Raw genomic sequence first — 57,671 nt, 5'->3', positions numbered from 1 at the left:
CGCTTCTGCTAGTTCAATGATTTTCGCTTCCCATTGCTCTTCGCCTTCTAGTGCTTTAAGAGCAGAACCTTGGATTAGAGGTAAGTCGTCACCTGGGAAATCGTACTCAGAAAGAAGTTCACGAACTTCCATTTCTACTAGCTCAAGTAGCTCTTCGTCATCAACCATGTCACATTTGTTCATGAATACGATGATGTAAGGTACGCCAACCTGACGAGAAAGTAGGATGTGCTCACGAGTTTGTGGCATAGGACCGTCAGTCGCAGCAACTACTAGGATTGCGCCGTCCATTTGAGCAGCACCAGTGATCATGTTTTTAACATAATCGGCGTGTCCTGGACAGTCTACGTGTGCGTAGTGACGAGTTGGAGTATCGTACTCAACGTGTGAAGTTGAGATTGTGATACCACGCTCACGCTCTTCTGGAGCGTTATCGATTGATGCGAAGTCTTTAGCTTGACCACCGTATGCTTTCGCAAGTACGTTTGTGATTGCTGCTGTTAGAGTTGTTTTACCGTGGTCAACGTGGCCGATTGTACCAACGTTTACGTGCGGTTTTACGCGTTCAAACTTTTCTTTTGCCATGACGGAACCTATCAGTTTTGTGTATCTAGATTACATATGAAAATAATCCACCGAGGGTAGATTAATTTAATTTTTTCAAATTTCAAATAGTTTTTTCTGACAGATAAAGGAAGAAATTAAGATGAGTTCTCAAGACTGGTGCTGATAGGCAGATTTGAACTGCCGACCTCACCCTTACCAAGGGTGCGCTCTACCAACTGAGCTATATCAGCAACACCAGAAATCTGGAGCGGGCAGCGGGAATCGAACCCGCATCATCAGCTTGGAAGGCTGAGGTAATAGCCATTATACGATGCCCGCATAGGAACCTGTTCTTAAACTACCTCTAACCGTCAAGAATAAAGTGGTGGAGGGAGCTGGATTCGAACCAGCGAAGGCTGAGCCGTCAGATTTACAGTCTGATCCCTTTGGCCGCTCGGGAACCCCTCCACGAAAATTCTTTACTAAGTCACTTCCGGTAAAAGGAAAGTGGTGCCGACTATCCGAGTTGAACGGATGACCTACTGATTACAAGTCAGTTGCTCTACCAACTGAGCTAAGTCGGCACTGCTTTAGTACGGGGCGAGATTCTAAGGTAAGGTTTATTGTGATGCAACCATAAAATTAAAAAAAATGTGAATTTATGTGTTAAACGCTCACTATTCAGGCAAATTCGCGTTTTTTTACTGCTTTATAGTTAATTCGTGCCAATAATTCAGTCCTTTAAACACGAGCAAGCTGTCAAACTGGGCGTCCAAAAATGCTTCAGCAAGTAATTTGCCGTAACCACCAGCAAATAATAAATGACAATCTTGTTGATTAAGATGCTGTTTTGCCTGCTCGATTGCGCCAATAGTGGCAACCATCGCGCCATTCTTGAGGCCATTTGGCGTATTACGGCCTAAATCAGTCGCAAATGGGGTTTGTCCATCATCAAACACGCGTTGGGTATTCTGGGTAAGTGAAGATGTCATCAAATCAAGGCCTGGTAAAATCCAACCACCTAGATGTGCACCTTCACTATTGAGTACATCAATTGTTGTTGCAGTGCCGGCATCGATAATAATGCAATTTTGCTCGGGGAATTCGACATACGCGGCAATGACAGCCAGCCAACGATCAATTCCTAGATTTTGATACTGCTGATAGGCACAGCTTAACGTGTTTAGCTTTGCACTCACCTGTGCTTCGAAGTAAGGAACGGCGTGTTGCTGCGCCTGTGCTAATAATGGTGCAAGCAGCTCGGTGCTACCCACACAGGCATAAACTAGCTCTTTTATTTGTAGCCAAGGCAAGCTGCTGAGTTCACATGTTTGATAAGCCTTGCCATCAAACAAAACCGCTTTAATGGCGGTATTACCCACATCAACTAACAATTTCATAGCTCTGCCTTACGTAATGAGATTTCACCGCCATAGTAACTTTTTACTTCGCCATCTTGACGAATACGCACGCCACCTTGGTTATCAATACCTTCACAAATACCGCGCCAGCTACGATGTCCAGTATTAAGTTCAACACACTCACCAGCAAATGCGTTTAACTGATTCCACTGTAGATACATATCGTTTAAGCCCGATTGTTGATACTGCGCTAAGCGTTTTTCCAAATAAAAGCATAAATAGGCCACCAGCTTATTTTTGTCTAACCCTTGCACGTGCTGACTTAAGTCGGTCCAAGCTTGGTCTATGTGCTGGCTGGCACTTTCTGGCATATGTAAATTAATACCTATGCCAATAACAAGCTGACAAGGCCCCTGTGGCTGACCATCAAGCTCAACTAATACACCGGCTAATTTTTCGCGGTTTAAATAGATATCGTTGGGCCACTTAAGCTCTATATCCAACTGATATAACGCTTTCAGCGTGTCGTAAACGGCAAGGCCAACAGCAATTGAGACCCCCATGGCAGCTTGTAGACCATCATCCAAGCGCCAAAAATAACTGAAGTATAAGTTTGCACCAAAGGGTGATTGCCACACTCGACCGCGACGCCCCCTTCCTGCCTGCTGCATTTCTGCAACTAACACGCTACCAGAATAAAGAGGAGCATCAGTTTGTAAGCGACGCATTAACTCACTATTGGTTGAGTCAATAATAGGCTGCACTTCAACATTCGCGGTGCAACCACCTAACTCACTATAATGTTGACCGATTTTATCTTTGTTCAGTAAGCCCGCACTATTATTAAGGCAATACCCTTTACCCGTGACTTTGAAAATATCGAGCCCCATTTCCTGCAATGAATGAATATGCTTACCCACTGCTGCACGGCTAATACCTAATTGCTCACCCAATTGCTGACCAGAAATAAAACCACCGGTATTGAGTGCTTGTAAAATAGCGAGTTTATTTCCGTCTGGCGCTTTCATGATGAAGCTCCCAATTCAATGTGACACTCATGATCGGCATTGATCAGTCGCACTTCGTGCTGTAAAGCAATCTGGTATTTTTGCCAAACTTGCTGTTGAACATGGTTTACCATGGCAATTAAATCATCACCTGTACTGTTACCATGGTTTACAAGCACTAACGCTTGCTGCTGATGAACCTCAATACCGGCGACCTTAAAGCCTTTTAACCCAGCTTGCTCAATCAACCACCCCGCCGCAACTTTATGATGTTCAGCATCCACATAGTAGTGAGGTAGCTCAGGGTACTGCTTTAAAAGTAACGCTAGTTGCTCATTACTAATCACTGGGTTTTTGAAAAAACTGCCCGCATTCGCAAGTTCACTGGGGTTTGGTAGTTTACTGTTTCTGGTTGTAATGATTTGCTCAAACACTTGCAGTGGAGAGGGATCTGAAAGCTGTTGCAATGGTCCGTAACTCAGTACTGGCTGCCATTTTTTAGGTAACAGCAGCCCAACTTGGGTGATCACCGCTTTATTTTTCAATGCATGTTTAAAGATAGAGTCTCGATAGCCAAATTGGCATTCGTCTTTAGTTAGGCGCTTTATCGCTTTGGTGGCAATATCAAAGTAGTCGACATAGCTCACAAACTTTTCAAGCTCTACACCGTAAGCTCCTATATTTTGCACTGGTGCAGCACCAACAGTTCCAGGTATTAAAGCAAGGTTTTCAAGCCCAGGCATGTCATTGGCAATAGTCATGGCGACTAATTGATGCCAGTTTTCTCCGGCTGCAATGTGCAATAAAAAGCCATCACTTTGCTGCTCTATATCTATGCCCTTCGTGTTCATATGGATGACAGACCCTTGATAGTCAGATAAAAACACCGTATTGCTGCCTTCGCCTAAAATACAAAAGGGAGACGAAAAGTCTGTGCTTAAAAGCTGATTCACTTCATCAATTTGATAAAAATGCTGGCATTGGCTTGGCAAAGAAAAGGTATGAAAAGATTGCAGGGACTGAGCCACAAAACGCCTCAAAGGTTACCGGTAACTAATCGCATTAGTGTAACCTATCGTCGCAAAATACGCATTAGATTGTAAAAATCACTCAACCCACTGCACTAATCATGTTATAAAACGGGCTCTTTTTCATTTCCGTTCCAGGGTTATTATGAAGTTTAAACCATTACTTTTAAGTCTTGCGATGGCCGGTGCTTGCTCTCAAGCAACTGCAGATGCAATCAGCCAACACACTTACGCAAACTTAGATGACGTAACAACCACTCACCTACTACTAGATTTAGATGTTGATTTTGATGACAAACAACTAGAGGGTTTTGTTGAGCACACGCTAGATTGGCACAATGCGACCAGCAAAACACTTGTTCTTGATACGCGCGATTTAGATATCGACAAAGTAATGTATCAAGATAAAAAAGGCAGCTGGCACAAAGCTGACTTCACCCTTGCTGCACGTGATGACGTGAAGGGCTCAAAATTAACAATTAAATTTAAAAGCCAAGCGGTTAAAGCACGTATTTACTACAACAGCCGCCCAGAAGCTTCAGGTTTGCAGTGGTTAACACCAGAGCAAACAGCCAGTAAGTCACATCCATTTATGTACAGCCAATCACAAGCAATTCATGCTCGTAGTTGGATCCCAGTACAAGATACGCCAGCAATGCGCGTAACTTACTCAGCACGTATTCACACGCCTAAAGACATTCGTGCAGTAATGAGTGCTGACAATAAAGATGCTCTTTATAAAGATGGCGACTACTTATTCGATATGCCACAACCAATTTCGCCATACTTAATCGCAATTGGTGCTGGTAACTTAGAATATAAAGCCATGTCTAAGCAAACAGGTATCTTTGCAGAGCCAACCATTTTAGATGCATCAGTTGCTGAGTTTAACGACACGCAAGCGATGATCGATAAAACGCACGCTATGTACGGCGAATACGCATGGGGTCGTTATGACTTATTAATGCTACCGCCAAGCTTCCCATTTGGTGGCATGGAAAACCCACGTTTATCATTCATCACACCAACGGTTGTTGCTGGCGATAAAAGCTTAGTAAACCTAATTGCTCACGAGCTTGCTCACTCTTGGTCTGGTAACTTAGTGACTAATGCGACGTGGGAAGATTTATGGCTAAATGAAGGTTTCACGTCTTACGTTGAAAACCGCATTATGGAAGAAGTGTTTGGCCGTGACCGTGCAGTGATGGAACAAGCGCTTGATGCAGCAGGTTTACGTGCATTACTTAAAACTCTGCCAGCAGCAGATACGCGTCTTAACTTAAAACTTAATGGCCGCGATCCTGATGATGCATTTAGTTCAGTGCCTTACACCAAAGGTCAACTTTTCTTAATTTATTTAGAAAACAAATTTGGCCGTGACAAGTTCGACCCATTCGTAAAAGGTTACTTTGATCAGTTCTCGTTCAAGTCTCTAACAACAGCTCAATTTGTTACTTACTTAAAAGCAAATCTGATCGACAAATATCCAGGCGTAGTCAGCATGGATAAAGTTAATGAGTGGATCTTTGAGCCTGGTTTACCAAGCGATGCACCAAATCCAACGTCTGATGCTTTCGATAAAGTTGATGCAGTCACCAAAACATGGTTAAACGGTGAGATTAGCGCAGCTCAATTACCAACATCTGATTGGTCAGTTCATGAGTGGCTACATTTCTTAAATAATCTACCTCGCGATTTAAGCATTGAAAAAATGACTGAGCTTGATAACCAATTCAACCTAACACAGTCAACTAATGCTGAGCGTGCTTTCGCATGGTTCATGCTAGCGGTAGGAAATGGTTATCAACCAATTTACCCTGCGCTTGATAAACACCTATCAAGCATCGGTCGCCGTAAATTAATTGTGCCACTATATAAAGCACTTATTAAAAACGGTAAAAAAGACTGGGCACATGATGTGTACTTAAAAGCACGTCCGGGTTACCACCCACTTGCACAAGGTACCGTTGACGACTTATTCGCAAAATAAGTTATCAAACACTAAAAAGGCGCTGCAATCAGCGCCTTTTTTAATAGTTAAAATTAGTTACTTACTTTTTGTAAGAAAGCCCGACGCTCTTCTGGGCTTGCCTGCTGCCACCAAAACTCAAGCATTGCAGCTGCACTTGGCGTATTTTTCAAACCCGCTTGTCCGCCGGGTACTTTTGCAGGCAATGTGACAGGAGTTGCAGTCGCGGGTTTACTACTTGCAACAACAGGAGCAGTTGCTACAGCTTGTACAGGCGCGCTAGCTGCACGATAGCCAATAATAGATAACGGTACAGCAAGCTCACTGCCCTTAGCCTTTAAGCTTACTTGCGGTGATTCGGCAAACACTTCTGCTGCCACTGCATTACTGGCTCGATTAAACACTAGGTCATAGTCTTTGCCACTTTCCACCGTGACCTCAACCCAAAAAGGCTCAGACTCTACGACTTGATGATCATCATAGCCTTGCTCGAAAAGATCGGTGTATTTCATTTTTACTTGGTATGTACCCGGGGCAAGCTCAACGTCATCAACACGACTGAAAAAAGACTGCTCAATAAGGCGATCCCCGACTTGTAAAGGCACAAACTCTTCTGGAAAGTGAATAGTCTCAGCTACACTGCTAAAACTATTAAATAGCATTAACGCACTACTCAGTAATACTAACTTACGCATGTTCACTCCTTGGTTGTTCAACTTGCGGCAGTTTCAGTTTGACACTGCAAATAAAGTTTGTCATTAGTGGGCGGTCATTTAACCACATTTATAAGAGAGCTAAGTATGAGCCAAGAGACTATTTTTACAAAGATTATTAACCGAGAGATCCCTGCAGACATTGTTTATGAAGACGACTTATCTCTTGCTTTTAAAGATATTAACCCACAAGCCCCTTTTCATGTGCTGATCATCCCAAAAACTCAAATAGCAACGATAAATGATGTAACAGAAGAAAATGCCGCTTTAGTCGGTCACTTATATGTAGTGGCAGCAAAACTCGCTAAGCAATTTGGCTTCAGTGAAGACGGTTTTCGCGTCGTAATGAACTGTAATGACCACGGCGGGCAAACCGTGTACCATATACACCTACATATGCTGGCAGGTAAAGAAATGGGCTGGCCTCCTTATCAAGACAAGAAAAAACACGCAATCTAATACTTTGATATGTAAACAACTGTAAAAAGTAGCACAAACATATTATTTTTGGCTATAATGAATATATATCAGTTAGTTAACATATTGCGATTAGTTAACTAACTGTAATTTTTGACACAAAACAGACACAAACTGTACTTTTCCTGCACAACTCTCAGAAATTTCTAATACGAAAGGGGTGGATTGCGTGATAGGATTTAACTGTCAACTTTATTCAAGAGTGTATATATATGAGTAGTTCAGCCTTTTTATTATTAGATCCAGAGCCAATTAATACTATTGGCATTAACGTATTAGAGCCATTGTTAAAAACACAAGGACTAGCAGTGACATCTGGTACTGATATTTCTGAAGTACCAGAAGGAACACGCTTGTTATTTATTGAAACGTCAAGCACAGATCCGTGGGGCAAGTTAAAAGAACAACTAGTTAATCTACGAATGAAATGCGATATCGTATTGTTTAACTTAGATGAAAACCCTGAACTTGCAAACCGTGCTCTTTTAAGTGGTATTCGTGGTGTGTTCTACACAACAGACAATGCTGATGTGTTAATGAAAGGCATTCGTTTATTACTTGAAGATCAACTATGGTATCGCCGCGACATTATGTGTAATGCATTAAATCGTATGTTGCAGTTCAATAAAGACGCACTCCACAAATTGACAGATGGTGACATCGAACCGGTTAAACTTACTAAACGTGAAAAAGCAATTATCTCATTAATGAGTAAAGGTTCGAAAAATAAAGAAATTGCTGAAGATTTAAGCATCAGCCCGCATACAGTTAAAACTCACTTATACAGTGCATTTAGAAAAACTAAATGTCGTAACCGTATCGAGCTATTGTCTTGGGCACAGCAAAATATTCCTGACGAAATTCGCTAAACCAAGCAAAACATCCTACTAGTTAAAACAGACGCAACCGCGTCTGTTTTTGTTTCTGGTTGCTAAACGCAGTAATTGACTTTATTCTCAAACTGATTGCAAAACACCGGAAATACAATGCTCGACTCAGCCACTTTATATTATGCCAGTGCTGCCATGATGGCAGTGATGACCCTTCTTAATTACCTTACATGGCGAACCAATAATAATACTCCGGGCACCTTACTCTATATTTTCTACCCTTTAGTGATGTTTGCATCGGTAATGAGTTTTGCACTGCATGGCCATATCAATAATATTGCTAGTGTTGCTATCGCAAACACCCTACTCTTTAGTGCATCCATTATTCATGTACTCGCGATATGCCAATTTTTAAATGCCAAATGCGTCGGTTTTAAAACCTTTGTTGCGATCACGGTGGTGCTAGCGATGACCATGGTTTACCTTGCCACTGATAGCGCCGAGTTACGTAGTCGAATTTTGGTTTCAGATCTCCAGCATATAATTGAAGCGTTGTTTTTAATGGCATTATTCATTCGAAATGGCCGTAAAAGTTACCCCAATGGCAGTATTGTCTACATCTTAATTCTCAGCATTATTCTGGCGATATTTACAGGCAGAACCTTAATGATGGGAGATGTCACAACAGCTAATCTACTCTCTGCAAATTGGTTTAGTATCACTTTATTTATAAATGGTGTTATTGCGCCGATGTTTTATGCAACCGGTATGGCACTATTATGTAATGAACGCCGCGAGCAAAACCTTAATCAGTTAGCTGAAAAAGCACACAAAGACTTAGAAATTCGTGGCTTATTCTTATCAACTATCAGCCATGAAATACGCACACCGTTAAATGGCATTTTAGGTAGTGCGCAGCTAATCATGAACCAGTCGAGTGATCCACGAGATAAGCCTTATTGCGAAGCAATAATTAATTCAGCTGAGTCACTCAACTTGCTGGTCGATAAAGTACTCGACTACGCCAGCCTAGATCAGCGTGATGAAGCGCTCTACGAAGAAGACGTCGAGTTTAAAACCTGGCTCAATAACCTCTGCCTTTTGCTTAGTCCTTTAGCAGAGCAAAAACACTTAAAGTTTGAACTTATATACAACTTGCCCGATCAAGCATGTTATTACTGCGACCAACAAAAGCTCAGACAAGTTATTATTAACTTAGTGGGTAATGCGATTAAATTTACTGACCATGGCGCAGTAAAAATTCATGTGAAACTGCTCAACGAAGGGCAATTAGATCACCTTGTTCGTGTTAGTGTAATCGACTCAGGCCCAGGTATTGAAGATGAAGAAATTGCCTACCTTACAGAACCTTATGTACAAAGTAGTGCAGGTAAAGAAAAAGGCGGAACAGGCCTTGGCTTAGCGATTACTAGCCGTTTATTAGAAAAATTAGGCAGCAAACTCAATATTGAAAGTGAGCTAAACAAAGGCAGTACTTTCAGTTTTGATATCTCTCTTGCGATTGGTGAGCTCAGCCTCGTTGAGCAGCGCCACCAATCAAAAGATTATGTTACTGGCCTGGACGTGTTATTAGTTGAAGATCTCGATTTAAATCAGAAAATTGCCATTGAATTTATGGCCGATGACGAGCACAAAATCAAGCTTGCAAAAGACGGAACTAGCGCCATTGAACTGATGCAGAAGCATCACTTTGATGTGGTGCTATTGGATATGAACTTACCAGACCTTACTGGTCAAGAAGTGTTGAAAAAGCTCAAAACCATCGACCATTTAAACCAACGAACCCCGGTGTTAGCGTTTACCGCGAGTCTTAGTCCTGATGAAATAAAAGAGTACTTAGCACTTGGTATTAAAGACATTGTTGGCAAACCAATAAAGCAACAAAAACTGCGCCAAGCACTCAGTGACTCACAAAGCAATCAGGCTGCGAGTATTGCCGTTGAGCTGCGCGATACACTCTATGATGAAACAGCCGCTGCCACACTTGTCAGCTCATTCAGTGAAGATGAAGTCTCATCGATTTACAATGAATTTGTACTCTCTGCAAGGAACAAACTCATTCGCTGTCAACAACTCGTTGAAGACGATAAAGATCAGTGTATTAAACTTTTGCACCGCCAAGCTAGCACTGCTTTACAACTAGGCTTTAACCGTTATGGTCTAGAGCTCAAGAAAATTGAGCGTAAGCTACTCGACAACAAACCTTTGAAAGAATCATTAACCGAAGCCTTAGTGCTATGGCAAGAAAGCCTTCAGGCCTACTTGAAGCATGTTAGAAGTGAGTTAGCATAAGAGCTAGCTCTTAACTTTTCGCTTCTAGCGCAAACTAAACCCCGTTTAACCTTGAGCATGATGGCTTAGTTCTACAACTGCGAAAATAATGCCTCTTTCGATCAACTAACGACTGATGTCTAATATCTGACCTCTCGTTCTTTTGAAAGCTAAAACAAAAAACCGCCGTATTTTTCAATACGGCGGTTCTCATTTTTCGAAGCGAAAGACGTTATTAGTCTTTAGCTGCACGGCTCGCACGTTTACGCTCACTTTCAGTTAAGTGACGTTTACGAATACGAATGCTCTCAGGTGTTACTTCTACTAACTCGTCATCATCGATGAACTCAATCGCTTGCTCAAGCGTGTAGTTTAGTGGTGGCGTTAACGTTTGCGCTTCGTCTGTACCAGACGCACGTACGTTTGTTAACTGCTTACCTTTAAGCGCGTTTACTGTTAGGTCGTTATCACGGCTGTGGATACCGATAACCATACCTTCGTAAACTTCAACACCGTGACCGATGAATAACTTACCACGATCTTGAAGGTTGAATAATGCGTTAGTCAGTGCTTTACCTGTTGCGTTAGCAATCATTACACCGTTCTTACGAGCACCGATAGTACCGCCTTTGTACGGACCGTAGTGATCGAACGTATGGTAAAGAAGACCAGAACCTGACGTTAATGTCATGAATTCAGTTTGGAAACCAATTAAGCCACGGCTTGGGATCATAAAGTCCATACGAATACGGCCTTTACCATCTGGAGACATGTCAGTTAGCTCACCCTTACGAAGACCAATTTGTTCCATGATAGAACCTTGGTGCTCTTCTTGACAGTCGATTGTAAGTGTTTCGTATGGCTCTTCTTTTTGACCATCAACTTCACGAAGGATTACTTGTGGACGAGATACAGCAAGCTCGTAACCTTCACGACGCATGTTCTCGATTAAGATACCTAAGTGTAACTCACCACGACCTGAAACACGGAAGCTATCTGGGTTGTCAGTTTCTTCAACACGTAATGCAACGTTGTGAACAAGCTCAGCTTGTAAACGCTCAAGGATGTTGCGTGAAGTTACGAATTTACCTTCTTTACCAGCAAATGGTGATGTGTTTACAGAGAACGTCATTGTTACTGTAGGCTCATCAACGCTTAGCGGTGGTAATGCTTCAACGGTATTTACATCACAGATAGTGTCTGAGATTTTCAGCTCACCAAGACCTGTGATTGCAATGATGTCACCCGCGCCAGCAGATTCTGCTTCATGACGCTCAAGACCTAAGTAACTCATTACTTGGCCAACTTTACCGTTACGCTTAGTACCGTCTGCGCTTACAACAGTAACCTGTTGGTTAGGACGAACAGTACCACGCTTGATACGACCTACACCGATAACACCGATGTATGAGTTGTAGTCAAGCTGAGAAATTTGCATTTGGAAAGCACCTTCAGGATCTGCATCCGGTGGAGATACTTCGTCAACGATCATCTGGAACATTGGTTCCATGTTATCTGATGGCTCGTCTAAATCCATTGTTGCCCAGCCGTTGATAGCTGATGCATAGATTACTTTAAAGTCTAACTGTTCGTCAGTTGCACCTAGGTTATCGAATAAGTCGAAAACTTGGTCCATAACCCAGTCAGGACGTGCACCTGGTTTGTCGATTTTGTTGATTACAACAATCGGCGTTAAACCTTGTGCGAATGCTTTTTGCGTTACGAAACGCGTTTGCGGCATTGGACCTTCTTGAGCATCAACAAGTAGTAATACTGAGTCAGCCATCGAAAGTACGCGTTCTACTTCACCACCGAAGTCGGCGTGTCCTGGGGTGTCTACGATATTGATATGGTAGTCGTTCCAAGAGATAGCAGTGTTCTTAGCTAAAATGGTAATACCACGCTCTTTCTCAATGTCGTTTGAGTCCATTACGCGCTCTTCGTTACCGCCGCGCGTTTCTAATGTGCCTGATTGCTCAAGCAGTTTATCAACCAGAGTTGTTTTACCGTGGTCAACGTGGGCGATAATCGCTATATTTCTTAACTTTTCGATGCTCATATTTTTTCTCAGAGAAATTGAATCTCATTGATCCTGCAAGATCTACGCACTCACCTGCATTTTCACCAGATGTCCCAGCATAGGATTTAAAAGGGCGCATATTATCCCTTAATAATGGCATGGATGAAAGTTTATCCAATATAAATTTATAAACTTTCTTCAGGCTTTTTATAAGTATCTGTTTTATAAATGACAAATTTATGAAAATTAAAGTGAATCTGAACTCAAAACTGGCGAAATTTTAGTTTTTGAACCATATTTTGGCACTAAATCGTGTTTACAACAGACAAATTGGCATGCGCAATTATTGTGCGAATCGCAGTCGCACTTTTTACGCACCAGAATGATCTTTTTACGCACCAAATTAGTGCAAAAAAAGTTAACAAAACCAGAAGGCGTTTACTTTTTACAAGGCTAAACAATGCGTTAAAAACATGGCACGAAACCAGCTTATATAAGTCAAAAGCAATAATGCAGCAAAAATAAAACCCAACAATTGGAGGACACATGTCACAATCGGTTTTAGATTTTATCAAAGAAAATGACGTTAAGTTCATTGATTTACGCTTTACTGATACTAAAGGTAAAGAACAGCATGTTTCTATTCCTCATCATCAAGTTAATGAAGACTTTTTTGAAGACGGAAAAATGTTCGACGGCTCTTCAATTGCTGGTTGGAAAGGTATCAACGAATCAGACATGGTATTAATGCCTGTTCCTGAGTCTGCGAAAATGGACCCATTTTCTGAAGAAGCAACACTAATCATCCGTTGTGACGTAGTTGAACCTTCAACACTTCAAGGTTACGAGCGTGACCCACGTTCTGTTGCAAAACGCGCTGAAGAGTACATGCGTTCTACTGGTATTGCTGACACTGTTTTATTTGGTCCAGAGCCAGAGTTCTTCCTATTTGACGACGTTAAATACAAATCAGACATGTCTGGTTCAATGTACAAAATCGATGACATCGAAGCTTCATGGAACTCTGATAAAGACTACGAAGGTGGCAACAAAGGTCACCGTCCAGGTGTTAAAGGCGGTTACTTCCCGTGTTCACCTGTTGATTCATCACAAGATTGGCGTTCAGCGACTTGTTTAGTTCTTGAAGAACTTGGTCAAGTTGTAGAAGCTCACCACCACGAAGTAGCAACTGCGGGTCAAAATGAGATCGCAACTCGCTTCAATACAATGGTATTAAAAGCTGACGAAATCCAAGAGATGAAATATGTTATCCATAACATGGCTCACTTATATGGTAAAACAGCGACTTTCATGCCTAAGCCAATCGTTGGTGATAACGGTTCTGGTATGCACTGTCACCAATCACTAGGTAAAGATGGCGTGAACATCTTCGCTGGTGACAAGTACGCTGGTCTTTCTGAAGAAGCACTTTACTACATTGGTGGTATCATCAAGCACGCTAAAGCAATCAACGCATTCGCTAACGCGTCAACTAACTCATACAAACGCCTAGTACCTGGCTTCGAAGCACCAGTAATGCTTGCATACTCTGCACGTAACCGTTCTGCTTCAATCCGTATTCCAGTGGTACCGTCTGCTAAAGCACGTCGTATCGAAGTACGTTTCCCTGATCCAACAGCTAACCCATACTTAGCGTTCTCTGCAATGCTTATGGCTGGCCTTGACGGTATCAAAAACAAGATCCACCCTGGCGATGCAATGGACAAAGACTTATACGATCTACCTGCTGAAGAAGCAGCTGAGATCCCACAAGTTGCATCTTCTTTATCTGAAGCACTAGCATCACTTGACGCTGACCGTGAGTTCTTAAAAGCTGGCGGCGTGTTCACTGATGACCTAATCGATGCTTACATCGCGCTAAAAGGCAAAGAAGTTGAAAAACTTAACATGACAACTCACCCAGTTGAGTTCGAAATGTACTACAGCGTGTAATACGCTGTAGCAGAATTATCTAAAGATAATAAATGTGTGTTCTCAAGCCCGCTCCGCGGGCTTTTTTAATGGTAATTGAGCGGGTTCTACTCTACAGTTTTAGTTAGATTAAAAAATGCAGGGTTGCAGGGTGAAAAGCACAACTTTATTGGTACTATCGCTGATTTTTCTAAGCTTTTTTAGCTATGGCGCAGCGCAAAAAGTCTATTCTTGGAAAGATAAGAACGGCGTTTTAGTATTTTCTGATACACCACGACCTGGTGCGACAGAAGTAAAGATGAACACCCAAAACCTGACCATGCCAGCTACCGACACCAGCATACTTTATAGCGCCCCAAGCGCAATGCCAGTCAAATTTAACGTCAGTATTTCATCACCAGCAAATGAAGCAACCGTAAGAGAAAATACCGGCTCTGTGTACGTTACTGCACGCATTAGCCCTCGCTTCGAAAATGGCTTTAAAGTACAACTTTTATTTGATGGCTCAGCCCATGGTGCACCAAGTAATAGCACGACCTTTGCACTAAGAGAGGTCGAGCGAGGTGAACACACATTACAAGCCAAACTTTATGATGCGAATAATAAACTCGTTTCGGTTAGCCCAGTCAGCACCTTTTTTATGCATAGAACATCGATTTATGGCGGAAACTAAAATTTTCGATATAACGTCTCTTAATGTAAAAAGAGTATGCTAAGCTGCACTTAATCGCAACGCACTAAAATGGTGCAATCATGCTCAGTGAAACACACTTTAATTCTGAATTACTCGACAGTATTTGGAAAAATTTAAGTACTGCCGTCATTTTACTCGACCGAGATTTTAAGCTGGTTTATGCAAACGATAGCGCCAGTGAGCTTTTAGGTTTAGGTCCAAAACGCATTATCAACCAACCGTTCGATAACCTATTTAATTACCACTCAATAGACTTAAAACGCATTGCCCAATATTCGTTATTCGATGGTGTCGATTGCCACCAGCACAGGGCTGACGTGGTGTTCGTTGATTCTCGCCACGCGAAATTAACCATTAGTACGCGCAGAATTAGTAACAACGATGACAATTATATTCTGTTCGAATGTCGTCAAATGGACGATGAAATTCGCCACGATCAAGCCTCTAATCAAATGCACCAATATCAAGCTGCACGTAATTTAATTCGTGGTTTAGCACATGAAATTAAAAATCCTTTAGGTGGAATTCGCGGAGCGGCGCAATTATTGCAGTATGAGGTTGATCAGCAAGAACGAGATCAATGTGCCGAATTAATCATTGAACAAGCAGACCGTTTACGTGAGCTTGTTGACCGCTTGCTTGGTCCGAATCAATTGCCACATAAATCTTATGGCAACATTCACCAAGCCTTAGAGTCAGTGATTAAACTGAGCATGTTAGATAACAATGCCAATATCACTTTAGTGAAAGACTACGATCCAAGTATACCGAGCGTGTACATAGACCAAGGTAAAATCCAGCAAGTGGTACTGAACATTATTCGTAATGCACAACAGGCACTCGTTGATGGTGGCGAGATAAGAATAAAAACCCGCATCAACCATCAACACAGGCGACCAGGTAAGGCACCGAAGAAAACCTTGCTGATCCAAATTTCGGATAACGGCCCGGGAATAGACAAAAGTTTACGTGAAACCTTGTTCTACCCAATGATCACCAATAAAGAAAATGGATCAGGGCTTGGTTTATCCATAGCGCAAACCTTGGTTGACCAACATGATGGCCACATTGATTGTGACAGTTGGCCAGGCCATACAGAATTTAATATCTATTTGCCTTTTACGGATTAATGGTTTTTTGGAGTAGTCATGAAAACAGTCTGGTTAGTTGATGATGATGCCTCTATCCGCTTTGTATTAGAAAAAGCGTTGGCACGTGCAGGATTTGAAACTGAAAGCTATGCAAATGCACAAGACGTGCTGAATGCATTAAAGTTTAGCCAGCCAACGGTACTGGTATCCGATGTGCGCATGCCTGGCATGGATGGCATGGCGTTACTTGAAACCATTGCCGAGCAAAATCCTGGCTTACCAGTGATAATCATGACCGCTCACTCAGACTTAGATTCTGCGGTAAATGCCTTCCAAAAAGGGGCATTTGAGTACCTCGCTAAGCCGTTCGATTTAGACGAAGCTGTTGCGCTGGTAGAAAGCGCCTGTCGTGCTAACTCAACGAAGAAAACTAAACGCAAACAAGCACCACAAACCAATGCGCATATCATAGGTGAAGCACCTGCAATGCAAGAGGTATTTCGCGCGATTGGTAAATTATCAGCATCAAGCATGAGCGTGCTGATTAACGGTGAGTCGGGAACAGGTAAAGAGCTTGTTGCTAGTGCCCTGCATAACCACAGCCCTCGTAAAGAAAACCAGTTTATTGCTCTGAATATGGCTGCCATTCCTAAAGAATTGGTCGAGTCAGAATTATTCGGTCACGAAAAAGGGGCATTCACCGGAGCCGACAGCATTCGTAAAGGCCGCTTTGAACAAGCGAATGGTGGCACTTTATTTTTAGATGAAATTGGGGATATGCCACTCGACGTTCAAACGCGTTTGTTACGCGTGTTAGCCGATGGTGAGTTTTACCGCGTGGGCGGCCATCAAAGTATTAAAGTTGATGTACGTATTATTGCGGCAACGCACCAAAACCTCGAAGACTTGGTTAAACAAGGCAAGTTTCGTGACGACTTATTTCATCGCCTAAACGTGGTGCGTTTACGCTTACCAGCACTACGTGAGCGTACTGAAGATATTGAACGTCTGGCACAGCACTTTTTACATAAAAGCGCCAAAGAGCTGCAAGTTGAAAGCAAGATTTTAAGCCCTAAAGCCACTGAGCAACTGCGCTTATTTAACTGGCCTGGTAACGTGCGCCAACTAGAGAACACCTGTCGCTGGTTAACAGTTATGGCGCCGGGTGAGCTTATAAGTGAACAAGATTTACCGCCAGAAATCGTCGCTGTCACACCCATTGAGCAAGAAGGTGATTGGCTGGATGCATTTCAACAATGGCTTAATCTGGAACTTAAACAAGGCAAAGAAAATATTTGGCCAGCCATTCAAGCACAACTTGAAACTCGCTTGATTAAAACGGCATTAGCCAATTGTGCTGGGCACAAGCAAGAAGCTGCGGTGAAAATTGGTTGGGGCCGCAATACATTGACCCGCAAGCTAAAAGAGCGCAATATTAGCTAATTTCGCGCTATACCCATGTGAGTCAATGAAGTTAATCGAGCACATTCCACTAATTAAACAAATGGAAATCATTAACAGGTTGTCGTTCTTTAGAGAGTTTTCTCTCAGTGAACGGCAGGTGTTGTTAGAGTCATTTAGTCATTTGTATTTAGTCAAACAAGGCCGCGCTGTTTTCAAGCAATACGATACTGATAAACGACTTTATATTGTGCTAAGCGGCTCACTGATGGTGTTCAAACAAAGCCACTTACTCGAACTTGGCACCATTGAACCCGGTGAATTTATCGGAGAAGGTGCTTTTATCAATAACCGCGAGCACAGTACCAGTGCACGCGCAAAAGTTGATACCATTTTGTTAGCTATCACCCCTGAAGCACTTACCCGCTTACCGAATGTGATCCGCGAGAAAATTAAAGATCGCATCATCGAAGGCATGAGTGAACGCATTACTAAGTTAAGCACATACCTTGAGTCGCGTAGTTAGTCCATATACACAATTTGTAATGAGCAATTTAACCAACTTGGGCTATTAACGCGTGCCGTGTAACGATAGGTATCTGATGGTTTCATACCAAATGGGGTACTCACTTCTGGCGTTAAATGGCTGTAGCTTTGCGAATAGTTTTTATAATAAATGACTAAATAGCCGTATAAGTAATCCCACTCCAATGAGACTCGTCTACCACTTGCTAGATTAAACTCGGCCTGTTTATCACTAAATGTAACTGCAAGGCCATTAAACTTATCCTCAACGCAACCGGTTGTGATGACTCGAGCCGGCATAGTAAAACCGGTTAAGCCATTTTTTGCTCGTAAGTAAAAACCTATATTGCCTTGATTGTAAAAGTGATTAGCGTCTGTGGTGTATTTAATTTCAGCTTGATAACCCAGCCTCTGCATAATTTCTGCAAGTTGCTCGGTTTCATGAGTGAGAATTTTATCGCTCGATAACATTAAGGTTGCATCAGCAAAGTCTCTAGGAATAGGTAGCTTTGTGTATTCATAAGGTAAGCTTTGCTTCGTTAAAGCTTGCTCTAATGTGAGCAGCTGTTGTTCATCAAGGTTTTCAGTGTATACGTAGACTGTTGGTTGCTGACAACCTGCCAAAATTAAAAATATGGCTGCTGAAATTATCCTTTTCATTGTTTTTCTCACTTTGGATTACAGGTGTAGTCTAAAGTGAGAAAAACAATAAATCAATTAATTAAGATGTTTTTTTAGCCAACTATTAACACTTTGACGGGTATATAGAATATCTTTAAATAAACGGTGGGTTTGATGCTGGAGCAGCTTTTCTTTATTTGTTTCCCCTGAACTCAGCTGGCTATGATTATCATTAAATCGCGAAATTAACGCAAAACCTTGTTCTGACTTTTCAGGCTGAGACTTAATTGTTTGTGTTAACAAAGCTCGCACATCATCTGCAGCAAGCAGAGACGAATCTTGCAAACCCATTAACTCTTTTCTTAGCGCTGTTCTTACGCCCATTACAACTTCTCCTGAACGAATTAAAAAATGAAACGGACATGCATTTAGCAATTTGTACACCAATTCCAAACGCGCGCAGTGTACCCAGTAAATACTGCAGTTTTTTTACTGTTTGTAAAAATTTCAGATTATTTATTGCTGTAAATTTTAACCGCTTGAAGAGCTTAAAAATTTAATCTTGGTTCAATTGAGTGCTAGGCTTTATAATGGCTGCGATTGAATTAAGAGAGACCAACATGAACGAAGATTTCATCGAAATTGAACTAGAAGAAGAGCCAATAGAGCTATGTAACTTGCTAAAAGTGCTCGACCTAGTCGAAACAGGCGGCCAAGCAAAAGCCTTAATTGGTGAAGGTTATGTTGGGGTTAACTATGAAATTTGTACAATAAAACGGAAAAAATTATACAGTGGTGACGTGCTTGCATTTGATGGTGAGCTGTTCCAACTGACATTAAGCGAAGATGCAACACCAAATCCTCGCCCACCAGAACCAGTACAAAAAGCACAACCACAAAGCGCTGAAGAAGCGCCAAAAAAATCAAAGCGTAAACGTACTAAAAAGCCAAAAGTGGACGAAAAAACCGGCCGTCGCCCTATCTCTTTTGGTTAACTAGAGCTTGCTTAGTTAACATAAATCACCTTTAATTGAATGTGATAATAACAACAATAAAAGGTGATTTATGAACCCTCCAGCTTGGCTCAAGCCACTTGCTTGGGCAGCCCTTGTGTGGAATCTTTTAGGTGTCATTGCATTTGTAATGCAGCTGTTGATCACACCCGAAATGATTAGCCAACTCCCTGAAGCACAACAAGCCGCATACCGCGACATCCCGCTCTGGTCAACGGCTGCCTTTGCGATAGCCGTGTTTGCAGCCAGTTTCGCGAGCATTCTATTACTCGCCAAAAAAGCGCTTGCGCGCGAGCTATTTTTAATCTCGTTTATCGCTGTCTTAGTCCAGCAATATTATAATTTTGTGGTGATAGATAGCCTTGCCATGTTTGGTACCAGCGCATTAGCAATGCCACTGTGTGTGATCGTTATTGGCTTACTATTACTGTTTATTAGCCATAAAGGTAAACAACAAAATTGGCTCAACTAAAAACACTTATTTATGAGGGTAGTTTAAAGTAACTACCCTTTTATCTGTCCCTCCCCCTTGAAATAAATCACATCGGCAGCAACTATATTAGATAGCATATTTTTTCATCAGCTAGATGAATATCTCAGCTGGTATTAAGTTTGCAATAACACTGTGTCTATTTCGAAAAGGAAACAACAAAGCAAGCCAAATTGCTTGCTCAAACCACAGGGGCAAATAATGAATAACAGTTTTGATACCCAAAAACAGCTTACGATTAATGGTGAGCAATATCATATTCACTCTTTACAAGGTTTAGGCGACAAAGCAAAACGTCTGCCATTCTCATTAAAAATCTTACTTGAAAACCTGTTGCGCAATGAAGATGGCGTCAATATTAAAAAGCAAGATATCGATGCCTTATTAAACTGGGATCCACAAGCTAAACCATCTGCAGAAGTCGCATTTACGCCTGCTCGCGTTGTCATGCAAGACTTTACAGGTGTTCCCGCCATTGTTGATTTAGCCGCGATGCGTGATGCCATGGAAAAACTCGGTGGCGATCCTGCGAAGATAAACCCATTGTCACCTGCTGAGCTGGTAATTGATCACTCTGTGCAAGTTGATGGTTACGGTGAAGATGGTTCTTTCGACTTAAATGCGAAACTTGAATATGAGCGCAACAAAGAGCGTTACGAATTTTTACGCTGGGGGCAAACCGCCTTCGATAACTTGAAGGTCGTACCTCCCGCTACCGGCATCGTACACCAAGTTAATTTAGAATATTTAGCCCGTGTGGTATTTAACGATAGTAAAAATGGGAAATCACTCGCTTACCCAGATACCCTAGTCGGAACCGATTCGCACACCACCATGATCAATGGTCTTGGGGTACTTGGCTGGGGTGTGGGTGGTATTGAAGCAGAAGCCGCAATGCTTGGTCAACCAATCAGCTTACTCATTCCACAAGTCGTTGGCTTTAAGCTCAATGGTCGCCTACCAGAAGGCACAACGGCAACTGACCTTGTGTTAACCGTCACAGAAATGCTGCGTAAGCATGGCGTAGTGGGTAAATTTGTTGAGTTTTATGGTGATGGTCTTGCTGATTTACCACTTGCAGACCGTGCAACTATCGCAAACATGGCACCAGAATATGGAGCAACCTGCGGTATTTTCCCAATTGATGATGAAACCATTAGCTACCTGCGTTTAACTAACCGCGATGACAAACAACTTAAACTCATCGAGGACTATGCAAAACATCAAGGCTTGTGGCGTAACCCTGGCGATGAAGCTCATTATACAGACACACTCGAGTTATCCCTTGATGATGTGGTGCCGAGTCTTGCAGGCCCTAAACGCCCGCAAGATAGAATCGCCCTTGACAAAGCAGGTAAAATTATTGGTGAGCACTTGAAAGGCTTCCAAGATGAGCGCATGCAACACCGTGATAAAAGCGATGCCCAAGAAGCGCGCATTGAAGACGAAGGCCCAACAACCAACCCTGATGAGCCAGTAAACGAAGCACAATATATGGGTGCGGCTAAAGTTAATTTTAAAGGCGAACAGTTTGAGCTGAAAGACGGTGCGTGTGTCATTGCTGCAATTACGAGCTGTACAAACACTTCAAACCCTAGTGTTATTTTAGCGGCAGGCTTAGTGGCTAAAAAAGCCAAGCAATTAGGCTTAAAGGTGAAGCCATGGGTTAAAACCTCACTTGCTCCGGGCTCTCAAGTAGTGACTGATTACTTGAAAAAAGCCGACTTGATGGATGATTTAGATGCCTTAGGCTTTAACCTTGTTGGTTATGGTTGTACAACCTGTATTGGTAACTCAGGGCCTTTAGCTGATGAAATCAGTGAAGCAATTCAAAAGCATAAACTGGTTGTCAGCTCTATTTTATCGGGTAACCGTAACTTTGAAGGCCGTATTCACCAAGATGTGAAAATGAACTTCTTAGCCTCACCACCCCTTGTGGTTGCATACGCAATTGCGGGTCGTACAGATATCGACGTGTATAACGAACCGCTTGCGCAAGACCCAAATGGTAATGACATTTATCTAAAAAATATTTGGCCAAGTGTTAGTGAAGTAAACGAACTCGTCCGTGAAACCGTGACCAAAGAAATGTTCGCATCAAGCTATGGCAATGTGTATCAAGGCGATGATCGATGGCAGAAAATTCAAATTCCTGATGGCAAACTTTATGATTGGGATGATGCGTCAACCTACATCAAAAAAGCGCCATTCTTTGATGGTATGGAAATTGAGCCTCCAGGCATTCCGAGTATTAGTGGTGCACGCTGTTTGGCAAAATTAGGTGACTCAGTAACCACTGACCACATCTCGCCAGCAGGTGCAATTAAAGCAGATGCCCCAGCAGGTCTTTACTTGCAAGAGCACGGTGTGCAAAAAGCACAATTTAACTCGTATGGTTCGCGTCGTGGTAACCACGAAGTGATGATGCGAGGTACCTTTGCTAATGTGCGTTTACGTAATCTATTAGCACCGGGTACCGAAGGCGGTGTGACCCGTATGCAGCCAAGCGATGAGCTTGCCAGCATTTATGATGCTGCGATGCAATATCAGCAAGATGGCACGCCACTGATTATTTTAGCGGGTGCGGAATATGGCACGGGCTCATCACGCGACTGGGCTGCTAAAGGTTCACTTTTACTTGGTGTTAAAGCCGTTATTGCACAAAGCTATGAGCGTATTCACCGTTCAAACCTGATTGGTATGGGTGTTTTACCCCTACAATTTAAAGAAGGTGAGAGCTATGAGTCATTGGGTCTAACGGGTCAAGAGTCATTCGACTTTGAAGGCTTATATGACAAAACCAATGAAGTCAGTGTGATTGCGACCAACAGTGAAGGCAAACAAATTAGCTTTAGTGTTGATGTGCGTATAGATACCCCGAAAGAGTGGGATTACTACAAACACGGCGGTATTTTACAGTATGTACTGCGTAATATGCTGGCTGAGCAGTAATTGCTGTTAAGTTAACTAAGGGGCTGAATTTTCAGCCCCTTTTTTGTTTAAAACACCAGTAATACCAATCCGCAATAATACTTAATCATTTTGAGGGATAAAACCTGTCGCTACCTGCGTTAAAAATTTCTGATTTAGAACAAACTAAATAACGAAATTTTTGCCTTGTTATCAACGAGGTTTTATTGCCTCAAAATAGACCACTTAATTAAGCGAATTGGTATAAATTACAGTTTAGAGCAACACACTTATTTACAAAAAATGAAAAGCACATAAAAATCAGCATGTTAAAATTGGACCATAGTTTGCAACTGCTAACCAGATAACAACCATAATAATTTTGGAATCCCTATGACTATTGCATCATTCAAACGCGCAATTTGCGCAACGGCCATCTCATCAAGTTTATTATTAACAGGCTGTGTTATTCATGTCTCTCCGGGTCAAATCGCAGAACAAAAACAACAAGACTTAAGCGTATCCGCTGCCAATATCAGCGAATTAAAAATTGATGCTGAAGCCGGTTCACTGATCATCAAAGGCGACAGCAACGCCACGGCTATCACAGTGAATGCTAATATCTATGCGGCTAAAGGCGATGAAACTTATACGCTAACCCTCGAAAAGCAGGGCGACACGGCTGAGCTTATCAGTAAGCTCAATAATGGTAGCTTATCGTTTTACAGTGGCTCATCACCTCATATTGATTTAATTGTCTCTGTACCTAGTAACCTTAAACTAGATATCGATGATGACTCAGGTGATATCGTGATACGTGCGATGCAAAACGATATCAGCATTGATGATGACTCAGGATCAATTGTGATCGAAGGGGGTCGCACTATTAATATTGATGATGACTCGGGCGATATACGCATTAGCAATGTCAGCGGCAATATCAGCATTGAAGACGATTCTGGCTCAATTATGATAGACCAAGGCCAAGGGCGTATTGATATTGAAGATGACTCTGGTGATATCCGCATCGAAAACAGCCAAGGCCCTGCACGTATTATTGATGAATCAGGTAGTATCAGCGTTAAAACATTGGCTGGTGCGCTTACTATCGAAGATGGCTCTGGTGATATAGATGTAAGACAAATCAAAGGGCTGGTTACCATTACCGATGGCTCTGGCAGTATTTATGTTAATGACACCCTCGGCCTCACAATTATCGAAGCGGGTTCCGGTGATTTAAGTATCGATAACATCAACGGCCCAGTAAAATTGGACAAATAACCGACAATTGCTTGATTTAGAACAATCCTATTAATGACAACAGCACCTACACTTTAATTAAGGCTAAAGTGAGGTGCTTGTATGACTGAACAAACCATCATTCGAATCTTAAAAACCTTTATTATTTTAGGTATTTGCCTAATTATTTTGGGGCATTCTTTATTAGCTGGTAATTACTTAGGTGATAGCATGGGTGTGCATGGCATTATGATCAGCGCAGCGTGCATTGCTGTTGGTGTGCTGTTCTCTTTGCCCACCAAAATTTATCTCACTATTTTACTGATGAAAATGGAAAGCGATCTCACAGCACAGGACAAGCAAAGCTAATTCCCACCTTGCTCTTTGAGCTGTTGCTCAAGTTGCTTGTTACGTTGCTCCATAAGCTGTTTTACTTGCTCAGCATCTTGCATCATCTTTTGTACATTTTTAGGGTCGTATACCCCAAGCACCGAAGATGTTTCGTTAGTTTTAACTGTTGCTGCTTGCTTCTCATCAGCTTGAAATGTCTCTGCCGGTAACACAGTTATGTCGTTAGGATCTAAACTTACCGCAGTACTAACGTAATTAGGGTGAGGGGCATCAGCATAGTGCCACTGACCATGTTCATCTTGCCATTTATACACCACGACAGGTGCATTTGCGTCTTTGCTCAAGCTCAACTTCTCAGTGAGCTTTTTTGCTTGGCTGGTAAGTGTATCGGCACTTTGCGAAGCAAAATCACTCACATCACCACTTACTTTTTCTGAGTAACGCTCGAACATGCTCAGCTCTAGGTAAGGTTTTCCGTCTGGCTTTTTAATGTAAAACAGCAGGGCAACACTGGTCAGTAGCAACATAACCGCAAGATAACAAAAACGCTTAATCATTCCATTTACCGATTATTGGTAGTTACTCTCAATCTTAGCAAATTCACCGGATGATTTAAGATTTTTCATAAATTCATTAAATTGCTCGCTCATACGCTTCCCTTTTTCATTGTAAGCAAACTGTAATTGCATCGGCGCTTTGCCCACACTGTAATCACTTACCGTGAATTTTTTAAAGGCATTATTTTTTGAGGCATACCACTGCAGTGTGTTTTTTGCGATAACAGCAACACGTTGATTTTGCTGCATATCAACTAAAGCCTTCAGCATATCTATTTCAGAGTAAAAGTCTTCGCGGTGCAACTTACCTGATGCAAACAATGCTTCAAATTGCGGGTAGGTATAACCAAAACGGGCCATCAACACATAGCCGCCTAACTTATCAATCGCTGGAATATGACAACCACTGGGCATCACTAAAATATCTTCTACAACAGCGATACTATCACTCCAATAGTATTGCTTATGTCCACGATACCATTGCTCAGACTCTAAGCGTACATCGACTTTACCTGCATCAAGTAAATGCTGTGAACGCACCTCGGGTACCAGCATGTATTGAATATCGTGATTATATTTTTCAGCAAAACGAGTTAATAGCTCATCAACAAGTCCTTTATGGCCACTGTCAGCAAAATGATAAGGGGGATAATCCGTGTCATACAGCGCAACCTGTAACGTTTCTGCTCGCACTAAAGGCGCAATTAAAAGCAATAATAAAAAAACAACAGCACGACTCATAATTTTCTCTCATAAAATTGAGCCAGGGATTGTATATAAATAGCACAAAAAAAGCGCAACCTAGGTTGCGCTTTACGAAAATTCTGATAGGAATTTAGGATTAGATACCGTCACCATCAATATGTAAGCCACATTCACGGTTTAAACCGAAGAAACGAGTCTCTTCTTCTGTCATACCAGGCTCAAGTTTACGGGTTGTATGAACATCGCCCATAGATACATAACCTTGCTCCCAAAGTGGGTGATACGGCAAATCATGCTTAGTTAGATACTGGTAAATATCGCGGTTGTTCCACTCAATAAGTGGATACACTTTCACAGTACCACGGCTGATTTCAACAATTTGCTTGTCAGCTCGACTAGATGATTGATCACGGCGCAAACCACTAAACCACGTACCCGCTTCAAGCTCGTTTAAAGCACGGGTCATTGGCTCAACTTTATTCAGTTGATTGTACTGCTTAATACCGGCTTCACCTTGTTCCCAAAGTTTACCAAACTTCGCTTCTTGCCACGCCGGGCTAAGCTCAGCTTTATACACTTTAAGATTAAGCGAAAGTCGCTCCGTCATTTGCTCGATGAACTGATAGGTTTCTGGGAACAAATAACCAGTGTCAGTCAGTACCACAGGAATATCTGGCTGCTGCGATGTCACTAAATGCAACATCACCGCCGCTTGAATACCAAAACTCGACGACAAAAAGTGCGTGCTTGGTAAGTTTTCAAGTGCCCACGCAACACGCTCCTCTGCGCTTTTATCAGCCAGAAGACCATTAATATCAGCCAACATAGCTGTTTGGTCTTCTTTGCTCATCGTTAAGATGTTTTTAAATTCACTCATGGTTAATTCCAAACCTTAAAGCAGTGTCGCTTATAAAATTATGCGTGAAAATCAGTTACTGAAACTTTAACTTCAGCAACAATGCCTTTGCGAATTACAAAATCACCAAAACACTCGCCTTCATTACGCTCACTTGCCCATTGGCCAATTAGCTTATCGAATGCGTCTAGGTATACGTCTTCGCCAACATTTTCTAAATACAGTTTTGGAATACGCGTGCCTTCACGGTTACCACCTAAGTACACGTTGTATTTTCCTGGACCTTTACCAACCAGACCCGCTTCTGCCAACATTGCGCGGCCACAGCCATTCGGACAACCCACAACACGCATAATGATGTTGTCATCGCCAATACCATGTTTCGCTAATAGCGCTTCTGTTTTCTCAATTAAGCTTGGTAAATAACGCTCAGCTTCTGCCATCGCTAACGGACACGTTGGTAATGCCACACACGCCATTGAGTTTTTACGCTGCTCTGTATGGCTGTCATCAATTAAGCCATGGTTACGAGCGATCTCTTCGATTACCGCTTTTTGATCAGCTGGAACACCTGCGATGATCAAGTTTTGGTTTGCTGTCATACGGAAATCACCTTGGTGAATTTCCGCAATTTTACGGCAGCCTGTTTTAAGAGGTTGATTTGGGTAATCTAAAATACGACCACTTTGGATAAACAGCGTTAAATGGTGCTTACCATCAATACCTTCAACCCAACCGATACGGTCACCGCGGTGAGTGAACTCATATGGGCGGCTCTGTTCAAATTGAACACCGGCACGTTTTTCAACTTCAGCTTTAAATACATCAGAACCTACACGGTCAAGTGTGTACTTAGTTTTTGCATTTTTACGGTTTGAGCGGTTACCCCAATCACGTTGTACAGACACCACGTGTTCAGCAATTTTCAAGGTGTGCTCAAGTGGAATGAAACCAAAGTCATCCGCTTTACGAGGATACGTTGCGGTATCACCGTGAGTCATCGCAAGACCACCACCCACTAACACGTTAAAACCAACTAACTTGCCATTTTCTGCAATTGCAACAAAGTTTAAGTCGTTCGCATGCACATCCACCTCATTGTTCGGTGGAATTGTTACTGTGGTTTTAAACTTACGTGGTAAGTAAGTTGAACCTAAAATTGGCTCTTCTGTGGTTTCACTCTTTTCACCATCTAACCAAATTTCAGCGTATGCTTTAGTTTTTGGTAATAGGTGCTCAGAGATCTTCGCTGCCCACTCGTACGCTTCTTGGTGAAGCTCAGATTCAACTGGGTTCGTTGTACATAATACGTTTCGGTTTACGTCGCCCGCCGTTGCAATTGAGTCAATGCCCACGCTATTGAGCATTTGATGCATGCCTTTAATATTTGGCTTAAGCACACCATGGAACTGGAACGTTTGACGCGTGGTTAAACGAATACTGCCATAGCTGGTTTTCTCTTCTGCAAACTTATCAATCGCTAACCATTGCTCTGGCTTGATGATACCGCCAGGCATACGAGCACGTAACATAACATTATGTAACGGCTCTAATTTTTGTTTAGCGCGCTCAGGGCGAATGTCACGGTCATCTTGCTGGTACATGCCGTGGAAACGGATCAGTTGGAAGTTATCAGCAGTGAAACCACCGGTGATCTCGTCTTTTAAATCTTGCTCAATGGTGCCACGTAAAAAGTTACTTTCTCTTTTCAAACGCTCGTTATCAGAAAGCTTTACGTTTTTGTCTTGTTCGCTCATGGTATTTCCTAAATTTTTTACAGTGACGGCTGTTAGCTTTAAACGTGATTAGTACACGTCTTTCTGATAGCGATTTGCGCTACGTAAATCTTTTAAATATTGCTCAGCTTGTTCATCATCTTTGCCGCTATTTTCTTTGATAATGTCTACAAGCGCCTGATGAACATCTTTCGCCATACGGTTTGCATCACCACAGATATAGAAATGAGCACCCGCTTCTAACCAAGCAAATACTTCTTGGCTGTTTTTGCGAAGTTTGTCTTGAACATATACTTTTTCCGCTTGGTCACGGCTAAACGCCACATCCACTTTAGTCAGTAAACCTGACTTCAAGTAACCTTGAATTTCAACTTGATATAAGAAGTCTTGAGTAAAGTGTGGGTTACCAAAGAATAACCAGTTTTTACCACTTGCTTCACGCGCATCACGCTCTTGTAAAAACGCACGGAATGGGGCAATACCCGTACCCGGACCTACCATGATAATTGGCGTTTCATCATTAGCCGGTAAACGGAAATTATCGTTGTGCTCGCTGAATACTTTTACTTTACAGCCTTCTTCAGCACGACGTGCTAAATAACCAGAACACCCACCTAAGTGCTCGCTGCCAAATGCATCAAACTCAACCAGACCCACCGTTAAGTGAACTTCTTCTTCAACTTCAGCTTGGCTAGATGCAATCGAATATAAACGTGCTTGTAATTTACGTAAGCAGTCTACTAAGGTTTGCGCTTCCAGCTGAGCTGGGTTTTGACGAATAATATCGAAGATTTGGCGAGGTTCGATGTACTCACGCATTGCCGCTTTATCTTCAACTAACTTTAATAATTCAGGATTGCCAGTTGCTGTTGCATATTTTTCAACAAAACCTGGATATGACTGAGTTAATTCTAATTTTTCGATTAATGCATCACGAATACTTAGCTCTTCATCGCCGAGTTTAACCGTGCTAGATGCATCAATTTGAGTAAGCGTAAGTACTTCATCAACAAGTGCTTCGTCATTTAAGAAGTAAACGCCTAGCGAATCACCCGGTGTATAGGTAATGTCTGAACCTTCTAATGAAATTTCAACATGACGCACATCTTTGGTTGAATCACGACCGGTAATTTTTTGCACAACGCTTAGCTCTGCAGCAAATGGGTTTTGCTTGGTGTATTGGCTTGCTGCTGGTGCCGCTGCACCAAATGATGGCATAGCCACAACTTGACCACCGCTTGCTTGTTGCTGCGCTTTAAGATCAGGTTCAAACGCATCAAGTGCACCATCAATCCACTTAGCAGCTTCATCATCGTAATCAACATCTAAGTCGGCACGCTGGAAAATAGTTTCTGCGCCAAGCTTGTTAAAACGCTCTTCAAAATCTTTTGCTGTTTGGCAGAAGAATTCGTAGCTTGAGTCACCTAACCCAATCACAGCAACTTTAACACCATCTAGTTTTGGTGCTTTTTTAGTCGCTAAAAACTCATGCAGGCTTTCAGCATCTTCAGGTGGCTCACCCTCACCGTAAGTTGAAACAACAACCGTGATGAACTTTTCTTTTTTCAGGGCAGTTGGCTTGTAGTCAGCCATGTTGACTAGCTTAACCGATAGACCACGTGACTCTGCTTGTTCTTTTAACTTGCTCGCCACGCCTTTAGCGTTACCCGTTTGCGAGCCGTATAAAATAGTTAGCGGTGCAGCATCACCCGCAGCTGGAGCGGCGGCAACACCACCGGCTAATGCGCCTGCGTTTGCGTTAGCGGCTAAATAACCACTTACCCACGCTTGCTGAATTGGATTAAGTTCAGCCACTAAGCCTTGCAGCTTCTGTACTTGCTCTTGCGATAGCGGACTCGCCGCTGCATTTAGTTGACTTAACAACATGAATTTATTCCTCGTAACCCTGAAAAGTTAACTGCGAAACGAACTTGCTACCATCATTTCGCGAACAATTTTTTCGACTTTAAAGACCCAATAGAAATGCTTTAAAGGTTTATCTGAGCGTGAAGAATAACGAGGTCTGAGGCGATTAAAAAAGAATAGAATCTGCTTTGATATTCCATTTAGTTATTAATTTAGTATTTATCCAAAAAAAACATGTTAGAAGTATGAATCCCCAAATAAGAAACTTTTATTAATTAACATTATTGCAACATAAGCCAATTAGCCTATACTCGCTGTGTTCATTTTGAGAACAGCAAAAACTATTAAAATATAAAAAGGAAACGATAATGTCACACGGGACATGTAAAAAATACATGCTAGCCAGTAGCTTACTGTGTTTAGCGAGTTCAACATTGGCAAATGTTAATAATGCCGACTTCGAAAACTGGTCAGCAAACAACCCTGCCAGCTGGAGCACCATAGATAGCGGTATAAGCCTTAGTGCTAATAGCAATGTGGTTTACTCAGGCAATTACTCAGCGCAAGTCGTGGTTAATACTGGCACGCAAAGTAATACCGACTTACTACAGTTAGTGGATGTAGTGGCGGGTGAAAGCTATGAGTTTTCTACTTGGGTTTACCATACAGAAGGTGGCGTAAAAGCACGTTTAGTGGTTGATGGCTATCAGGGCTATTCTAATTCGGCATTAATTAATCAATGGCAACAAATCAGTTACCAGTACACGGCCTCTGCTACCACGTCAATTAGTGTTGGCCTGCGCTTTTACGATGTAACAGGCTTTGATGGCAGTGAAGTAGTGTATGTCGATAACTTTGCACCAAGCACTGGCTCAACCCCACCTCCTACGGGCAGCTGCGCAGATAACCAAATATCTTTAACGCTCACTACCGATAACTATGGTGAAGAAACCAGCTGGCAAATCACCAATAGCCAAGGTAGTGCAGTAGCATCAGGCGGTAGCTATGCTGCAAATACTCAGTACAGTGAGCAAGCGTGTTTAACGGATGGTGACTATACTTTTACGATTTTTGATAGCTATGGCGATGGCATTTGCTGCTCATTCGGCAATGGCAGTTACAGCCTTTCTTTAGGTCAAACAGTCCTTGCCAGTGGTGCAAGTTTCCAAAGCTCAGAGGCAACGCCGTTTACTTTGGGTGATAGCTCAGGCGGCGGTGACGGTGGTGGTACAACCCCAACAGAGCCAACGGGATACTATGTTACAACGCAAGGCCTTAGTGGTTATGCACTGAAAACAGAGTTATACAACATCATTAAAGATCACAACTCACAAGGCTATTCTGCGATTTGGAGCTTTTACGATGTTGCTTCACGCGATAAGTATTTTGAAAACGACAACTCTATTTTAGACCGTTATTCAGAAAACCCTGCAGGCCAAGATAGCTACAACTATGTTGCTGTGAGCGACCAATGTGGGACATACAACAGCGAAGCAGATTGCTACAACCGTGAGCATTCTTTCCCGAAAAGTTGGTTTGGTGGAACAGTTGAGCCAATGAACTCTGACGTACATCACATTTTCGCCACTGATGGTTATGTGAATTCAAAACGCAGTAACTACCCATTTGGTGAAGTAGGTAGTGCAAGCTACACCTCTAGTAACGGCAGCAAATTAGGCAGCGCTGCTAGCTCATTAAATTACTCAGGAACGGTTTTTGAACCTATTGATGAATTTAAAGGTGACTTTGCAAGAGCGTATTTCTATATGGCAACACGCTATGAAAATGTGATTGGCTCATGGCAAAACAACACAACCTACAGTAATGCTGTATTAAATGGTTCATCTGATCAGGTCTTTGAGAACTGGGTCGTTGCTATGTTATTAAAATGGCATAACGCGGACCCTGTTAGCCAATTAGAGCTTGACCGTAACCAAGCAGCTTATGAACATCAAGGTAACCGCAACCCATTTGTGGATCACCCAGAATTTGTAGAAATGATTTGGTAACTTCGTTAAGCCAAGGCGCTTAGTTTCGGCTAAGTGCCTTTTTTTAATCAAGCACAACGACTTTGTTTTCGTCAATTAACTCTGCCACATAGCGCTTTTCTAAATGCCACGGATGACGCTTCCAGCCCTGAAAACCAAAACCTGCTATATGCACTTTTGAAAACAATTTAAGGTAGTGAGCAATCGCTAAAGTACCTGAACTTGGGCAATATGGCTTATGTATTGTCGGTCCTAACGTTAGTAGGTACGCAAGCAGTGATTGGCGAAATTGCTGGGTTAATCGTTCTTGCTGCAAGCCTGTGCCATAGTAATTAAACAAAGCGTCACCATGATCAAGTCGGCCATGACGACGGATCAGTTTGAATAGTTGCTGCATGAATAAGTTTGGCGCAGGATCAGTGACCATAATCTTGTTAAGTCCTTCAAGCGGCATAACAAGTGGCTGTTCAAGTAAACTTTGCGCCTGCCTCCCTCGCCCCAATAACCATAGATCTGTGCAACGCTTACCTAGGTGCGCAGGCATTGCTGCACAGCGATTAAAACGCACAACAGATGGACAATTATCGACCTGCTCAGCAAGCTCGGTATTAATCGGACCATTACCTAGAATAATTATCTGTGGCGGCTCATGCATAATGCAAAACTCCGTTTTATCCTTAAAACGACCTTATTTCACCTAAACTTTATGACCTGCTAATGACAGTTCATGATAAGCTTAATACATGTGAAAAGCGCTTATGTGCAATCAGCAAGTGATTATCAACTTGAGATTGGGCGCTATAGCCAAGAAGCTGTAACACCTGTTTTAACAGAGCTTGATGTTGCTGCTGTGGTGAGTGATTTACCACTTCTAATACCTCTAACATCGCTTGTGCATAGCTAGAACCTGAATGGATCGACTGCCAGATACGCGTTTGTATTTCGATAACTTGAGAAATCGACGTGTTATAAGTATTAACTTGCAGACTTAACAGATAATTTTCTAATAGATTCATTGTAGCGTCCTTTTTAAAAACGCCACTTTAAAAGCTCAAGTTAAGTTGAGGTAAAGTGTTTTATTATTACTTTTTACTCCACTTATTCATAATGTCTTTAAATAACTTAGCCTCTTTGTCTTCACAGGGTCTGGGCGATCCGCTTGGCACCCCAGATTTACCAAACACCGAGTTAAAATCTATGCCATAACACATACCATTTAACACCTCGATACGCTTGCTACCATCACCACTCTGCCAAACGACGGTTGCTTTATCAGAAACCGTTAATTGTGCAGGCACTGAAACCCTGCCTACAGGCAAATTATTATTTGCCCCTTCAACCTGCCCAAATAATGACGAATTAGAAGAGCCATTTTCAAAATTAAGCTTTGGGATTGGCGCATACGGGTTGAGTTTTTTAAAGGGTACTTCGGTTGTTTTTGAATTATCAGGTGTCTGACTGGGCTTTATGACCTTATTATTCGTCACTTCTTTGGGCTCACTAACTGAATGTTCAACGACCTTAGCATCGCTTTTCTGCTTAGGGCTGCTATAAGCGGCTTCCTCTTTTTGCGGTAAAGCCTTAGCCTCATCAACTATTTCTTGCGGTTGCTCCAGTAAAGGTTTGTCTTGGGTTTTCTGTAAACTAGGTAACGAAGTTAAATCAACACTCACATACGCGTTGATTACTTTTGGCGGTTCAGCGACTGCGGGGAGTTTCACAGACTTTCCATATCGAACAAATAACAATAAAAGCATAGCATGTAGCGTAATCGAGATGATCCATGCTTTGTAATTCCCTTTTAACACTCAAGCGCCTCATTTTTATTTTTAAGAGTGTTAAGTGAATGAAATAGTTCATAAGAAAAAGTGGTGAGTTAGCAAGTTAACGGGAGTAACGTTTTAAGGTTCTAGGTTAAGTCTGTTCGTTGAGATGGTTTGGATTCAGCATGAGGTGTGACATGTGGTTTTATAGCTATGCAGCAACAAACCCTATTGCTTGACTGACATCTGACAGCTAAACGCTTTTTGCTGTATTTCAAAAACAAAAAGCCCCAGCAAATGCCAGGGCTTTTTAGTAAGTAAACTTAATTAAAAATTAAGCTTGCTTTGGACGTTCAACAACGTCTACTAAAGTCCAAGACTTAGTCTTAGAAATAGGAGCACACTCACGGATAGTAACTACGTCACCAGCTTGAGCTGTGTTGTTTTCGTCATGTACGTGTAGTTTAGTCGTACGTTTGATGAATTTCCCATAAACTGGGTGCTTCACGTAACGTGCGATAGCAACAGTGAAAGATTTATCCATCTTGTCGCTGATTACACGGCCTTGAAGAGTACGGATTTTATCGCTCATTATTGACCTGCCTTCTGGTTAATAACTGTTTTTACACGCGCGATATCGCGACGTACTGTTCTTAGCGTGTGTGTCTGAGCTAACTGACCAGTGCTTGCTTGCATGCGCAGGTTAAACTGCTCACGAAGAAGTCCTAGAAGTTCAGCGTTAAGCTCTTCTACGCTTTTGTCTTTTAGTTCGCTAGCTTTCATTACATCACCGTCCGAGTTACGAAAGTTGTTGTGAATGGTAATTTACGCGCTGCAAGGTTAAATGCTTCACGAGCAAGCTCTTCAGAAACACCTTCCATTTCGTAAAGTACTTTACCAGGTTGAATTTCAGCAACCCAATATTCAACAGAACCTTTACCTTTACCCATACGAACTTCTAATGGTTTGTTCGTAATTGGCTTATCTGGGAATACACGAATCCAGATTTTACCTTGACGCTTTACGTGACGTGTCATAGCACGACGAGCTGCTTCGATTTGACGAGCAGTCATACGGCCACGGCCAGTAGCTTTCAAACCGAAAGTACCGAAGCTTACTTTGTTACCGTTTTGCGCTAAACCGCGGTTGCGGCCTTTGTGCATTTTACGGAATTTTGTACGTTTTGGCTGTAACATTACTCGCTACCTCTACTTAGCACTTTTTTTGGCTTTCTTTGGCGCGCGTTTAGCTGGCTTCTCTTGCTCTTGTACTAGTGGTAAACCACCAATAACTTCGCCTTTGAAGATCCAAACTTTAACACCAATGATACCATAAGTGGTTAAGGCTTCAGAAGTTGCGTAGTCGATATCAGCACGAAGAGTATGTAGAGGTACACGACCTTCACGATACCATTCTGAACGTGCGATCTCAGCACCGCCAAGACGACCGCTAACTTCAACTTTGATACCTTTTGCACCAATGCGCATTGCATTTTGTACCGAACGCTTCATAGCGCGACGGAACATAACACGACGCTCTAGTTGTGACGCAATACCGTCAGCTACTAGTTGTGCATCAAGTTCAGGCTTACGAACTTCAGAAATATTGATCTGAGCCGGAACACCTGCAATCTTAGTTACTGCTTGACGTAGTTTTTCAACGTCTTCGCCTTTTTTACCGATAACAACACCAGGACGAGCTGTGTGAATTGTTACACGGATAGATTTAGCTGGACGCTCGATAACGATTTTAGACACAGAAGCCGCTTTTAATTCCTTAGTAAGGAATGCACGTACTTTGTGATCGCCAAAAAGCTGATCAGAGAAATCTTTTGAATTCGCGTACCAGGTAGAAACCCAAGGTTTAGAGATACCTAGGCGAATACCAGTAGGATGAACTTTTTGTCCCATTACTTATACTCCTAGCTATCTGAAACCACAACAGTGATGTGGCTTGTACGCTTAAGGATGCGGTCAGCGCGTCCTTTAGCACGTGGCATAATACGCTTCATTGTAGGACCATCGTCCACAAAGATCGTAGTTACACGAAGCTCATCAATGTCAGCACCTTCGTTATGCTCTGCGTTAGCAATAGCAGACTCAAGTACTTTCTTAACTAATACAGCCGCTTTTTTAGGGCTGTACGCCAGGATTTCTAGAGCGCGATCAACCGGAAGTCCGCGGATCTGATCTGCAACTAGACGTGCTTTTTGCGCCGAACCAGAGGCGAATTTATGTTTAGCTAATGCTTGCATTTATCATTCCCCTCTTAACGTTTCTTCGCTTTCTTATCCGCAGCGTGACCGCGGTAAGTGCGAGTTGGTGCAAATTCACCTAGTTTGTGACCGATCATTTCGTCTGTGATGAACACAGGAACGTGCTGACGACCATTATGGACAGCGATGGTCAATCCGATCATGTTAGGTATGATCATTGAACGACGGCTCCAAGTTTTAATTGGCTTCTTGTCACCGCTTTCCAACGCTTTCTCTACCTTCTTCAGCAAGTGTAGGTCAATAAAAGGACCTTTCTTGAGAGAACGTGGCATGGCTATTCCTCAACTATTATTTAGTACGACGACGTACGATAAACTTATCAGTACGCTTGTTCTTACGTGTCTTAGCACCTTTAGTCGGTTTACCCCATGGAGACACAGGATGACGACCACCAGATGTACGACCTTCACCACCACCGTGCGGGTGATCTACCGGGTTCATGGCAACACCACGAACTGTCGGACGGATACCACGCCAGCGATTTGCACCAGCTTTACCTAGTGAACGAAGCATATGCTCAGCATTACCTACTTCACCAAGTGTTGCGCGACAGTCAGCTGGAACTTTACGAACTTCGCCAGAACGAAGACGTAGAGTCACGTATTGACCTTCACGTGCAAGGATTTGAACGTATGCACCAGCAGAACGTGCGATTTGAGCACCTTTACCTGGTTTTAATTCTACGTTGTGAACAGTCGAACCTACAGGCATGTTACGCATTGGTAATGTGTTACCAGCTTTGATTGGTGCATCAACACCAGACTGGATTGAATCACCAGCTTGTAAGCCTTTAGGTGCAATAATGTAACGACGCTCACCGTCTGCATATAATACAAGAGCGATGTTTGCGCTACGGTTTGGATCATACTCTAGACGCTCAACAACAGCTGGAATGCCATCTTTAGTGCGTTTAAAGTCGATTACACGGTAATGATGCTTGTGACCACCACCGATGTGACGAACCGTGATACGACCTTTGTTATTACGACCACCAGACTTAGAGTTTTTCTCTAGTAGTGGTGCGTAAGGTTTACCCTTATGAAGATCTGGGTTAACCACTTTAACCAGGTGACGACGACCCGCAGAAGTTGGTTTACACTTTTGAAGTGCCATAATTCTAACTCCCCTTATTACTCGGCGCCGCCGACAAAGTCTAGCTCGCTACCTTCTTTAAGAGTAACGTAAGCTTTCTTCCAGTCTGAACGACGACCGAAACGCATGCCAGTACGTTTTGTTTTACCCTTAACGTTTAGTGTGCGAACACCAGTTACTTCTACTTCAAAAAGCTTCTCAACTGCAGCTTTAACTTCAGCTTTAGTTGCATCTTTAGCTACTTTGAAAACAATCGTGTTGTTCTCTTCAGCAGAGATAGTGCTTTTTTCAGAGATGTGTGGAGCAAGGATCACTTTTAAAAGACGTTCTTCACGGATCATGCTAGCGCCTCCTCAAGTTGCTTAACAGCAGCAGCTGTAATAAGTACCTTATCGAAAGCGATTAGGCTTACAGGATCGATACCAGCTACATCACGCGTGTCAACCTTGTACAGGTTACGTGCCGATAAGAATAGATTCTCATCTAATTCTTCAGTCACGATTAGAACATCTTTAAGCTCAAGTTCTTTAAGCTTAGCAACTAGTTCTTTAGTTTTTGGTGCTTCAAGACCAAACTGTTCAACAACGATTAAACGCTCTTGACGAACTAATTCAGATAAGATGCTTTTGATCGCACCGCGGTACATTTTACGGTTTACTTTTTGGCTGTGGTCTTGTGGTTTAGCTGCGAAGCTAACGCCACCTGAACGCCAAATTGGGCTACGAATTGTACCAGCACGTGCACGGCCAGTACCTTTTTGAGACCATGGTTTTTTACCACCACCGCTAACTTCAGAACGTGTCTTCTGAGCACGAGTACCTTGACGAGCACCTGCTGCGTAAGCAACAACTACTTGGTGTACTAATGCTTCGTTAAACTCACGTCCAAAAGTAGCTTCAGAAACTTCAAGAGCGCCAGAAGCGTCTTTAATTGCTAATTCCATCACTAAATCTCCAGGACTTATGCTTTAACAGCTGGTTTAACGATAACGTCACCGCCGATAGCGCCAGGTACTGCACCTTTAACTAAAAGCAAGTTACGCTCAGCGTCAACGCGAACTAGTTCTAAGTTTTGAGTCGTTACACGCTCAGCACCCATGTGACCGGCCATTTTCTTACCTTTGAACACCTTACCAGGTGATTGGTTTTGACCGATTGAACCAGGAGCACGGTGAGATAGAGAGTTACCGTGAGTAGCGTCTTGCATGCTGAAGTTCCAGCGCTTAACACCACCTTGGAAACCTTTACCTTTAGAAGTACCGGTTACGTCAACTTTGTTGATTTCGTTGAATAATTCAACAGTAAGCTCAGCGCCTACTTCAAAATCGCCTTCACCACCATTTAGGCGGAATTCCCACAGACCGCGACCCGCTTCAACACCAGCTTTAGCGAAGTGACCCGCTGCTGCTTTGTTTACACGGCTTGCTTTTTTAGTGCCTGCGGTTACTTGAAGCGCGTTATAACCGTCTGTTGCTTCAGATTTGATCTGAGCAATACGGTTAGGTGTCGCTTCGATAACTGTCACAGGGATAGATACACCATCTTCAGTGAAGATACGTGTCATACCCACTTTACGACCGACTAGACCTAATGCCATTTTCCTAAAACCTCTCTAATCTTCCGATTAACCCAGGCTGATTTGAACATCAACACCAGCAGCAAGATCTAAACGCATAAGAGCGTCAACAGTCTTGTCAGTTGGTTCTACGATGTCGATCAGACGTTTATGGGTGCGGATTTCGTACTGATCACGCGCGTCTTTGTTTACGTGCGGTGAAGTTAGTACAGTAAAACGTTCAAAGCGTGTAGGTAGTGGAATTGGACCACGTACTTGAGCGCCAGTGCGTTTCGCAGTTTCCACGATTTCCGCCGTTGATTGGTCAATCAAACGGTGGTCAAAAGCTTTTAGGCGAATACGAATGCGTTGATTTGACATTCTTAAACCTCAATATAAAGAGCATTTAAAAAGAGCATAAAAAAACGACCGAAACAATCTTACTAACTAAGATGTCGGCTGTTCTCTTATATCTACGTTGAATTCCAAATCGGAATTCCTGTTTATTAGCTTGAAATCCAAGCTTAATCTATCCTTCCAAGTTCCCGAGGGAATTTTGAAAGCCTGCGTATTATAGTGAGATTGGTGATAAATGCAACAACTTTTTAGAATTAAAAGCGACAAGGCCGCCTTTAGATTAAATTTCGATTAAATACGAACTATATTCAGCTTCGCTATGTCTTTGCTTTACTATAGTTAATTTGAATAAATGCAAAAGCTGAAGAATCGCAATGGTCAGTCCAGTTAATAATTGTTATTCTATGCCGCTTATTTTTGGCCACTCTCGGTCTATTTAATATTTACTGATACCAATTTACATAATGAGATGCCTTTGTAAATTGGTGTAATAGCTTTGGTGAGTTGATGCGTATCATTAATCGTTGTTTAAATTTCATTTCTGCCGGTATGAACCGCTTGTTTGTAAAAAGTAAGGTGCTGCCAGAAAACCCGATTGAACAATACAATCTTAATCCAGCCAACCCGACCTTCTATATCGTTAGGCTCAATGCGCGCTCAGATTTAGCCGCACTGGCACGGGTATGTAAAAAGTATGGTTTACCCAACCCGACGCAAGAGCAACTGTTAGGTAATGCTGAACTAGAGCGTTTTATTGGTATTCAAAACCCACCTCCGCTGTTTGGTAATAAAAGCAAACCAAGTAATGCGCTGCAGCAAGGTAAACAAATTATCGATCATCTGATGCAATCAGGTGAGAAAAACGTCCAAGTGATCCCAGTGACTATTTTATGGGGCCGAAATCCGGGTAAAGAGAAGCCAGGCTTAGGCACCTTAGTGTCGCATTCGTTAACCCCAAGCTGGTTTCGCAAGTTCTTTGTATTGCTATTCTCAGGCCGCGATAACTTTATCCGTTTTAGCCAACCGCTCGACTTATCATTACTGGTCAATGAAAAAGCCGATGTTGATGAACTACCACATAAGCTTCTACGTGTTGCTCGCGTGCACTTTCGTCGTCAAAAATTGGCAGCGACAGGCCCGAAAATGCCATCACGTGAACAGCTATTTAATTCGCTACTAGCCTCACCCACAATAAAAAAAGCGATTCAAATAGAAGCAAAAGAAAAGAACATCAGCCAAGAGCAAGCGCGTCAAAATGCGCTGAAGTTACTTGATGAGATTGCGGCAAATTATAGTGATGCCACCATTCGTGTAGCAGATAGAATTTTAACCTGGCTATGGAATAAGCTCTATAACGGTATTGATATTAAGTTTTCTGAGCAAGTCCATGAGCTCACAGATAAAGGTCACGAAATTATCTATATGCCATGTCACCGCTCGCACATGGATTACTTATTGCTGACCTACTCTATTTACCATTTAGGGTTAGTACCGCCGCATATCGCTGCCGGTATCAACTTAAATTTCTTCCCAGCCGGTGGTGTATTCCGTCGCAGTGGTGCTTTTTTTATTCGCCGTTCATTCGCGGGCAATAAGTTATATTCATCGGTATTTAAAGAGTACCTGAGTCAGTTATTCATTAAAGGTTACTCGGTGAAGTTTTACACGGAAGGCGGCCGTAGTCGTACAGGCCGCTTATTACCGCCAAAAACAGGCATGCTCGCTATGACGTTACAAGCGATGCTCCGTGGCATTGACCGTCCAATTTCAATTGTGCCTGTGTATATTGGTTATGAACATGTGATGGAAATTAATACCTACTTAAAAGAGCTTGCCGGCAACGACAAAAAAGGTGAGTCGGTATTAGGTATTTTCAAAGCCATTAAAAACCTGAAGAACTATGGCCGTGGTTACTTAAACTTTGGCGACCCTATATCGATTAACCAATACTTGAATGAACAACAGCCTGATTGGCGCGAGTCTATTCACCCAACCGACGTACAAAAGCCGCAATGGCTTGGACCGCAGGTTGCCAACCTTGCTGATAAAGTAATGGTTAATATTAATAGCGCCGCTGCACTCAATGCTGTGAACCTTCTCGCGATGATTTTACTGGTGAATGATAAGCACGCGTTGAGTAAGCCTAAGTTGATTGCTCAGCTTGAGTTTTATTTACATTTACAGCGTAGCGCCAGCTACAGCGACAAGGTAACCACCCCTAATGAAAGTGCTGAACAGCTATTAGAGCATGCCCTTAAACTTAATAAGTTTGATGTTATCAGTGATGAATTTGGCGAAATTATCGCTATCAATGATAAAGAGAAAACGTTATTCAATTACTACCGTAATAACGTATTACACTTATTTGCTGTACCAAGCTTGCTGGCACTGCATTTATTTAAGGCACATAAAACGACTATGGCAGATTGCCAAGCCCTGATCGCACGTTTTTACCCATTATTTGCCAAAGAGTGGTTCTTACATGAGTTAGATGAAAACTACATTACGCGTGTTCTTGCTAGTTTCGTTGACCAAGATCTGATTGAAATTGAGGGTGATAACATCAAAATCACCAATAGCAACGACTGCTTGGCAAAACTTGAAATGCTCGGCCGCGCTTTAAGCTTAACATTACAACGCTACGCTATCGTGGTTGGATTTATTCAAACAAGTAGTGGCATTGAACGTGAAGAACTTGAGCACGAAAGCCAAGTATTAGCAGAACGTTTGGGTACCTTACACGGCATTAAAACACCGGAATTCTTTGACAAAAAAGTGCTGGTTGGTTTTATTTCTAGCTTACGTGAGCAAAAACTAATTACAGAGACAGAGCAAGGCTTAACGGGTAGTAATGAGCTGTGTGAAGTGTATTTATATCTTAAAGCATTGCTGCCAGCACGGGTCTGGCAGTCAATTGACGATATAGTGCAAAGCCAAGCTCAGCACGCAAAGGATTAACGCTGACGCATTACCCCTTCTTGGATCGTTGAGGCAACAAGGTTGCCTTGACGGTCAAAGAATTGACCTCGTACCAATCCTCGACCTGAGCTCGCACTTGGGCTATCAATCGAATATAAAATCCAATCATCAAGTCTAAACGGACGGTGGAACCACATTGCATGGTCAATCGTCGCAACCTGCATGTTAGGCTGCATAAACGATACACCGTGCGGTTGTAACGCCGTTGGTAAAAACTCAAAGTCAGATGCGTACGCAAGTAAGTAGTTATGGATACGCTGATCGTCTGGCATCTCACCATTGGCTTTAAACCAAATATGTTTAACCGGCTCCATCACTTGTGGCTTAAATGGGTTATGAAAGGTCACTGGACGCATTTCAATGGGTACTTCACGAATAAACTTATTGCGAATTGGTTCAGGAATAAGCTCTGCATTCGCTTGGTAGAACTCAAGTGAAGACTTTAACTCTTCAGGCTGTGGTACGTCTGGCATTTGTGCTTGGTGCGATAAGCCCTCTTCTTCACCTTGGAAAGAAGCGGTCATGTAAAAAATGGGCTTACCGTATTGGATTGCTTTGACACGGCGAGTACTAAAACTTTTACCATCGCGAATATTTTCTACATCATATACGATTGGTTTAGCAGCATCACCCGGACGTAGAAAGTATGAATGCAACGAATGAACAATACGCCCTTCTGGTAACGTTTCTTTAGCGGCCGATAATGCTTGGCCCATTACTTGGCCCCCGAAAACCGCTCTAAATCCTAAATCTTGGCTTTGGCCGCGATACAAGCCTTGCTCAATTTCTTCTAACGACAACAACGACAGTAAGTCATCTAATACTTGGCTCATTTATTTATCCTCAATCCCGACAAGCGTTTAATGATACTATAGACTAATTGGAAGTAAATCTTTGTAAGAGCACCTCATTATGGCTTATTGGCTTTTAAAAACAGAACCCGATGCATTTTCAATTGATGATCTAAAAAACGCTCCCGAGCAAACCTCTATGTGGGATGGCGTGCGTAATTATCAAGCCCGAAACTTTCTACGCGATGGCTTTAAACAAGGCGACTTGGTGATGATTTATCATTCAAGTTGTAAGCAAGTAGGGGTAGCAGGAATAGCCACGGTCAGCCGAGAAGCTTATGCCGACCCAACACAATTTGATTTAAACAGCGATTACTACGATGCCAAAGCAACCGCTGATAACCCGCGCTGGTTTGTCGTTGATGTAACCTATCAATCACACCTGAAAAAACTAGTTAGCCTGCAAGCAATTAAAGCCAATGATGCAATCACCGAAATTGCCCTTAAAAAAGGCGGTCGGCTATCTGTAATGCCTGTAACGGAACATGATTGGCAACAGATAATCGCAATGAGCGAGCGCTAAGCATATAAAATAGCGGCCATTTTTAATGAGCTGCTATTTTTGCTATAATTCGCCACCTTTATTTAAGAGGGTGCGTGGGGGATGTATGAAATTATTATATTGGTTAGATGAATGGATCAACCTGCCCCGCGATGCACAACAAAGCCAAGTCCCCTTTACAGGCGGTGATTTACTTGGTGATGTGTATGTGAAATACCATATCATCGATGCCAATAAGCCTCTGCTATTTACCTTCTCACCTGCCGGAACCAACTACCAAGAACATGATCTCACAGATGATTTTTCGCCTTGGGCTTATAAGCTCGCGAAAAAACAAGATGTGAATGTGATTGCCTTTCAGCATTTAGGTATTAGTAACTGGTTTAGACACCGCAACTTATTATTTTTTATTGAGCAATTAGCGCCGCTGATTGGTGGATTTAAAGAGCGCTTAGGATATGGTTTGAGCCGCGGTGGCTTTGCTGTAGGAGCCTTTGCCAATTTGTTGAAGCTTGATAAGGTCTTATTATTTCACCCTGTCAGCACAAAAAATAAAGACAAAGCGCCGTGGGATGACCGTTCTAGCACAGATATCGCGCAAAAGTTCGATTGGAATGGCGACTATCACGATTTAGATTTAGGCCAAGCAAAGGGTTATATTATTTACGACCCGACCAATCGCATTGACCGAGCTCATGCAAAACGCTACCCAAAACTCACCCATTTACGGGTGTTTGGTATGGGCCATAGTGTTCATGCAACATACCTCAATAAGTTTGGTTTTTATAAAGATGTGGCCGTTGATTTTATTCGCCACCAGCAAGTCGATATTGCACAATTCCGCCAACAAACAAAAACGCTACGATTTAAAGAAGACTATTACCGTCGACTCAATAAGGCCAACAAAACATCGCCACATCGCTTAGCGCTACTGAGCACCGCCCACACTATTTTAACTGAAGAAAAAGCGGAGCATCTGCAAGAGCAAAAAGATGCGATCGATGTGCAGCCACTGATTGATGTGGCCATCAAACATCAGGATGCGCACCCCAAAGATGCCATTAAAATTTTAGAAGTCGCGCAGCAGCTATCGCCAGATGATCCTTTGATTGAGCATAAACTAAAGCAATTGAAGTAATTAGCAGCTTAACGCTGTAAGCTGCAATGAGTAAAAGATGCTAACTCTTAGGTTTCACTTTACGGTGTTTTTTGACCCGCCCGTGTTTGGGGATAATAGTTAAGTACATCACTAAAGCTAACCACGAAAAGAAGATGATACCGATTAACCAAGCATTCTTTTCGTGGCCCTGAGTGCGTTTACTATTGAGCACAATGACCACAGGTAAAATGTAGGCACTCAATACAATAATTAAAAACGCAACTTCATTCATAGATCATCATACCAACGCTGACCAATCAACTTCATCGCTCAATACTCGTTCTGCAGCAATATAATGCAAAATATCGCCTTCACTTACTACATAATCCAGCGGCGGGTTTAGGTCCATATTTTTTGCACTCAAATTATGTGCGACACCGAGTAATATCGCATCGTGGCTGTATTTAAAGTGATGAAACAGCTTGCCAAATTCCATTGCTTGCACGCCTTTTGGAATAGGTAAACTAAACTGAGTATCACCATGAAGTGTTGATAACAACTCTTCTTGCACCCGGCTTGAACCTGGATCTTGCATTGAACGTACTAAGATTTCGGCTGATTTAGCACTGCTACATTCAACATTGTGACAGTGCTCATGCAGCATTTCGATTTTAGTTTCGTCAGTAAAGTGCGCACTAATGTGACAATGCTTATTTACTAACTTGCTGATACGCAATGCTGTTGTGAACGTTTGATCATCATCTTGGCCATCAATGATAATTTTATCAGCGCGTTCAATCGCGATTCTTTTCAACTCATCTAGGTCGGTAAAGCTACTAAGACGAGCAAAATCAACCATTGGATTTGTTAAAAATGGGTGCTCCATTTGTTCAGTAACCGCCAATAGAATTCGACGATCTAAGCGTTTTTGATCAGCAAGAATATAGTCAACCATCTTCTTAGTTCGAGTATCGTGCCAACCAAAAATAATAATGTGATTGTTTATATGTGCGAAGCTTTTATCACCCGTCATAGCGCGCCTGATTAAGTAAGTTACTGTTTGCCCTGTTTTTCCCAACAGAACGCCAAATAGTGCTAAACCAAAAGGTATTTGCAGTAATGCAACAATCCAGCGGCCAAGCTCGGTGCTGGCACTAAAGTCGCCATAGCCAACCGTTGATGTTGTCACAACATAATAATATACGTAGGTACTTAGTGGTGTTAAAGCTTGCTCTCCTGCAAGCATAAGCAGCCACCATATAAGTAGCATATGCAAAAGCGTGGTAACGACCACAGCCTGCCAACTTACTTGATCAATATGACTGCGGATAAGTACCACTATACGATTTAATAAATAGTGCATGATCCTTGCGAATTATCGTGGAAGAAATTAACGATACGGTACTGGAATGCCAGCTCTTTGGCAACTGATGGAAAATTCCTAATGCATGTCGATGAAAAATAATAGTAGACTATACTATCTCTGTATTAGGTGTTTAGGGTGAAATATGTCAGGTGTTCTTGCTTCTGTTGATAAGCGTACGCAACTGGTCGGTGAAAACCGCTTAGAGCTTTTGCTATTTTACCTACACAGTCGTCACTTATTTGCACTCAATGTGTTTAAAGTTAAAGAAGTGGTAAAGCTGCCACATATTAGCAAAATTCCTCACGCGCATCCTAAAGTGTCGGGTGTGGTTGATATTCGCGGTGAATCAATTCCGGTGATTGATTTGCGCAAAGCGATTAACATGCCTGAAGCGAAGCACATCGAAGATACAAACCTCGTCATCACTGAATACAATCGCACCGTACAAGGCTTTTTAATTGGCAAGGTTGATCAGATCATTAATATGACTTGGTCAGACATTATGCCGCCGCCAACCGCAATTGGTAAAAATCACTACCTCACAGCCTTAACAAAAGTAAAACGCGATGGCCAAGAGCATTTGGTTGAAATAATCGATGTAGAAAAAGTACTTGCCGAAATCGTCGAGTACGAGGTTCACATTTCTGAAGATATTCTTGATAAGAGTATCGTAAACGAATTTGCAGGCCGCAAAATTCTTCATGCTGATGATTCACCAACGGCTCGTAAACAAGTAAGCGATACTTTATCGCAGCTTGGCATCGAGATTATTCCTGCTCGTAACGGACTTGAAGCACTCGAAATGCTAAAAAGCTGGGCTGATCAAGGCAGAGATGTTGAAAAAGAATTACTTATGGTGATCACCGATGCAGAAATGCCCGCAATGGATGGTTATCGTTTAACACACGAAATTCGCAACGACAGCCGCATGAAGAACCTACATATCGTGCTCAACACATCCTTGAGTGGTAGCTTTAACCAAGCTTTGGTCGAGAAGGTTGGCTGTAATGCGTTTTTATCTAAATTCCAGCCAATACTGTTAGTCGAAGAAGTTCAAGCCCGTTTAAAAGCCGTGCTTGAGCAAGATTCACAGTAAGCGTTTTTAGCATCCAGTTTTAAAACATACGCTAAAGCAACGGCGTCGCAATTTGCCAATCATCGTTATTCATGATTTATTGGCATTATCGATTCGACGACAACAATAAAAACTATGCTAAATCGCGTTGCTAAACCATTCACTAAACTAGTTGAGCGTTACCTACCCGACCCGTTTATATTTGTTATTTTGCTCACCTTACTGAGCTTCATCGTTGCAAGCCTCTTTACCCCATCAACACCCACACAAGTACTTGCCGCTTGGGGTGGAGGGTTTTGGAACCTATTACAATTTGCCATGCAAATGCTGCTGGTTCTGCTAACGGGCTATATGCTAGCAAGTACTCCCGTTATGCGCAGTATACTCAACAAATTGGCAACTCTCGCCAACAGCCCAGCTAAAGCAATCATTCTCGTGACCCTCGTATCTTTGCTAGCTAGCTGGCTAAATTGGGGTTTCGGTTTAGTGATTGGCGCTTTGTTCGCCAAAGCAATTGCGAAACAAACCCGCGTTGATTACCGTTTGTTAGTAGCCAGTGCTTATTCAGGTTTTATTGTTTGGCATGGTGGCTTAGCCGGTTCAGTGCCACTGACCATCGCAACCGATGGCCATTTTGCACAGCAAAGCATTGGTATTATAGGCACCGAGGAGACAATTTTTTCTGCATTTAATATCGCCATTGTTGTGGGGTTATTTATTATCATGCCGCTTGTAAATCGCTATATGTTGCCAAGCGAGACAGACAGCGTTTATGTTGACCCCGCAAAGCTTGATGATGAAACTAAGCAAACAGCAACACCTACCCGCCCTGCCGAAATAATAGAGCATAGTCGTTTGCTAGGTATGGGAATAGGTGCCGTTGGCCTTGGCTATTTATTCTATTATTTTGTGCTCACCGGAGGTGGCCTAAATTTAAATAGCGTGATCGCGATTTTCTTATTTAGCGCAATTTTACTGCATCAAACACCGCATAATTTACTCAGTAGCTTACAGCAAGCAATTCCCAGTGGAGCTGGCATAGTGATTCAATTTCCGTTTTATGCAGGGATCATGGCTATCATGGTAAAAACGGGACTTGCTCAACAAATCTCTGAAGGATTTATTGCCATTGCAACAGCCGAAACGCTGCCTTTTTGGAGCTTTTTAAGTGCAGGGTTTGTGAATATCTTTGTGCCATCAGGCGGCGGTCAGTGGGCAGTGCAAGCGCCAATTGTCATTCCCGCAGCACAATCACTTGGTGCTGATATGCCACGTGTTGCTATGGCTGTCGCATGGGGTGATGCTTGGACCAACCTAATTCAGCCGTTCTGGGCACTCCCTGTTCTCGCCATTGCAGGCTTAAAAGCAAAAGACATCATGGGCTTTTGCTTAGTGCAACTAGTGATCACTGGCGTGTTTATATCTGTGATGCTGAGCTTTTATCCTTAATAGCCATATTAAGGTAAGTATTGAGTAGAGCTCATGATTAGTTTTGTAAATAGGCTAATCATGAGCTTAAAGTTATGCAATGCAATTACAGTAATTGAAATTGGTCAGCATCTAAGTGAGCAGGAAAAGCCTTTCTAAAGTCATCTAACGGTGATTTTTCTAAGCGCTTAATAATGATACCCGATTGGTTATCTTCAAGCGCAGCCAAAGTATCACCTTTAAAATCATAAACCGCGGTGCCACCACTGTGAGCAATATCATTACCATCTGCACCAATACGATTGACGCCCACGACATAACACACGTTTTCCATTGCGCGTGCTTTTAACAGGGTATCCCATACATGGCGACGTGCCGCCGGCCAATTGGCTACGTTGATCATCACATCGTAGTCATTGCAGTTTCGTTGGAATACAGGAAAGCGCAGGTCGTAACACACTTGCGGTAAAATGCGAAAATCATTGATTGTGAATATCTCGCGTTGCGTACCTGCTGCAACAAAATTACCTTCGTTACCTAAGCAGAATAAATGGCGTTTATCGTAATACTTTACTTCACCATTTGGCCAAACCCAATAAAATCGATTGGCCTTTTTGTCACCTTTTGCAACTAAAACAGAACCAGCAATCACGGCATTCTTTTGCTTCGCAGTGGCTTGTAACCAGCTAAGTACGTCGCCTTGTTCAGGCTCACTGCAATCTAGATTAATCGCAAAACCCGTGGCAAACGTTTCTGGCAAGACAATTAAATCGACCTGCTCGTTTAAGTTATTAAGCTGCTCAGAAAAATGCGTAAGATTAGCGTTTTTATCAAGCCAATGCAGTGATGACTGCACTAAAGCCAAGGTTAAAGTTGACATAAAATCTCCGCAGCACGTTTTAATGTGTCATCATTTTTTGCAAAACATAAACGAATCACTTTATCGCTGCTTGCACTGTTGTAAAACACACTGAGTGGCACAGCTGCAACCCCCGCTTGCTCGACCAACCAATGACAAAACTCAACATCATCAAGATCAGACACATCACTATAATCGAGTAGTAAGAAGTAAGTGCCTTCACTTGGTAATATTTTAAAACGGCTTTGCGCTAACGTTTCGCTGAGTAAATCACGTTTTTGTTGATAAAAATGACTTAGCTCATCAACATGATCAGGCTCTAACTCAAGCATATCGGCTAATGCATGCTGAGCAGGCGTAAAGCTTGAAAAAGTCACATATTGGTGAATTTTACGAAACTCCACCATGAGCTGAGCGGGTGCTACACAGTAACCCATCTTCCAACCAGTGCTGTGAAAGGTTTTACCAAAACTTGAAATCACAAAACTACGTGCAAATAACTCAGAGTCGGTCAGCGCACTTAAATGCAAAGCGCCATCAAAGGTAATGTGCTCATACACTTCATCACTGATCACATATAAATCATGCTCAGCAACAAGCGCTTTAAGGGCGTTAATATCTTCTGTTTTAAAGATTTTACCGCTTGGGTTATGTGGCGTGTTGATGATGATGACACGTGTTTTGTCTGTGATGACATCGGCTACGGCTTGCCAATCGATTTTATAATCTGGCGCATGCAAAGCGACATGAACTGAACGACCGCCTGCAAGCTCAATTGCTGGTTGGTAAGAGTCATAAGCAGGGTCAAACACCACCACTTCGTCACCCTCTTTGACAAATGCTTGAATCGCTACAAATAATGCCTCTGTTGCCCCTGATGTAACAGTAACTTGTTGCTCGTAATTTATGTTGTTATGGTATTTTCTCGCTATCAGAGTCGCTATTTGCTGTTGTAGCTTTGCAATACCACTTGAAGGCGCATATTGATTTACCCCCTCAAGTACATAATGATTGAGTTGTTTTTTTAGCAATTCAGGTGCATCAAACTCAGGAAAACCCTGAGATAAGTTAATAGCTTGATACTGATTTGCCAGAGCTGTCATTTGACTAAAAATGCTGGTGCCTAAATTCGGCAATTTACTTTCAAACACAGAGGTTCCTTAAAGATGGTTTTGCGCCCGAAGCGATGCTATCATTGCTTAAAACAGATGTATAGCCGTCTAAATAACTTTTAGAATGTCGAGGAATATATGCATAACAATACCGCTATTTCAGAACTAATTGAAGCTGGTAAATGGGTAAGCCAACGTGGCTGGGTCCCTGCTACTGGTGGTAACTTTTCAGCCCGCACTGCAAGCGGTTATGTCGTCACAGCAAGTGGCTTCGATAAAGGCCAACTCGGCACTCATGCGTTTATTGAATTTGACCATGAAGGTAATCGCACTAAAGGCTCTGGTAATCCATCAGCTGAAACTGAGCTACATTTAAATATGTATAAGCTGATCCCATCAGCTAAATTTGTTTTGCATACCCATTCTGTTGCAGCAACCGTGTTATCGCGTGTGATCAAAGGCCACGCTATCAATTTACATGGCTACGAAATGCAAAAATCTTTAAGTGGCGTTAAGTCACATTTAGATACGCTAAGTATTCCTATTTTTGATAATGACCAAGACATTGACCGTTTAAGTTTATTGGTCAGTGATCATCATCTTCACACCCCTATTGAGCATGCCGTATTAATTCGTGGTCATGGTTTATACGTGGTTGGTCGCGATATCAAAGAAGTACAGCGTCATTTAGAAGGCTTAGAGTTTTTGTTTAGCTGTGAACTTGAACGCTTAAAACTAGAAGGCATTCAAGCTGGAGTTCAAGCATGATCAAAGCAATTTTAACCGATATTGAAGGCACAATTACCCGCATTTCTTTTGTTAAAGACGTATTATTTCCTTACGCGGCAGGGCAATTACCTGAGTTTGTGAAGTCACATCAAAGTGACCCAGAAGTAGCAGCCCAAATAGAGGCTGTTAAGGCACATATAGAGCAACCAGAAGCCGATATCGACACGGTTATTAGCCATTTAATTCATTGGATTGAAACGGATCAAAAAATTACCCCACTTAAGCAGTTACAAGGGTTAATTTGGCAAACAGGCTACGAAAATGGTGATTTTACTGGCCACCTTTACCCTGATGCTTATGACTTTTTACAAGCCCAAAAACAAGCTGGTAAAAGTTTATATGTCTACTCTTCGGGCTCTGTGAAAGCGCAACACCTGATTTTTGAGTTTTCTGATTATGGTGATGTTAGACCTTTATTTAGTGATTACTTCGACACCAAAGTTGGCGCAAAACAACAGCAGAGCTCTTATGAGAATATTATTGCAGCCTTGCCTTTTGAAGCTGCAGAAGTGCTGTTCTTAAGTGATGTGGAAGCAGAGCTTGATGCTGCCAAAGCTGCTGGTCTTGGCACTTTACACCTTGTTCGCGATGGCCAAGCAGTCAGCGACGCTCACCCATACATTAACGATTTCACTGCATTTAGTGCGGAGCTTTTAGCATGAGCCAATTAACTATTTTTAATGATAACAACGCAGACAACATACTGTTTCACAGTGAAGACTTAAGCGCGATTGCGAGTGAGCTGAATGCGGTTGGCGTTCGCTTTGAGCAGTGGCAAGCAACGGCACAGATTGACCAAGATACCAGCCATGACGCTATTTTAACTGCCTATACTAACGATATAGAGCGCCTTAAGGCTGAAGGGGGTTATCAAACAGTGGACGTTATTTCGCTTGCTAAAGGTAATCCAAATGCTAGCGAATTACGCAGCAAGTTCTTATTTGAGCATACACATAGCGAAGATGAAGTACGTTTTTTTGTGAAAGGCCAAGGTTTATTTTGCTTACACTTAGGCGATAAAGTGTATCAAGTGCTGTGCCAGCAAGGTGACCTTATTTCTGTTCCTGAGCTCACACCGCATTGGTTTGATATGGGCAGCGACCCTGAATTCACAGCAATTCGCTTATTTAATAATACCGAAGGTTGGGTGGCTAAAAGTACTGAGTCAACCATTGCAAACACCTTCCCACTGCTGGACTAACATGGAAAAGCTATTTTCTTACGGTACCTTACAGTATCCGCAGGTTCAGCTAGATACCTTCGGGCGCTTGCTCGAAGGTCAACCAGCTACATTAACCGGTTATGTTATTGGTGAAGTCGAGATCACCGACGAAGCTGTCCTTAAAAGTAGCGGCCAGCGTTTTCACCCAGCGTTAATCAAAACGGGCAAACAAAGTGATACGGTTAATGGCACAATTTATTTAATCACCGAACAAGAGCTTGCTCAGGCAGACGCTTACGAAGTGGATGATTATCAAAGAATTGCAGAAACATTTCAGTGTAGCAGCCAAGCTTGGCTATATGTTGCAAAAAACAGCCTTTAATTTACAAATATAAAACAAAAAAACCCAAATCAAGAACAAAAGCTGTTATTATCTTCCCCATCAAGATTATTACATTTTAGTTAAAGGACTAAACATGGGGTCGGCATTTTCACCCTTACGCGATACCGTTATTTATGTGGGTGAGTGGCAATTTAACACTCAGCAGCAAACCATCAGCGATGGCACGCATACGCGCGAACTAGAACCTTTACTTTATAAACTCTTGTGCTTTTTCATTACCCATAATGATCGCATTATCACTCGCCAAGAATTGGTTGAAAACATTTGGCAACAAAGCTTCGTTGATGACAATGCCATCAACCGCGCCATCTCAGAATTAAGAAAAGTACTCAAGTCAGAAAAGCAGCCTGGGCAAACCATTAAAACCCATTACCGCAAAGGCTACAGTTTATTTATTGAAGTTAAGTTTCTTGATCACGCGGTGAGTACAGAGCCGCTAAAAACAGAAAATGTAATAACAGCAGATAAAGACGCTGAGACTCAAGTTAATACAGCCAACATTAGTCCAAAAAAAGATCATACTTCTCGCTGGCCGTGGCCTTTTGCAGCCTTAGTATTGAGTTTACTGCTTGCTGCTATTTGGTTGTTCTTACAACAACCTAAAGCCACTACTGAAGACCAAAGCGAAGCACCACTTTTAGACCTGCAAGTAGAAACGATTTCCTGGCATAAAGGCACACACTACCGCTTAATGCTCAATCAAGACAAAACAAAATTAGCCTACATACTGCAAAATGATATTGATGATAAGTACCTTTATGTTGTCGACTTAACAACTAAAAAAGAGTACCAAATTGCATCAGGGGATCTCTTTTTACAAGGCTGGTCTGACGATGGCGAGCGTCTATTCTATGGTTCATGTGAAGGAAGTGATTACAACGATTGTATTGCTTGGCAAGCAAGCAACCTGTTATCGAATGAAGCTTTAATTAAGCCTAGAACCAATCAATTTATACGTAGCTTATCTCCAACCCAGTACATGGAGGTCGGCAATGTGGCAATTACAAGACGAAATAACTACCGTGGTTTAACTCACTTAAACGCCCTTTATGCTCAAGATTTAAAAACAGGTGAAGAAATTCGCATTACTTCACCAAATATCACAGGGACTGGCGACTACATTTTAACCACCATCAAAAACCCTAGTCGGATTATTTTCGAGCGCCATAATGTGGGTCAAGCAGAGATTTACATGGCAAATTTAGACGGCAGCTCACTTAAACTCTTAACGACGAACAACTACCGCTCTTGGGCTGCGACTTATGATGAGCAAACTAACTCGCTGGTTTGGTATAACCGCGGTAAATTGACGATCGAATCATTTTCGTTTGATACCATGAGCCGAGGACAACCTGTTAAAGCACCAGTAAAGCGAGCTAATTTCGCCTACCCCCTTAATAAACAAAGTGTTTTGATCAGCACTGATTTACACGACAATGATGGGGCCATATTTGACTTAAAATCAAAACAAATGAGCTATATTGCTACGGCAAATAAGCATGAGGATGATGTTGTCGCACTACCGAATAATGATGTCTACTTCGCTGATTTTGAATTCTATAAGCGCCAACATTGGCTGAGAAAAGATAACCAATATATAGATATAACCGACAAGCTTGGCGAAGATACGACCGTTATTACTGCAAATAGCGACAGCAGTCAGCTCGTAAGTTTTAATAAAACCACTCAGCAACTAAGCTTATTAAGTGCCAATGATTTTTCAGAAATTAAACACTGGACGCTACCAGGAAACAGCAAATTGGCAGCAATCAGAGGCAATAAAATTGCAGTGATTTATACAGAGCTTAGCAGCCAGCAAAACCAAATAATGATTTTGCACACCAATAGCGATCACGTTGTTAAAAGCACCATCGACACCCCTTTAGAAATTGCTTGGTATGATGATGATCAGCTAATCGTGCATTCTAAGTACGCAAAATACCTGCTACTAGACAGTGACAATAATACCTATAGTGAACTGGTGACCCCAGACAAACTTATCGAGCTAAAACCTTCGATTATCTCGATGGCAAGTAACCAGCACAGCTTGTACATCGCCACCGAAGCAGAAGTGTATAGCATCAACTTAGCAAAAATGAAGGATGTTGAACTTGCAGTTCAACTGCAGCATTTGCACTTTATTAGCCATCTCAATGCCAATAATGACAAGCTCGCTATTTCATTCTTAACAGCAAATACTCAAAACAGCATTGAGCTTTACACTAAAAAAAGTGCTGAGTAATTTTCTACTTTAGCTGCTTTAGAACACCTTGCTCGATATCGGATTGGTTATAAACGCCGCTATCGAGCACCCAGCCTGTGACTAGGCTAGCCGGTGTAACATCAAATGCCGGGTTATAAACCTTTGCGTTAGTCGGTGCCCACATCGCTTCACCAAAACTACCGCTAACACCGCGCACTTCGTTGGGACTGCGTTGCTCAATTTCGATATCGGCACCACACACCGTTTGTGTATCAAGCGTCGTAAGTGGCGCAACGACATAAAATGGAATGTTATGGAAATGCGCTAACACAGCGAGGTTATAAGTGCCGACTTTATTTGCAAAGTCACCGTTTGCAGCAATACGGTCTGCACCTACAAAGATTTTATCTACTTTGCCCGCAGCCATTAAACTGGCTGCCATGTTATCGCAAATCAAAGTATAAGGGATTTGCCAACGCTCAAGCTCAAAAGCTGTTAAGCGACCGCCTTGCAGTAACGGTCGTGTCTCATCAACCCAAACATGAATATCACCATGGCGTTGCTGCGCTTTATAAATCACACCTAATGCAGTGCCTACACCAGCCGTTGCCAACGCACCTGTATTACAGTGCGTTAAAATGTTATCGCCTTTATCAACCAAGGCTGCACCACGTTCTGCCATGCTATCGCAAAGGGCAATATCTTCTTTAAATAACTGTTCAGCAGTCGCGACAACAGCAGCAACATAATCAGTCTCTATCAGTGCTGTACGTAACTTGGCCATACAGTGCATTAGGTTAACGGCGGTTGGGCGGGTTGCTTCTAGTTCATCTATAGCAACCGCAAGTGCTGACTGACTCATGCCCTGCTCTGCTAAATGTGCAACCAATAAACTCGCTCCTAAGCCAATTAAAGGTGCGCCTCTAATTTTCAAGGTCAAGATCAGGTCTTTCATCGTTTCAACATCATTGCACACATGCCAATGCTGTTGATGTGGCAACAAATACTGGTCAAGCACGGTTAACGTACCTTGCTGATATTTAATACTGCTGGCGATGAGATCTTGCATACTGAATCCGAATTACTAATGAAAAACTAATTTAAGTGAATAGTTATTTTACATCAGTTTTGACAACTAACAAGCTAGATGTATGGACATCTAAACGGTTACAGGTATAGAATGCTTAAAGTTAATTGTATTACGAGATAAAGCTATGGCTAACTATACTGCCTTCACTGCAGAGCATGCTGTTGATTACATTAAAAAACTTATCGAAAATGAGTTAAGCTCAGTATTCGCTGCTGATGCAACACTGACTGCATACGAATTTGGTGATGGAAACTTAAACTTAGTTTTTCGGGTTGCTGATCAGCACAACAACAGTGTAATTTTAAAGCAGGCACTTCCTTACGCCCGTTGTGTAGGTGAGTCATGGCCGTTATCGTTAGACCGCGCACGCATTGAAGCTGAAGTATTGATTAATCATGGTCAGTTATGCCCTGAACATACTGTGGCAATACTGCATCACAATGTCGAGTTGGCGTTAACCGTATTAGAAGATTTAGGCGACCTACAAATTTTACGTGGCGCACAAATCAAGGCCGAGCAATTCCCATTACTGGCCAATCATGTTGCACTGTATTTAAGCCGTACAGGCTTTTATAACTCAGACTTTTATTTATCTGCTGAAGATAAAAAAGCCAAAGTCAGTCAATTTATTAACCCTGATTTATGTAAGATCACGGAAGACTTATTTTTCACTGATCCGTACATTGAACATGAGCGCAATAATTTCCCTGCAGAGCTTACTGAGCACGTCGAAAGTATTCGTAATAATGATGCTTTAAAACTAGCAGCAGCGAAATTAAAAGCGAAATTCTTATCATGCCCGCAAACTTTATTGCATGGCGATATGCATAGTGGCAGCATTTTTGTTGATAGCAAAACCACTAAAATGATCGACCCAGAGTTCGGTTTTTTTGGCCCTGTTGGTTTCGATATCGGCTCATTTATGGGTAATTTGTTACTAAATTACTGTGCCCAAAATGGACGTATTGCCGAACAAGCAAAGCGCCGTCAGTTTCAAACTCATTTATTAACCTGCTTACAAGACTGTTACAGCCAATTTGAACAACATTGGTTAAACCTAGCAAGCAGCGAAGCAACTGATATTAGCTTTGCAAACCGCGCCTTTATCGAAGATTACTTACAACACGTATTGCGTGATGCAATTGGTTACTGTGGCGCTGAACTTATTCGCCGTACTATTGGTTTAGCCCATGTTGCTGATATCGATGGAATTGAAGATGAACAAGCGCGTTTAGCAGTACAACAACAAACACTCGTACTTGGCGAGCAACTGATGCTCAATGCCACAAGCTGTAACAATAAAGACGAGTTCTTTTCTTTATTAATCAGTTTATTAAATTAACTAGCAAAAAGTAAAAAGGCGCTCAATGCGCCTTTTAATTATTCAACTCAACTAGATTATTTATTGTAGTGCTCATACATTTTATCGAGCGGCTCTGATAAACCATTCTCCTGTACTACACGCACATGCTGGCGAGCTAACTCACGGGCACT

At 42.3% G+C, this 57,671-nt stretch carries 60 protein-coding genes and 4 tRNA genes (2 of these 64 only partly in view); 26 read left to right on the top strand and 38 right to left on the bottom strand.

Going from position 1 to position 57,671, the window contains the following annotated elements:
• From tuf to murB, 8 genes are all read right to left on the bottom strand, one after another.
• Positions 1-585 carry part of the coding region annotated (gene tuf / locus NH153_RS03830; protein ID WP_063700719.1) for an elongation factor Tu on the bottom strand (this coding region is incomplete at its 3' end). The annotated region extends 576 nt beyond the left edge of the window, so 585 of the 1,161 annotated nt are shown.
• A 136-nt stretch (positions 586-721) separates the two neighbouring features.
• Positions 722-797: transfer RNA gene (locus NH153_RS03825), tRNA-Thr, on the bottom strand.
• Between the two features lie 13 nt (positions 798-810).
• Positions 811-885, bottom strand: a tRNA-Gly gene (locus tag NH153_RS03820).
• 44 nt (positions 886-929) lie between these two features.
• Positions 930-1,014 (bottom strand) — tRNA-Tyr (locus NH153_RS03815).
• A 40-nt stretch (positions 1,015-1,054) separates the two neighbouring features.
• Positions 1,055-1,130: transfer RNA gene (locus NH153_RS03810), tRNA-Thr, on the bottom strand.
• 117 nt (positions 1,131-1,247) lie between these two features.
• A complete protein-coding gene (locus NH153_RS03805) occupies positions 1,248-1,946 on the bottom strand; it encodes a type III pantothenate kinase (RefSeq protein ID WP_063701113.1) in 699 nt (232 codons plus the stop codon).
• Positions 1,943-2,935: a bifunctional biotin--[acetyl-CoA-carboxylase] ligase/biotin operon repressor BirA gene (gene birA, locus NH153_RS03800; protein WP_063701111.1), complete on the bottom strand. Its 993-nt coding sequence runs from the start codon at positions 2,933-2,935 to the stop codon at positions 1,943-1,945. Before birA ends, NH153_RS03805 begins: the two co-directional genes overlap by 4 nt.
• Complete coding sequence (gene murB / locus NH153_RS03795) at positions 2,932-3,942, bottom strand: UDP-N-acetylmuramate dehydrogenase (protein ID WP_063701108.1); 1,011 nt, start codon at positions 3,940-3,942, stop codon at positions 2,932-2,934. Before murB ends, birA begins: the two co-directional genes overlap by 4 nt.
• 145 nt (positions 3,943-4,087) lie before the next feature.
• On the opposite strand from murB, the gene NH153_RS03790 reads away from it, so the two are divergent.
• Positions 4,088-5,932 (top strand): M1 family metallopeptidase, encoded by a 1,845-nt coding sequence (locus NH153_RS03790; protein ID WP_063701106.1) that lies wholly within the window; start codon positions 4,088-4,090, stop codon positions 5,930-5,932.
• 53 nt (positions 5,933-5,985) lie between these two features.
• Here NH153_RS03790 and NH153_RS03785 read toward each other — a convergent pair whose 3' ends face one another.
• Positions 5,986-6,606 (bottom strand): DUF2057 domain-containing protein, encoded by a 621-nt coding sequence (locus tag NH153_RS03785; RefSeq protein WP_063701104.1) that lies wholly within the window; start codon positions 6,604-6,606, stop codon positions 5,986-5,988.
• Between the two features lie 105 nt (positions 6,607-6,711).
• Between NH153_RS03785 and NH153_RS03780 the strand changes: the two genes are divergently transcribed.
• From NH153_RS03780 to NH153_RS03770, 3 genes are all read left to right on the top strand, one after another.
• On the top strand, positions 6,712-7,083 hold the full coding sequence (locus tag NH153_RS03780) for a histidine triad nucleotide-binding protein (protein WP_063701102.1): 372 nt from the start codon (positions 6,712-6,714) through the stop codon (positions 7,081-7,083).
• A 230-nt stretch (positions 7,084-7,313) separates the two neighbouring features.
• Positions 7,314-7,970 carry a helix-turn-helix transcriptional regulator gene (locus tag NH153_RS03775; protein ID WP_063701100.1) on the top strand — a complete coding sequence of 219 codons (657 nt, stop codon included), beginning with the start codon at positions 7,314-7,316 and terminating at the stop codon, positions 7,968-7,970.
• A gap of 117 nt (positions 7,971-8,087) precedes the next feature.
• Positions 8,088-10,244 carry an ATP-binding protein gene (locus NH153_RS03770; RefSeq protein ID WP_063701098.1) on the top strand — a complete coding sequence of 719 codons (2,157 nt, stop codon included), beginning with the start codon at positions 8,088-8,090 and terminating at the stop codon, positions 10,242-10,244.
• Positions 10,245-10,458: 214 nt separating this feature from the next.
• Here NH153_RS03770 and typA read toward each other — a convergent pair whose 3' ends face one another.
• Entirely contained in the window at positions 10,459-12,282 is a 1,824-nt protein-coding gene (gene typA / locus NH153_RS03765; RefSeq protein ID WP_063701096.1) for a translational GTPase TypA, read from the bottom strand.
• Between the two features lie 507 nt (positions 12,283-12,789).
• Here typA and glnA point away from each other — a divergent pair.
• The 5 genes from glnA to NH153_RS03735 all read left to right on the top strand — a co-directional run bounded on the left by glnA (position 12,790) and on the right by NH153_RS03735 (position 17,887).
• Complete coding sequence (glnA, locus tag NH153_RS03755) at positions 12,790-14,196, top strand: glutamate--ammonia ligase (RefSeq protein WP_063701091.1); 1,407 nt, start codon at positions 12,790-12,792, stop codon at positions 14,194-14,196.
• Positions 14,197-14,326: 130 nt separating this feature from the next.
• Entirely contained in the window at positions 14,327-14,848 is a 522-nt protein-coding gene (locus NH153_RS03750; RefSeq protein ID WP_240494349.1) for a DUF4124 domain-containing protein, read from the top strand.
• Between the two features lie 80 nt (positions 14,849-14,928).
• On the top strand, positions 14,929-15,999 hold the full coding sequence (gene glnL / locus NH153_RS03745) for a nitrogen regulation protein NR(II) (protein ID WP_063701086.1): 1,071 nt from the start codon (positions 14,929-14,931) through the stop codon (positions 15,997-15,999).
• An 18-nt stretch (positions 16,000-16,017) separates the two neighbouring features.
• Complete coding sequence (ntrC, locus tag NH153_RS03740; RefSeq protein ID WP_063701083.1) at positions 16,018-17,403, top strand: nitrogen regulation protein NR(I); 1,386 nt, start codon at positions 16,018-16,020, stop codon at positions 17,401-17,403.
• 25 nt (positions 17,404-17,428) lie between these two features.
• A complete protein-coding gene (locus tag NH153_RS03735; protein WP_063701080.1) occupies positions 17,429-17,887 on the top strand; it encodes a cyclic nucleotide-binding domain-containing protein in 459 nt (152 codons plus the stop codon).
• Here NH153_RS03735 and NH153_RS03730 read toward each other — a convergent pair.
• On the bottom strand, positions 17,884-18,546 hold the full coding sequence (locus NH153_RS03730) for a hypothetical protein (RefSeq protein WP_063701078.1): 663 nt from the start codon (positions 18,544-18,546) through the stop codon (positions 17,884-17,886). The two genes, NH153_RS03735 and NH153_RS03730, sit on opposite strands and share 4 nt — an antisense overlap.
• A gap of 57 nt (positions 18,547-18,603) precedes the next feature.
• Entirely contained in the window at positions 18,604-18,891 is a 288-nt protein-coding gene (locus NH153_RS03725) for a hypothetical protein (RefSeq protein ID WP_054552385.1), read from the bottom strand.
• 236 nt (positions 18,892-19,127) lie between these two features.
• Between NH153_RS03725 and NH153_RS03720 the strand changes: the two genes are divergently transcribed.
• The 5 genes from NH153_RS03720 to NH153_RS03700 all read left to right on the top strand — a co-directional run bounded on the left by NH153_RS03720 (position 19,128) and on the right by NH153_RS03700 (position 24,528).
• On the top strand, positions 19,128-19,502 hold the full coding sequence (locus NH153_RS03720; RefSeq protein WP_054563502.1) for an RNA-binding S4 domain-containing protein: 375 nt from the start codon (positions 19,128-19,130) through the stop codon (positions 19,500-19,502).
• Between the two features lie 70 nt (positions 19,503-19,572).
• On the top strand, positions 19,573-19,992 hold the full coding sequence (locus NH153_RS03715; RefSeq protein WP_063701076.1) for a hypothetical protein: 420 nt from the start codon (positions 19,573-19,575) through the stop codon (positions 19,990-19,992).
• Positions 19,993-20,211: 219 nt separating this feature from the next.
• A complete protein-coding gene (gene acnA, locus NH153_RS03710) occupies positions 20,212-22,962 on the top strand; it encodes an aconitate hydratase AcnA (RefSeq protein WP_063701074.1) in 2,751 nt (916 codons plus the stop codon).
• Positions 22,963-23,313: 351 nt separating this feature from the next.
• On the top strand, positions 23,314-24,201 hold the full coding sequence (locus tag NH153_RS03705; RefSeq protein ID WP_063701072.1) for a DUF4097 family beta strand repeat-containing protein: 888 nt from the start codon (positions 23,314-23,316) through the stop codon (positions 24,199-24,201).
• Between the two features lie 81 nt (positions 24,202-24,282).
• Positions 24,283-24,528, top strand: a complete 246-nt coding sequence (locus NH153_RS03700; RefSeq protein ID WP_063701070.1) for a hypothetical protein — start codon at positions 24,283-24,285, stop codon at positions 24,526-24,528.
• On the opposite strand, the gene NH153_RS03695 is transcribed toward NH153_RS03700, so the two are convergent.
• The 5 genes from NH153_RS03695 to NH153_RS03675 form a co-directional block, all read right to left on the bottom strand.
• On the bottom strand, positions 24,525-25,067 hold the full coding sequence (locus tag NH153_RS03695) for a DUF4124 domain-containing protein (RefSeq protein WP_082873982.1): 543 nt from the start codon (positions 25,065-25,067) through the stop codon (positions 24,525-24,527). The two genes, NH153_RS03700 and NH153_RS03695, sit on opposite strands and share 4 nt — an antisense overlap.
• 12 nt (positions 25,068-25,079) lie before the next feature.
• The gene (locus NH153_RS03690; RefSeq protein WP_063701068.1) at positions 25,080-25,808 is read right to left on the bottom strand and encodes a substrate-binding periplasmic protein; all 729 of its coding nucleotides are present in this window, start codon (positions 25,806-25,808) and stop codon (positions 25,080-25,082) included.
• A gap of 100 nt (positions 25,809-25,908) precedes the next feature.
• The gene (locus NH153_RS03685) at positions 25,909-26,649 is read right to left on the bottom strand and encodes a phosphoadenylyl-sulfate reductase (RefSeq protein ID WP_063701066.1); all 741 of its coding nucleotides are present in this window, start codon (positions 26,647-26,649) and stop codon (positions 25,909-25,911) included.
• A gap of 38 nt (positions 26,650-26,687) precedes the next feature.
• Positions 26,688-28,385 carry an assimilatory sulfite reductase (NADPH) hemoprotein subunit gene (gene cysI / locus NH153_RS03680; RefSeq protein WP_063701064.1) on the bottom strand — a complete coding sequence of 566 codons (1,698 nt, stop codon included), beginning with the start codon at positions 28,383-28,385 and terminating at the stop codon, positions 26,688-26,690.
• Positions 28,386-28,433: 48 nt separating this feature from the next.
• Positions 28,434-30,251 (bottom strand): assimilatory sulfite reductase (NADPH) flavoprotein subunit, encoded by a 1,818-nt coding sequence (locus NH153_RS03675; RefSeq protein ID WP_063701061.1) that lies wholly within the window; start codon positions 30,249-30,251, stop codon positions 28,434-28,436.
• Positions 30,252-30,598: 347 nt separating this feature from the next.
• Between NH153_RS03675 and NH153_RS03670 the strand changes: the two genes are divergently transcribed.
• Positions 30,599-32,239, top strand: coding sequence for an endonuclease (locus tag NH153_RS03670; protein ID WP_063701059.1), 1,641 nt, complete (start codon positions 30,599-30,601; stop codon positions 32,237-32,239).
• A gap of 43 nt (positions 32,240-32,282) precedes the next feature.
• Here the strand turns inward: NH153_RS03670 and NH153_RS03665 are convergent, their stop codons facing one another.
• From NH153_RS03665 to rpsJ, 14 genes are all read right to left on the bottom strand, one after another.
• Positions 32,283-32,873, bottom strand: coding sequence for a glycosyltransferase family 29 protein (locus tag NH153_RS03665; RefSeq protein ID WP_063701057.1), 591 nt, complete (start codon positions 32,871-32,873; stop codon positions 32,283-32,285).
• A 70-nt stretch (positions 32,874-32,943) separates the two neighbouring features.
• Positions 32,944-33,234 (bottom strand): hypothetical protein, encoded by a 291-nt coding sequence (locus NH153_RS03660; RefSeq protein ID WP_063701055.1) that lies wholly within the window; start codon positions 33,232-33,234, stop codon positions 32,944-32,946.
• A 66-nt stretch (positions 33,235-33,300) separates the two neighbouring features.
• The gene (locus tag NH153_RS03655; RefSeq protein WP_138625212.1) at positions 33,301-34,026 is read right to left on the bottom strand and encodes a hypothetical protein; all 726 of its coding nucleotides are present in this window, start codon (positions 34,024-34,026) and stop codon (positions 33,301-33,303) included.
• Between the two features lie 289 nt (positions 34,027-34,315).
• Positions 34,316-34,573, bottom strand: coding sequence for a 30S ribosomal protein S17 (rpsQ, locus tag NH153_RS03650; RefSeq protein WP_063701050.1), 258 nt, complete (start codon positions 34,571-34,573; stop codon positions 34,316-34,318).
• Positions 34,573-34,764: a 50S ribosomal protein L29 gene (gene rpmC / locus NH153_RS03645; RefSeq protein WP_054552371.1), complete on the bottom strand. Its 192-nt coding sequence runs from the start codon at positions 34,762-34,764 to the stop codon at positions 34,573-34,575. The genes rpsQ and rpmC overlap by 1 nt, the downstream gene beginning before the upstream one ends.
• Positions 34,764-35,177, bottom strand: a complete 414-nt coding sequence (gene rplP / locus NH153_RS03640; RefSeq protein WP_036974208.1) for a 50S ribosomal protein L16 — start codon at positions 35,175-35,177, stop codon at positions 34,764-34,766. Before rplP ends, rpmC begins: the two co-directional genes overlap by 1 nt.
• A gap of 12 nt (positions 35,178-35,189) precedes the next feature.
• Positions 35,190-35,891, bottom strand: a complete 702-nt coding sequence (gene rpsC / locus NH153_RS03635) for a 30S ribosomal protein S3 (RefSeq protein WP_063701047.1) — start codon at positions 35,889-35,891, stop codon at positions 35,190-35,192.
• An 11-nt stretch (positions 35,892-35,902) separates the two neighbouring features.
• Complete coding sequence (gene rplV / locus NH153_RS03630; protein WP_004588690.1) at positions 35,903-36,235, bottom strand: 50S ribosomal protein L22; 333 nt, start codon at positions 36,233-36,235, stop codon at positions 35,903-35,905.
• Positions 36,236-36,249: 14 nt separating this feature from the next.
• Positions 36,250-36,528 carry a 30S ribosomal protein S19 gene (gene rpsS / locus NH153_RS03625; RefSeq protein WP_010376377.1) on the bottom strand — a complete coding sequence of 93 codons (279 nt, stop codon included), beginning with the start codon at positions 36,526-36,528 and terminating at the stop codon, positions 36,250-36,252.
• Between the two features lie 16 nt (positions 36,529-36,544).
• Complete coding sequence (gene rplB / locus NH153_RS03620; protein WP_063701045.1) at positions 36,545-37,369, bottom strand: 50S ribosomal protein L2; 825 nt, start codon at positions 37,367-37,369, stop codon at positions 36,545-36,547.
• 17 nt (positions 37,370-37,386) lie between these two features.
• Positions 37,387-37,689 carry a 50S ribosomal protein L23 gene (gene rplW / locus NH153_RS03615; RefSeq protein ID WP_063701042.1) on the bottom strand — a complete coding sequence of 101 codons (303 nt, stop codon included), beginning with the start codon at positions 37,687-37,689 and terminating at the stop codon, positions 37,387-37,389.
• The gene (gene rplD / locus NH153_RS03610) at positions 37,686-38,291 is read right to left on the bottom strand and encodes a 50S ribosomal protein L4 (protein WP_063701040.1); all 606 of its coding nucleotides are present in this window, start codon (positions 38,289-38,291) and stop codon (positions 37,686-37,688) included. The genes rplW and rplD overlap by 4 nt, the downstream gene beginning before the upstream one ends.
• Before the next feature lie 17 nt (positions 38,292-38,308).
• Positions 38,309-38,944, bottom strand: a complete 636-nt coding sequence (gene rplC, locus NH153_RS03605) for a 50S ribosomal protein L3 (RefSeq protein ID WP_036974218.1) — start codon at positions 38,942-38,944, stop codon at positions 38,309-38,311.
• A 27-nt stretch (positions 38,945-38,971) separates the two neighbouring features.
• A complete protein-coding gene (rpsJ, locus tag NH153_RS03600; protein ID WP_002957900.1) occupies positions 38,972-39,283 on the bottom strand; it encodes a 30S ribosomal protein S10 in 312 nt (103 codons plus the stop codon).
• Positions 39,284-39,766: 483 nt separating this feature from the next.
• Between rpsJ and plsB the strand changes: the two genes are divergently transcribed.
• Complete coding sequence (plsB, locus tag NH153_RS03595) at positions 39,767-42,217, top strand: glycerol-3-phosphate 1-O-acyltransferase PlsB (protein ID WP_063701038.1); 2,451 nt, start codon at positions 39,767-39,769, stop codon at positions 42,215-42,217.
• Here plsB and tesB read toward each other — a convergent pair.
• Entirely contained in the window at positions 42,214-43,071 is an 858-nt protein-coding gene (tesB, locus tag NH153_RS03590) for an acyl-CoA thioesterase II (protein WP_063701036.1), read from the bottom strand. The genes plsB and tesB overlap by 4 nt on opposite strands.
• 79 nt (positions 43,072-43,150) lie before the next feature.
• On the opposite strand from tesB, the gene NH153_RS03585 reads away from it, so the two are divergent.
• Together NH153_RS03585 and NH153_RS03580 are read left to right on the top strand one after the other, a co-directional pair.
• Positions 43,151-43,612, top strand: a complete 462-nt coding sequence (locus tag NH153_RS03585) for an EVE domain-containing protein (RefSeq protein WP_063701034.1) — start codon at positions 43,151-43,153, stop codon at positions 43,610-43,612.
• An 85-nt stretch (positions 43,613-43,697) separates the two neighbouring features.
• Positions 43,698-44,729 (top strand): hypothetical protein, encoded by a 1,032-nt coding sequence (locus NH153_RS03580; protein ID WP_063701032.1) that lies wholly within the window; start codon positions 43,698-43,700, stop codon positions 44,727-44,729.
• Positions 44,730-44,769: 40 nt separating this feature from the next.
• Here the strand turns inward: NH153_RS03580 and NH153_RS03575 are convergent, their stop codons facing one another.
• Positions 44,770-44,982: a hypothetical protein gene (locus tag NH153_RS03575; protein WP_063701030.1), complete on the bottom strand. Its 213-nt coding sequence runs from the start codon at positions 44,980-44,982 to the stop codon at positions 44,770-44,772.
• Positions 44,983-44,988: 6 nt separating this feature from the next.
• Positions 44,989-46,053 carry a potassium channel family protein gene (locus NH153_RS03570; RefSeq protein ID WP_063701029.1) on the bottom strand — a complete coding sequence of 355 codons (1,065 nt, stop codon included), beginning with the start codon at positions 46,051-46,053 and terminating at the stop codon, positions 44,989-44,991.
• Positions 46,054-46,198: 145 nt separating this feature from the next.
• Here NH153_RS03570 and NH153_RS03565 point away from each other — a divergent pair, with 145 nt between their 5' ends.
• Positions 46,199-47,152, top strand: a complete 954-nt coding sequence (locus tag NH153_RS03565) for a chemotaxis protein CheV (RefSeq protein WP_063701026.1) — start codon at positions 46,199-46,201, stop codon at positions 47,150-47,152.
• Positions 47,153-47,266: 114 nt separating this feature from the next.
• The gene (locus tag NH153_RS03560; protein ID WP_063701021.1) at positions 47,267-48,580 is read left to right on the top strand and encodes a short-chain fatty acid transporter; all 1,314 of its coding nucleotides are present in this window, start codon (positions 47,267-47,269) and stop codon (positions 48,578-48,580) included.
• Positions 48,581-48,665: 85 nt separating this feature from the next.
• Here the strand turns inward: NH153_RS03560 and NH153_RS03555 are convergent, their stop codons facing one another.
• Positions 48,666-49,439, bottom strand: a complete 774-nt coding sequence (locus NH153_RS03555; protein WP_063701019.1) for an amidohydrolase — start codon at positions 49,437-49,439, stop codon at positions 48,666-48,668.
• Positions 49,427-50,569 (bottom strand): methionine aminotransferase, encoded by a 1,143-nt coding sequence (locus tag NH153_RS03550; protein WP_063701017.1) that lies wholly within the window; start codon positions 50,567-50,569, stop codon positions 49,427-49,429. The genes NH153_RS03555 and NH153_RS03550 overlap by 13 nt, the downstream gene beginning before the upstream one ends.
• 99 nt (positions 50,570-50,668) lie before the next feature.
• Between NH153_RS03550 and NH153_RS03545 the strand changes: the two genes are divergently transcribed.
• The 5 genes from NH153_RS03545 to NH153_RS03525 all read left to right on the top strand — a co-directional run bounded on the left by NH153_RS03545 (position 50,669) and on the right by NH153_RS03525 (position 55,126).
• Entirely contained in the window at positions 50,669-51,298 is a 630-nt protein-coding gene (locus NH153_RS03545; RefSeq protein ID WP_063701015.1) for a methylthioribulose 1-phosphate dehydratase, read from the top strand.
• Entirely contained in the window at positions 51,295-51,981 is a 687-nt protein-coding gene (mtnC, locus tag NH153_RS03540; protein WP_063701012.1) for an acireductone synthase, read from the top strand. The genes NH153_RS03545 and mtnC overlap by 4 nt, the downstream gene beginning before the upstream one ends.
• Complete coding sequence (locus NH153_RS03535; RefSeq protein WP_063701010.1) at positions 51,978-52,520, top strand: 1,2-dihydroxy-3-keto-5-methylthiopentene dioxygenase; 543 nt, start codon at positions 51,978-51,980, stop codon at positions 52,518-52,520. Before mtnC ends, NH153_RS03535 begins: the two co-directional genes overlap by 4 nt.
• A gap of 1 nt (position 52,521) precedes the next feature.
• Entirely contained in the window at positions 52,522-52,863 is a 342-nt protein-coding gene (locus tag NH153_RS03530; RefSeq protein ID WP_063701007.1) for a gamma-glutamylcyclotransferase family protein, read from the top strand.
• A gap of 94 nt (positions 52,864-52,957) precedes the next feature.
• Positions 52,958-55,126 (top strand): winged helix-turn-helix domain-containing protein, encoded by a 2,169-nt coding sequence (locus NH153_RS03525; RefSeq protein WP_063701005.1) that lies wholly within the window; start codon positions 52,958-52,960, stop codon positions 55,124-55,126.
• Positions 55,127-55,130: 4 nt separating this feature from the next.
• Here the strand turns inward: NH153_RS03525 and mtnA are convergent, their stop codons facing one another.
• Entirely contained in the window at positions 55,131-56,156 is a 1,026-nt protein-coding gene (gene mtnA / locus NH153_RS03520) for an S-methyl-5-thioribose-1-phosphate isomerase (protein WP_063701003.1), read from the bottom strand.
• Between the two features lie 145 nt (positions 56,157-56,301).
• Between mtnA and mtnK the strand changes: the two genes are divergently transcribed.
• Complete coding sequence (gene mtnK, locus NH153_RS03515; protein WP_063701001.1) at positions 56,302-57,519, top strand: S-methyl-5-thioribose kinase; 1,218 nt, start codon at positions 56,302-56,304, stop codon at positions 57,517-57,519.
• A 56-nt stretch (positions 57,520-57,575) separates the two neighbouring features.
• Here mtnK and NH153_RS03510 read toward each other — a convergent pair whose 3' ends face one another.
• Positions 57,576-57,671, bottom strand: partial view of an FMN-binding glutamate synthase family protein gene (locus tag NH153_RS03510; RefSeq protein ID WP_063700999.1) — the 3' end only. 1,389 nt of this gene lie beyond the right edge of the window; the window shows 96 of its 1,485 coding nt (coding positions 1,390-1,485); its start codon lies off the right edge, out of view — the gene reads right to left on this strand; the stop codon is at positions 57,576-57,578.

This window comes from Pseudoalteromonas gelatinilytica, assembly GCF_001641615.1.
GTDB lineage: Bacteria > Pseudomonadota > Gammaproteobacteria > Enterobacterales > Alteromonadaceae > Pseudoalteromonas > Pseudoalteromonas gelatinilytica.
Note: the sequence above shows the minus strand (reverse complement) of the source record. Positions and strands in the feature narration are given on the sequence as shown.

Excerpts from the sequence above, each read along its gene's own strand:
- NH153_RS03555 (WP_063701019.1), bottom strand. The coding sequence starts at position 49,439 with ATGTCAACTTTAACCTTGGCTTTAGTGCAGTCATCACTGCATTGGCTT.
- NH153_RS03725 (WP_054552385.1), bottom strand. The coding sequence starts at position 18,891 with ATGGGCGTAAGAACAGCGCTAAGAAAAGAGTTAATGGGTTTGCAAGAT.
- NH153_RS03670 (WP_063701059.1), top strand. The coding sequence starts at position 30,599 with ATGTCACACGGGACATGTAAAAAATACATGCTAGCCAGTAGCTTACTG.
- NH153_RS03770 (WP_063701098.1), top strand. The coding sequence starts at position 8,088 with ATGCTCGACTCAGCCACTTTATATTATGCCAGTGCTGCCATGATGGCA.
- rplW (WP_063701042.1), bottom strand. The coding sequence starts at position 37,689 with ATGATCCGTGAAGAACGTCTTTTAAAAGTGATCCTTGCTCCACACATC.
- NH153_RS03535 (WP_063701010.1), top strand. The coding sequence starts at position 51,978 with ATGAGCCAATTAACTATTTTTAATGATAACAACGCAGACAACATACTG.
- rplP (WP_036974208.1), bottom strand. The coding sequence starts at position 35,177 with ATGTTACAGCCAAAACGTACAAAATTCCGTAAAATGCACAAAGGCCGC.
- NH153_RS03705 (WP_063701072.1), top strand. The coding sequence starts at position 23,314 with ATGACTATTGCATCATTCAAACGCGCAATTTGCGCAACGGCCATCTCA.
- NH153_RS03530 (WP_063701007.1), top strand. The coding sequence starts at position 52,522 with ATGGAAAAGCTATTTTCTTACGGTACCTTACAGTATCCGCAGGTTCAG.
- NH153_RS03790 (WP_063701106.1), top strand. The coding sequence starts at position 4,088 with ATGAAGTTTAAACCATTACTTTTAAGTCTTGCGATGGCCGGTGCTTGC.
- rpsJ (WP_002957900.1), bottom strand. The coding sequence starts at position 39,283 with ATGTCAAATCAACGCATTCGTATTCGCCTAAAAGCTTTTGACCACCGT.
- plsB (WP_063701038.1), top strand. The coding sequence starts at position 39,767 with ATGCGTATCATTAATCGTTGTTTAAATTTCATTTCTGCCGGTATGAAC.
- mtnA (WP_063701003.1), bottom strand. The coding sequence starts at position 56,156 with ATGCAAGATCTCATCGCCAGCAGTATTAAATATCAGCAAGGTACGTTA.
- NH153_RS03780 (WP_063701102.1), top strand. The coding sequence starts at position 6,712 with ATGAGCCAAGAGACTATTTTTACAAAGATTATTAACCGAGAGATCCCT.
- rpsQ (WP_063701050.1), bottom strand. The coding sequence starts at position 34,573 with ATGAGCGATAAAATCCGTACTCTTCAAGGCCGTGTAATCAGCGACAAG.
- cysI (WP_063701064.1), bottom strand. The coding sequence starts at position 28,385 with ATGAGCGAACAAGACAAAAACGTAAAGCTTTCTGATAACGAGCGTTTG.
- NH153_RS03715 (WP_063701076.1), top strand. The coding sequence starts at position 19,573 with ATGAACCCTCCAGCTTGGCTCAAGCCACTTGCTTGGGCAGCCCTTGTG.
- NH153_RS03580 (WP_063701032.1), top strand. The coding sequence starts at position 43,698 with ATGAAATTATTATATTGGTTAGATGAATGGATCAACCTGCCCCGCGAT.
- NH153_RS03560 (WP_063701021.1), top strand. The coding sequence starts at position 47,267 with ATGCTAAATCGCGTTGCTAAACCATTCACTAAACTAGTTGAGCGTTAC.
- rpmC (WP_054552371.1), bottom strand. The coding sequence starts at position 34,764 with ATGAAAGCTAGCGAACTAAAAGACAAAAGCGTAGAAGAGCTTAACGCT.
- ntrC (WP_063701083.1), top strand. The coding sequence starts at position 16,018 with ATGAAAACAGTCTGGTTAGTTGATGATGATGCCTCTATCCGCTTTGTA.
- rplD (WP_063701040.1), bottom strand. The coding sequence starts at position 38,291 with ATGGAATTAGCAATTAAAGACGCTTCTGGCGCTCTTGAAGTTTCTGAA.
- NH153_RS03775 (WP_063701100.1), top strand. The coding sequence starts at position 7,314 with ATGAGTAGTTCAGCCTTTTTATTATTAGATCCAGAGCCAATTAATACT.
- birA (WP_063701111.1), bottom strand. The coding sequence starts at position 2,935 with ATGAAAGCGCCAGACGGAAATAAACTCGCTATTTTACAAGCACTCAAT.
- NH153_RS03695 (WP_082873982.1), bottom strand. The coding sequence starts at position 25,067 with ATGATTAAGCGTTTTTGTTATCTTGCGGTTATGTTGCTACTGACCAGT.
- rpsC (WP_063701047.1), bottom strand. The coding sequence starts at position 35,891 with ATGGGACAAAAAGTTCATCCTACTGGTATTCGCCTAGGTATCTCTAAA.
- mtnC (WP_063701012.1), top strand. The coding sequence starts at position 51,295 with ATGATCAAAGCAATTTTAACCGATATTGAAGGCACAATTACCCGCATT.
- rpsS (WP_010376377.1), bottom strand. The coding sequence starts at position 36,528 with ATGCCACGTTCTCTCAAGAAAGGTCCTTTTATTGACCTACACTTGCTG.
- glnA (WP_063701091.1), top strand. The coding sequence starts at position 12,790 with ATGTCACAATCGGTTTTAGATTTTATCAAAGAAAATGACGTTAAGTTC.
- tesB (WP_063701036.1), bottom strand. The coding sequence starts at position 43,071 with ATGAGCCAAGTATTAGATGACTTACTGTCGTTGTTGTCGTTAGAAGAA.
- NH153_RS03545 (WP_063701015.1), top strand. The coding sequence starts at position 50,669 with ATGCATAACAATACCGCTATTTCAGAACTAATTGAAGCTGGTAAATGG.
- glnL (WP_063701086.1), top strand. The coding sequence starts at position 14,929 with ATGCTCAGTGAAACACACTTTAATTCTGAATTACTCGACAGTATTTGG.
- NH153_RS03720 (WP_054563502.1), top strand. The coding sequence starts at position 19,128 with ATGAACGAAGATTTCATCGAAATTGAACTAGAAGAAGAGCCAATAGAG.
- NH153_RS03685 (WP_063701066.1), bottom strand. The coding sequence starts at position 26,649 with ATGAGTGAATTTAAAAACATCTTAACGATGAGCAAAGAAGACCAAACA.
- NH153_RS03730 (WP_063701078.1), bottom strand. The coding sequence starts at position 18,546 with ATGAAAAGGATAATTTCAGCAGCCATATTTTTAATTTTGGCAGGTTGT.
- NH153_RS03700 (WP_063701070.1), top strand. The coding sequence starts at position 24,283 with ATGACTGAACAAACCATCATTCGAATCTTAAAAACCTTTATTATTTTA.
- NH153_RS03575 (WP_063701030.1), bottom strand. The coding sequence starts at position 44,982 with ATGAATGAAGTTGCGTTTTTAATTATTGTATTGAGTGCCTACATTTTA.
- rplV (WP_004588690.1), bottom strand. The coding sequence starts at position 36,235 with ATGCAAGCATTAGCTAAACATAAATTCGCCTCTGGTTCGGCGCAAAAA.
- NH153_RS03585 (WP_063701034.1), top strand. The coding sequence starts at position 43,151 with ATGGCTTATTGGCTTTTAAAAACAGAACCCGATGCATTTTCAATTGAT.
- NH153_RS03565 (WP_063701026.1), top strand. The coding sequence starts at position 46,199 with ATGTCAGGTGTTCTTGCTTCTGTTGATAAGCGTACGCAACTGGTCGGT.
- NH153_RS03665 (WP_063701057.1), bottom strand. The coding sequence starts at position 32,873 with ATGCATGAGCCGCCACAGATAATTATTCTAGGTAATGGTCCGATTAAT.
- mtnK (WP_063701001.1), top strand. The coding sequence starts at position 56,302 with ATGGCTAACTATACTGCCTTCACTGCAGAGCATGCTGTTGATTACATT.
- NH153_RS03735 (WP_063701080.1), top strand. The coding sequence starts at position 17,429 with ATGAAGTTAATCGAGCACATTCCACTAATTAAACAAATGGAAATCATT.
- rplB (WP_063701045.1), bottom strand. The coding sequence starts at position 37,369 with ATGGCACTTCAAAAGTGTAAACCAACTTCTGCGGGTCGTCGTCACCTG.
- typA (WP_063701096.1), bottom strand. The coding sequence starts at position 12,282 with ATGAGCATCGAAAAGTTAAGAAATATAGCGATTATCGCCCACGTTGAC.
- NH153_RS03525 (WP_063701005.1), top strand. The coding sequence starts at position 52,958 with ATGGGGTCGGCATTTTCACCCTTACGCGATACCGTTATTTATGTGGGT.
- NH153_RS03570 (WP_063701029.1), bottom strand. The coding sequence starts at position 46,053 with ATGCACTATTTATTAAATCGTATAGTGGTACTTATCCGCAGTCATATT.
- NH153_RS03660 (WP_063701055.1), bottom strand. The coding sequence starts at position 33,234 with ATGAATCTATTAGAAAATTATCTGTTAAGTCTGCAAGTTAATACTTAT.
- rplC (WP_036974218.1), bottom strand. The coding sequence starts at position 38,944 with ATGGCATTAGGTCTAGTCGGTCGTAAAGTGGGTATGACACGTATCTTC.
- acnA (WP_063701074.1), top strand. The coding sequence starts at position 20,212 with ATGAATAACAGTTTTGATACCCAAAAACAGCTTACGATTAATGGTGAG.
- NH153_RS03785 (WP_063701104.1), bottom strand. The coding sequence starts at position 6,606 with ATGCGTAAGTTAGTATTACTGAGTAGTGCGTTAATGCTATTTAATAGT.
- NH153_RS03805 (WP_063701113.1), bottom strand. The coding sequence starts at position 1,946 with ATGAAATTGTTAGTTGATGTGGGTAATACCGCCATTAAAGCGGTTTTG.
- NH153_RS03675 (WP_063701061.1), bottom strand. The coding sequence starts at position 30,251 with ATGTTGTTAAGTCAACTAAATGCAGCGGCGAGTCCGCTATCGCAAGAG.
- NH153_RS03690 (WP_063701068.1), bottom strand. The coding sequence starts at position 25,808 with ATGAGTCGTGCTGTTGTTTTTTTATTATTGCTTTTAATTGCGCCTTTA.